Annotated in this window: 51 protein-coding genes, 2 tRNA genes and 3 rRNA genes; 49 read left to right on the top strand and 7 right to left on the bottom strand. The window is 39.2% G+C overall.

The window, feature by feature from the left end; all coding sequences use genetic code 11:
* Window positions 1–120: 120 nt before the first annotated feature.
* The 9 genes from rlmD to OZX60_05900 all read left to right on the top strand — a co-directional run bounded on the left by rlmD (window position 121) and on the right by OZX60_05900 (window position 10,951).
* The gene (gene rlmD / locus OZX60_05940) at window positions 121–1,476 is read left to right on the top strand and encodes a 23S rRNA (uracil(1939)-C(5))-methyltransferase RlmD (GenBank protein ID WEV44971.1); all 1,356 of its coding nucleotides are present in this window, start codon (window positions 121–123) and stop codon (window positions 1,474–1,476) included.
* A gap of 3 nt (window positions 1,477–1,479) precedes the next feature.
* The gene (locus OZX60_05935; protein ID WEV44970.1) at window positions 1,480–1,992 is read left to right on the top strand and encodes a GNAT family N-acetyltransferase; all 513 of its coding nucleotides are present in this window, start codon (window positions 1,480–1,482) and stop codon (window positions 1,990–1,992) included.
* A gap of 19 nt (window positions 1,993–2,011) precedes the next feature.
* A complete protein-coding gene (locus OZX60_05930; protein WEV44969.1) occupies window positions 2,012–2,263 on the top strand; it encodes a DUF1912 family protein in 252 nt (83 codons plus the stop codon).
* 262 nt (window positions 2,264–2,525) lie between these two features.
* The gene (locus OZX60_05925; protein ID WEV45893.1) at window positions 2,526–5,183 is read left to right on the top strand and encodes a valine--tRNA ligase; all 2,658 of its coding nucleotides are present in this window, start codon (window positions 2,526–2,528) and stop codon (window positions 5,181–5,183) included.
* Window positions 5,184–5,245: 62 nt separating this feature from the next.
* Window positions 5,246–8,131, top strand: a complete 2,886-nt coding sequence (locus tag OZX60_05920; GenBank protein WEV44968.1) for a DUF3427 domain-containing protein — start codon at window positions 5,246–5,248, stop codon at window positions 8,129–8,131.
* Between the two features lie 44 nt (window positions 8,132–8,175).
* The gene (locus OZX60_05915) at window positions 8,176–8,700 is read left to right on the top strand and encodes an AAA family ATPase (GenBank protein WEV44967.1); all 525 of its coding nucleotides are present in this window, start codon (window positions 8,176–8,178) and stop codon (window positions 8,698–8,700) included.
* A gap of 97 nt (window positions 8,701–8,797) precedes the next feature.
* Window positions 8,798–9,358 (top strand): 16S rRNA (guanine(966)-N(2))-methyltransferase RsmD, encoded by a 561-nt coding sequence (rsmD, locus tag OZX60_05910; GenBank protein ID WEV44966.1) that lies wholly within the window; start codon window positions 8,798–8,800, stop codon window positions 9,356–9,358.
* 2 nt (window positions 9,359–9,360) lie between these two features.
* Window positions 9,361–9,861 carry a pantetheine-phosphate adenylyltransferase gene (coaD, locus tag OZX60_05905; protein WEV44965.1) on the top strand — a complete coding sequence of 167 codons (501 nt, stop codon included), beginning with the start codon at window positions 9,361–9,363 and terminating at the stop codon, window positions 9,859–9,861.
* Window positions 9,854–10,951: a PDZ domain-containing protein gene (locus tag OZX60_05900; protein WEV44964.1), complete on the top strand. Its 1,098-nt coding sequence runs from the start codon at window positions 9,854–9,856 to the stop codon at window positions 10,949–10,951. The genes coaD and OZX60_05900 overlap by 8 nt, the downstream gene beginning before the upstream one ends.
* 36 nt (window positions 10,952–10,987) lie before the next feature.
* On the opposite strand, the gene OZX60_05895 is transcribed toward OZX60_05900, so the two are convergent.
* Complete coding sequence (locus OZX60_05895) at window positions 10,988–11,329, bottom strand: BlaI/MecI/CopY family transcriptional regulator (GenBank protein WEV44963.1); 342 nt, start codon at window positions 11,327–11,329, stop codon at window positions 10,988–10,990.
* Window positions 11,330–11,984: 655 nt separating this feature from the next.
* Here OZX60_05895 and OZX60_05890 point away from each other — a divergent pair.
* The 3 genes from OZX60_05890 to rlmN all read left to right on the top strand — a co-directional run bounded on the left by OZX60_05890 (window position 11,985) and on the right by rlmN (window position 15,163).
* On the top strand, window positions 11,985–13,328 hold the full coding sequence (locus OZX60_05890; protein ID WEV44962.1) for a metallophosphatase: 1,344 nt from the start codon (window positions 11,985–11,987) through the stop codon (window positions 13,326–13,328).
* A complete protein-coding gene (locus OZX60_05885; protein WEV44961.1) occupies window positions 13,321–14,022 on the top strand; it encodes a YutD family protein in 702 nt (233 codons plus the stop codon). The genes OZX60_05890 and OZX60_05885 overlap by 8 nt, the downstream gene beginning before the upstream one ends.
* Before the next feature lie 70 nt (window positions 14,023–14,092).
* The gene (rlmN, locus tag OZX60_05880; GenBank protein ID WEV45892.1) at window positions 14,093–15,163 is read left to right on the top strand and encodes a 23S rRNA (adenine(2503)-C(2))-methyltransferase RlmN; all 1,071 of its coding nucleotides are present in this window, start codon (window positions 14,093–14,095) and stop codon (window positions 15,161–15,163) included.
* A gap of 42 nt (window positions 15,164–15,205) precedes the next feature.
* Here rlmN and OZX60_05875 read toward each other — a convergent pair whose 3' ends face one another.
* Both OZX60_05875 and OZX60_05870 read right to left on the bottom strand, forming a co-directional pair.
* On the bottom strand, window positions 15,206–15,976 hold the full coding sequence (locus tag OZX60_05875; protein ID WEV44960.1) for a DUF4811 domain-containing protein: 771 nt from the start codon (window positions 15,974–15,976) through the stop codon (window positions 15,206–15,208).
* The gene (locus OZX60_05870) at window positions 15,977–17,491 is read right to left on the bottom strand and encodes an MDR family MFS transporter (GenBank protein ID WEV44959.1); all 1,515 of its coding nucleotides are present in this window, start codon (window positions 17,489–17,491) and stop codon (window positions 15,977–15,979) included.
* Between the two features lie 152 nt (window positions 17,492–17,643).
* On the opposite strand from OZX60_05870, the gene OZX60_05865 reads away from it, so the two are divergent.
* Window positions 17,644–18,213 (top strand): TetR/AcrR family transcriptional regulator, encoded by a 570-nt coding sequence (locus tag OZX60_05865; protein ID WEV44958.1) that lies wholly within the window; start codon window positions 17,644–17,646, stop codon window positions 18,211–18,213.
* A gap of 41 nt (window positions 18,214–18,254) precedes the next feature.
* Here OZX60_05865 and OZX60_05860 read toward each other — a convergent pair whose 3' ends face one another.
* Window positions 18,255–18,917, bottom strand: coding sequence for a DUF1129 family protein (locus OZX60_05860; GenBank protein WEV44957.1), 663 nt, complete (start codon window positions 18,915–18,917; stop codon window positions 18,255–18,257).
* Window positions 18,918–19,043: 126 nt separating this feature from the next.
* Here OZX60_05860 and OZX60_05855 point away from each other — a divergent pair, with 126 nt between their 5' ends.
* From OZX60_05855 to dinB, 10 genes are all read left to right on the top strand, one after another.
* On the top strand, window positions 19,044–19,472 hold the full coding sequence (locus OZX60_05855; GenBank protein WEV44956.1) for a YlbF family regulator: 429 nt from the start codon (window positions 19,044–19,046) through the stop codon (window positions 19,470–19,472).
* On the top strand, window positions 19,462–19,713 hold the full coding sequence (locus tag OZX60_05850; protein WEV44955.1) for a YlbG family protein: 252 nt from the start codon (window positions 19,462–19,464) through the stop codon (window positions 19,711–19,713). Before OZX60_05855 ends, OZX60_05850 begins: the two co-directional genes overlap by 11 nt.
* Before the next feature lie 169 nt (window positions 19,714–19,882).
* Window positions 19,883–21,223, top strand: coding sequence for an Nramp family divalent metal transporter (locus OZX60_05845; GenBank protein ID WEV44954.1), 1,341 nt, complete (start codon window positions 19,883–19,885; stop codon window positions 21,221–21,223).
* A gap of 311 nt (window positions 21,224–21,534) precedes the next feature.
* Window positions 21,535–22,044, top strand: coding sequence for a YkgJ family cysteine cluster protein (locus OZX60_05840; GenBank protein ID WEV44953.1), 510 nt, complete (start codon window positions 21,535–21,537; stop codon window positions 22,042–22,044).
* A 57-nt stretch (window positions 22,045–22,101) separates the two neighbouring features.
* Window positions 22,102–24,048: a threonine--tRNA ligase gene (thrS, locus tag OZX60_05835; protein ID WEV44952.1), complete on the top strand. Its 1,947-nt coding sequence runs from the start codon at window positions 22,102–22,104 to the stop codon at window positions 24,046–24,048.
* 100 nt (window positions 24,049–24,148) lie between these two features.
* On the top strand, window positions 24,149–24,907 hold the full coding sequence (locus tag OZX60_05830) for a hypothetical protein (protein WEV44951.1): 759 nt from the start codon (window positions 24,149–24,151) through the stop codon (window positions 24,905–24,907).
* Between the two features lie 71 nt (window positions 24,908–24,978).
* Window positions 24,979–25,152, top strand: coding sequence for a hypothetical protein (locus OZX60_05825; GenBank protein WEV44950.1), 174 nt, complete (start codon window positions 24,979–24,981; stop codon window positions 25,150–25,152).
* A 181-nt stretch (window positions 25,153–25,333) separates the two neighbouring features.
* Window positions 25,334–26,215 carry a fructose-bisphosphate aldolase gene (locus tag OZX60_05820; protein ID WEV44949.1) on the top strand — a complete coding sequence of 294 codons (882 nt, stop codon included), beginning with the start codon at window positions 25,334–25,336 and terminating at the stop codon, window positions 26,213–26,215.
* Between the two features lie 415 nt (window positions 26,216–26,630).
* Complete coding sequence (gene pflB / locus OZX60_05815; protein WEV44948.1) at window positions 26,631–28,940, top strand: formate C-acetyltransferase; 2,310 nt, start codon at window positions 26,631–26,633, stop codon at window positions 28,938–28,940.
* A gap of 135 nt (window positions 28,941–29,075) precedes the next feature.
* On the top strand, window positions 29,076–30,140 hold the full coding sequence (gene dinB, locus OZX60_05810) for a DNA polymerase IV (protein WEV44947.1): 1,065 nt from the start codon (window positions 29,076–29,078) through the stop codon (window positions 30,138–30,140).
* On the opposite strand, the gene OZX60_05805 is transcribed toward dinB, so the two are convergent.
* Window positions 30,127–30,771: a prepilin peptidase gene (locus tag OZX60_05805; protein WEV44946.1), complete on the bottom strand. Its 645-nt coding sequence runs from the start codon at window positions 30,769–30,771 to the stop codon at window positions 30,127–30,129. The two genes, dinB and OZX60_05805, sit on opposite strands and share 14 nt — an antisense overlap.
* A 110-nt stretch (window positions 30,772–30,881) precedes the next feature.
* Here OZX60_05805 and OZX60_05800 point away from each other — a divergent pair, with 110 nt between their 5' ends.
* From OZX60_05800 to OZX60_05735, 14 genes are all read left to right on the top strand, one after another.
* Window positions 30,882–31,343: a DNA starvation/stationary phase protection protein gene (locus tag OZX60_05800; protein ID WEV44945.1), complete on the top strand. Its 462-nt coding sequence runs from the start codon at window positions 30,882–30,884 to the stop codon at window positions 31,341–31,343.
* A 94-nt stretch (window positions 31,344–31,437) separates the two neighbouring features.
* Window positions 31,438–31,638, top strand: coding sequence for a YqgQ family protein (locus OZX60_05795; GenBank protein ID WEV45891.1), 201 nt, complete (start codon window positions 31,438–31,440; stop codon window positions 31,636–31,638).
* Window positions 31,639–31,656: 18 nt separating this feature from the next.
* Window positions 31,657–32,652: an ROK family glucokinase gene (locus OZX60_05790; GenBank protein ID WEV44944.1), complete on the top strand. Its 996-nt coding sequence runs from the start codon at window positions 31,657–31,659 to the stop codon at window positions 32,650–32,652.
* Window positions 32,645–33,037: a rhodanese-like domain-containing protein gene (locus OZX60_05785; protein ID WEV44943.1), complete on the top strand. Its 393-nt coding sequence runs from the start codon at window positions 32,645–32,647 to the stop codon at window positions 33,035–33,037. Before OZX60_05790 ends, OZX60_05785 begins: the two co-directional genes overlap by 8 nt.
* 36 nt (window positions 33,038–33,073) lie before the next feature.
* On the top strand, window positions 33,074–33,997 hold the full coding sequence (locus OZX60_05780) for a hypothetical protein (GenBank protein WEV44942.1): 924 nt from the start codon (window positions 33,074–33,076) through the stop codon (window positions 33,995–33,997).
* A 497-nt stretch (window positions 33,998–34,494) separates the two neighbouring features.
* A 16S ribosomal RNA gene (locus OZX60_05775) occupies window positions 34,495–36,042 on the top strand.
* 99 nt (window positions 36,043–36,141) lie between these two features.
* A tRNA-Ala gene (locus OZX60_05770) sits at window positions 36,142–36,214 on the top strand.
* A 147-nt stretch (window positions 36,215–36,361) separates the two neighbouring features.
* Window positions 36,362–39,269: ribosomal RNA gene (locus tag OZX60_05765) — 23S ribosomal RNA — on the top strand.
* 85 nt (window positions 39,270–39,354) lie between these two features.
* Window positions 39,355–39,470: ribosomal RNA gene (gene rrf / locus OZX60_05760) — 5S ribosomal RNA — on the top strand.
* The 16S, 23S and 5S rRNA genes sit together here with 2 tRNA genes alongside, the layout of an rRNA operon.
* A gap of 6 nt (window positions 39,471–39,476) precedes the next feature.
* A tRNA-Asn gene (locus tag OZX60_05755) sits at window positions 39,477–39,550 on the top strand.
* A 308-nt stretch (window positions 39,551–39,858) separates the two neighbouring features.
* A complete protein-coding gene (gene pheS / locus OZX60_05750) occupies window positions 39,859–40,896 on the top strand; it encodes a phenylalanine--tRNA ligase subunit alpha (GenBank protein ID WEV44941.1) in 1,038 nt (345 codons plus the stop codon).
* A gap of 14 nt (window positions 40,897–40,910) precedes the next feature.
* A complete protein-coding gene (pheT, locus tag OZX60_05745) occupies window positions 40,911–43,271 on the top strand; it encodes a phenylalanine--tRNA ligase subunit beta (GenBank protein WEV44940.1) in 2,361 nt (786 codons plus the stop codon).
* A 99-nt stretch (window positions 43,272–43,370) separates the two neighbouring features.
* Window positions 43,371–43,739, top strand: a complete 369-nt coding sequence (locus tag OZX60_05740) for a hypothetical protein (protein ID WEV44939.1) — start codon at window positions 43,371–43,373, stop codon at window positions 43,737–43,739.
* A 40-nt stretch (window positions 43,740–43,779) separates the two neighbouring features.
* Entirely contained in the window at window positions 43,780–45,549 is a 1,770-nt protein-coding gene (locus OZX60_05735) for a C39 family peptidase (protein WEV44938.1), read from the top strand.
* 41 nt (window positions 45,550–45,590) lie between these two features.
* Here the strand turns inward: OZX60_05735 and treR are convergent, their stop codons facing one another.
* On the bottom strand, window positions 45,591–46,307 hold the full coding sequence (gene treR, locus OZX60_05730; protein ID WEV44937.1) for a trehalose operon repressor: 717 nt from the start codon (window positions 46,305–46,307) through the stop codon (window positions 45,591–45,593).
* Between the two features lie 126 nt (window positions 46,308–46,433).
* On the opposite strand from treR, the gene treP reads away from it, so the two are divergent.
* From treP to OZX60_05670, 12 genes are all read left to right on the top strand, one after another.
* Window positions 46,434–48,461 (top strand): PTS system trehalose-specific EIIBC component, encoded by a 2,028-nt coding sequence (gene treP / locus OZX60_05725; protein ID WEV44936.1) that lies wholly within the window; start codon window positions 46,434–46,436, stop codon window positions 48,459–48,461.
* A gap of 55 nt (window positions 48,462–48,516) precedes the next feature.
* Window positions 48,517–50,127, top strand: a complete 1,611-nt coding sequence (treC, locus tag OZX60_05720; protein WEV44935.1) for an alpha,alpha-phosphotrehalase — start codon at window positions 48,517–48,519, stop codon at window positions 50,125–50,127.
* Between the two features lie 91 nt (window positions 50,128–50,218).
* Window positions 50,219–50,935, top strand: coding sequence for a UMP kinase (pyrH, locus tag OZX60_05715; protein ID WEV44934.1), 717 nt, complete (start codon window positions 50,219–50,221; stop codon window positions 50,933–50,935).
* An 18-nt stretch (window positions 50,936–50,953) separates the two neighbouring features.
* Window positions 50,954–51,511, top strand: a complete 558-nt coding sequence (frr, locus tag OZX60_05710) for a ribosome recycling factor (protein WEV44933.1) — start codon at window positions 50,954–50,956, stop codon at window positions 51,509–51,511.
* 57 nt (window positions 51,512–51,568) lie between these two features.
* Entirely contained in the window at window positions 51,569–52,432 is an 864-nt protein-coding gene (locus OZX60_05705; GenBank protein WEV44932.1) for a S1 RNA-binding domain-containing protein, read from the top strand.
* A 39-nt stretch (window positions 52,433–52,471) separates the two neighbouring features.
* Window positions 52,472–52,987: a peptide-methionine (S)-S-oxide reductase MsrA gene (gene msrA, locus OZX60_05700; protein WEV45890.1), complete on the top strand. Its 516-nt coding sequence runs from the start codon at window positions 52,472–52,474 to the stop codon at window positions 52,985–52,987.
* The gene (locus tag OZX60_05695) at window positions 52,980–53,192 is read left to right on the top strand and encodes a YozE family protein (protein ID WEV44931.1); all 213 of its coding nucleotides are present in this window, start codon (window positions 52,980–52,982) and stop codon (window positions 53,190–53,192) included. The genes msrA and OZX60_05695 overlap by 8 nt, the downstream gene beginning before the upstream one ends.
* A gap of 96 nt (window positions 53,193–53,288) precedes the next feature.
* Window positions 53,289–54,272: a Gfo/Idh/MocA family oxidoreductase gene (locus OZX60_05690; GenBank protein WEV44930.1), complete on the top strand. Its 984-nt coding sequence runs from the start codon at window positions 53,289–53,291 to the stop codon at window positions 54,270–54,272.
* A gap of 131 nt (window positions 54,273–54,403) precedes the next feature.
* On the top strand, window positions 54,404–54,790 hold the full coding sequence (locus OZX60_05685) for a hypothetical protein (GenBank protein WEV44929.1): 387 nt from the start codon (window positions 54,404–54,406) through the stop codon (window positions 54,788–54,790).
* Window positions 54,791–55,016: 226 nt separating this feature from the next.
* A complete protein-coding gene (rplK, locus tag OZX60_05680) occupies window positions 55,017–55,442 on the top strand; it encodes a 50S ribosomal protein L11 (protein WEV44928.1) in 426 nt (141 codons plus the stop codon).
* Between the two features lie 107 nt (window positions 55,443–55,549).
* On the top strand, window positions 55,550–56,239 hold the full coding sequence (rplA, locus tag OZX60_05675) for a 50S ribosomal protein L1 (GenBank protein WEV44927.1): 690 nt from the start codon (window positions 55,550–55,552) through the stop codon (window positions 56,237–56,239).
* A gap of 86 nt (window positions 56,240–56,325) precedes the next feature.
* Entirely contained in the window at window positions 56,326–57,285 is a 960-nt protein-coding gene (locus OZX60_05670; protein ID WEV44926.1) for an alpha/beta hydrolase, read from the top strand.
* 11 nt (window positions 57,286–57,296) lie between these two features.
* Here OZX60_05670 and OZX60_05665 read toward each other — a convergent pair whose 3' ends face one another.
* Window positions 57,297–57,668: a VOC family protein gene (locus OZX60_05665; GenBank protein ID WEV44925.1), complete on the bottom strand. Its 372-nt coding sequence runs from the start codon at window positions 57,666–57,668 to the stop codon at window positions 57,297–57,299.
* Window positions 57,669–57,671 lie beyond the last annotated feature (3 nt).

Below are 57,671 nucleotides of genomic sequence, written 5' to 3'. Positions count from 1 at the left end.
TACCAATATTGAGAACTTGGGAAATTTTGATAAAAAATTAACATGCAAATTAAGGGTCAATTCTTAGATTAAATTTGTAAAAAACTAGCTTGCTACCTATCCATTTGTTATAATTTCTATATGGTATATTTAAAAGCAGGTCAAAAAATTCCTTTGAAAATAAAAAAAATGGGAATTAATGGTGAAGGTATCGGAAATTACAAGGGACAGACAGTGTTTGTTCGCGGTGCCCTAAAGGGTGAAGAGGTTTTTTCTCAGATTACCTTAGTTAAAAAAAATTATGTTGAAGCAAAAATCGTAAAGATTAATAAAAAATCAAAAAATAGGGTGGTTCCAGCCTGCAAGGTTTATTCAACTTGTGGAGGTTGTCAAATCATGCATCTCGCCTATCCAGCTCAACTTGAGTATAAGAGGGACATTCTACGTCAGGCCTTAAATAAATTTAAGCCAGAAGGTTTTGAATCTTATGATTTGAAGGCAACCAAGGGGATGGATAATCCTTGGCATTATAGAAATAAACTTCAATTCCAAACCAGGGAATTTTCAGGTAAGGTTCTAGCAGGCCTTTATGCTGAAAATAGCCACAGGCTTATTGATATTGATGACTGCCTGGTTCAGGACAAACTTACTCAAAAGATCCTAAATGATGTTAGAAGACTAATTGAAAAATGCAAGATTAGTCTTTATGATGAGAGGAAAAATCAAGGCTTAAGGACAGTGATGATTCGTCATGGTCAAAAGAGTAATCAGGTTCAGCTGGTCTTTATTAGTAGTAAAAATTTAAATTTAAGTTCTCTAATTGCCGATCTGGTCAAAGAAAATCCTGAGATTAGGACAATTGCTCTAAATATTAATGTTAGAAAGACAAGTGAAATTTACGGGGAGAAGACAGAGCTTCTCTGGGGGCAGGAAACAATTGAAGAGGGAGTTCTTGATTATGAATTTTCTCTAAGTCCGAGGGCCTTTTACCAGCTTAACAGTAAACAGACCAATACCTTATATGGAGAGGCTGTGAAGGCTCTTGATGTAGGAAAAGATGATAATATAATTGATGCCTATTGCGGAGTTGGGACCATTGGTCTAGCCTTTGCAGGACGAGTTAAATCTGTAAGGGGCATGGACATCATTCCCCAAGGGATTGAAGATGCCAAAAAGAATGCTCAAAATCTAGGCTTTGATAATACTCATTATGAGGTGGGAGCAGCTGAGGATATTATTCCAAAATGGTATTCTGAAGGCTTCCGGGCTGATGCTTTGATTGTTGACCCACCAAGAACAGGTGTTGATGATAAACTACTTGATGTAATCCTTAAGTACAGGCCTAGTAAAATGGTTTATGTTTCCTGTAATGTTTCGACCCTTGCGCGTGATTTGGTAAAACTTGCTCAGGCCTATAAGATTGAATATATCCAGTCCGTGGATATGTTTCCGCAAACTAGCCGTACAGAGGCCGTTGTTAAGCTTACAAAGAGGTAGATAATGATATATTTAAGACCAGCTAGGCAGGAAGATATTTTACAAATAATGGAGCTTATAGAAGGTGCTCGCATTTTCCTTAAAGATCAAGGAATAGACCAGTGGCAGGGTGAATACCCTTCAAGAGATGATATTCAAATGGATCTGGATGCAAGTCATACTAGCCCTTATATTCTTTTAGTAAATAATCAGTTAGCTGGTTACTGCGTAGTGATTGAAGGACCTGAAGAAGCCTACGAGAAGATAACAGAAGGTAAGTGGCAGGGGGATAAAAGATACCTTAGTGTCCATAGAATTGCAATCCATGATAGCTTCAGGGGCCAAGGCCTTATGTCCTACATGTGGTCAAATATCTTTTCCCTAGCTAGTAGCAAAGGTTTTGAAGACATAAGGGTAGATACCCATCCTGCTAATAAAATCATGCAGGCAGCCCTACTTAAAGTAGGTTTTAAGTACCAGGGTGTGGTTAAATTTGAAGGTAAGCGTCTGGCCTACCAGTGCTTATTAGATAGTTAAGAATAGATTTGGAGAAAAAATGACTTACGAACAAGAATTTTTAAAAGAGTTTGAAGAATGGGTTGAAACCCAAGTAAAGGTTAATGAAATGGCTGTTAAAGAAGCTCAAAAAGTGGCAGACGAAGGTGACGAGCGAGCTCGTGAAGCAGTTATCCGTTATGAAAGCCGTCTTGATGCCTACCAATTTTTACTGATGAAGTTTGCAAATCTTCATGCAGGCAAAGGTTTTCATGATCTACCAGATGGTTTAATGGATATGCTTAACTATTAGTTGCTTGCTTGTAATTAGTAGGTAAATTTGCTAAACTAGAAAAATCAAGAGGAGTACTTTATTCGGAAATTCAAGAGAGGAACTGGTTGCTGAAAGGTTCTATTGAAGGTAAAGGAAGGTAGCTTGTGTCTAAATAAGTTAATAAATGAGTGGCAGGAAACTGCAATACAGGTGGTACCGTGCGGAAGCACCCTGACTCGGTTGGGGTGCTTTTTGCTACTCTCAAATACCTGAAAAACTCAAATAAAATATAAGAGGATAAATTATGACTGAACTTTCGACAAAATTCAATCCACAAGAAGTTGAAGCAGGACGCTATGAAAAATGGCTTGAAGCAGACGTCTTCAAACCATCAGGTGACGTGAATGCTGAACCTTACAGCATCGTAATTCCACCACCAAATGTAACAGGTAAGCTCCACCTTGGACATGCCTGGGATACAACCCTACAAGACATGATTATCCGCCAAAAACGGATGCAAGGCTTTGACACTTTATGGCTTCCAGGTATGGACCACGCAGGGATTGCCACTCAGGCCAAAGTTGAAGAACGCCTGCGTGAAGACGGAATTACAAGATATGACCTTGGACGTGAAAAATTCATAGAAAAAGTCTGGGAATGGAAGGATGAATATGCCGCTACCATTAAAGAACAGTGGGGTAAACTAGGACTTTCACTTGACTACTCACGTGAACGTTTTACTTTAGATGCAGGTCTCTCTGAGGCAGTCCGCAAGGTCTTTGTAAATCTTTATAATAAGGGGCTTATTTACCGCGCAGAATACATCATCAATTGGGATCCAGCTGCCCGCACAGCACTTAGCGACATCGAGGTAATCCACAAGGACGTTGAAGGTGCCTTCTACCACATGACCTATGAGCTTGAAAACGGTCAAGGAAGTCTTGAAGTTGCGACAACCCGTCCAGAAACAATGTTTGGGGACGTTGCCGTTGCTGTAAACCCAGAAGACCCTCGCTACAAGGATTTTATTGGACAAAATGTAATCCTACCACTTGTTAATAAGCCAATCCCGATTGTCGGTGACGAGCACGCTGATCCAGAATTTGGAACTGGGGTAGTTAAGATCACACCAGCCCACGACCCTAATGACTTTGAGGTCGGCCGTCGCCACAATCTTCCACAGGTTAATGTTATGAATCCTGATGGAAGTATGAATGAACTTGCAGGAGACTTGGACGGACTTGACCGCTTCGAGGCAAGAAAAGCTGTCATCGAAAAACTAAAAGAGAGCGGAAACCTGGTAAAAATCGAACCGATTGTCCACAGTGTTGGACATTCTGAGCGTACTGGAGTTCCAGTTGAGGCCCGTCTATCAACCCAATGGTTTGTTAAGATGGAAGAACTGGCTGCGAACGCCGTTAAAAATCAGGAAACTGACGACAAGGTTAACTTTTTCCCAGAACGTTTTAACGATACCTTCCTACAATGGATGGACAATGTCCACGACTGGGTAATCTCACGCCAACTTTGGTGGGGTCACCAAATTCCAGCTTGGTACCATAAGGAAACTGGAGAGATGTACGTTGGTATGGAAGCACCAGCTGACGCCGAAAACTGGGAACAAGATCCAGATGTCTTAGACACTTGGTTCTCAAGTGCCCTATGGCCATTTTCAACTATGGGTTGGCCAGATGAAGAGTCTGAAGACTTTAAGCGTTACTTCCCAACTAATACTTTGGTTACAGGTTATGACATCATCTTCTTCTGGGTGAGCCGTATGATCTTCCAGTCTCTTGAGTTTACAGGAAAAGCTCCATTCAAGAACACCCTTATCCACGGACTTATCCGTGATGAGTCAGGCCGTAAGATGTCTAAGTCTCTTGGGAACGGGATTGACCCAATGGATGTTATTGAAAAATACGGGGCAGATGCCCTTCGTTGGTTCCTATCAAACGGATCAGCCCCTGGTCAAGACGTTCGTTTCTCTTATGAGAAGATGGATGCTGCCTGGAACTTCATCAACAAGATCTGGAACGTCAGCCGTTACATCATCATGAACAATGAAGACCTGACAGTTGAAGAGATTGCAGCCAACCTTGAAAAAGTAGCCAACCGCACTGCAGGTAACGTTACTGACCGCTGGATCCTAACTCGCCTGAACGAAACAATTGAAAAAGTTACCGAAAACTTTGACAAGTTTGAGTTTGGTGAAGCTGGTCGCGCCCTTTATAACTTCATCTGGGACGAGTTCGCTGACTGGTACATTGAGCTTACAAAAGAGGTTCTTTACGGGGACAATGAAGAGGAAAAAGAGGTTACAAGAAGCGTCCTAACTCACGTTCTTGACCAAATCCTTCGCCTCCTTCACCCAATCATGCCTTTTGTTACTGAAGAAATCTTCGAAAACATCCCGCACACTGAAGCTACTCTTGTAACTGCTGTCTACCCAACAGTTCGCCCTGAGTTCACAGATGCAGAATCAGCTCATGGGGTTGAGGTTCTTAAAGAGGTTATCAGAAGCGTCCGTAATTCACGTAGTGAGGTTAACGTTGCTCCAAGTAAGCCAATCACCATTTTAATCAAGGCTAAAAACCCTGAAATTGAAGGCTTTTTCAAGGCAAACGAAAACTACCTCCGTCGTTTTACAAACCCTGAAACCCTTGAAATATCGTCTAACTTAGAGGTTCCAGCAAAAGCTATGACTTCAATTCTATCTGACGCTGAAATCTACCTGCCACTGGCTGACCTGATCAACATCGAAGACGAAATTATTCGTCTGAACAAGGAAAAAGACAAGTGGGAAAAAGAGCTTGGCATGGTTTCTAAGAAACTTTCAAACGAGCGCTTTGTGGCCAACGCAAAACCTGAAATCGTCCAAAAGGAAAAAGATAAACAGGCCGACTACCAAAACAAATTTGATACAACTGTAGCCCGCATTGCTGAGCTTGAAAGCCTATAAAACAATAAAAACCCTGGAAATCCAGGGTTTTTTCTTATTTTATTTCTTATTTGTGGATTTTTTTGCTCCTTCTTGTTAAGATAGTAGAGATGGACAATGACTTGAATTTGGGGACTAGTTTTTCTCAGTCAGCTGAAAGAGCTGAATTTGAACCTGCCCTTATTACTAATAAAAAAAATACACACGAGACAGTTCTTGCCAGTCTGCTGGCTGAATTAAGAGACTGTCAAAGTTTTACTATTGCTGTTGCCTTTGTGACCATGTCTGGCCTTGCCATGATAAAAAGTGCCCTTTCAGACTTAAATGATGCTGGAATCCATGGTCGCCTCGTAACATCAACCTACTTGGCCTTTAATAGCCCACAAGTTTTTAGGGAACTTAAAAAAATACCTAATTTGCATGTACGCATAAATCTCCAGGACGGTTTTCATCTGAAGAGCTACAGCTTCGTAAAAGGCAATTGCAATTATAGAAGCTATTTGACTGGCTCATCCAATCTTACTGAGACAGCCTTAAAGACTAATTTAGAGTGGAACACTCTGATCAAAAAAGATGCGAGCAGTGATTTTGCTAGGCAGATGGACCAGTCTTTTGAAGATCTCTGGCAAGAGTCAATTGACTTAGATCAAGACTTTATTGATAGCTATCAAAAAAATTACAAGCCCCTAGAAAAGACTTTGAAATTACCCGCTGAATTACCTGATAGTGAAGTTAAAATCAGCCCTAATGTGATGCAGCTTAGGGCCTTAAAAGGTCTTGAAGATTCACGTTCCAAGGGCCTAAAAAAAGCTCTTTTAATAGCTGCAACAGGAACGGGTAAGACCTACCTTTCTGCCTTTGATTTAGATAAATATAAACCCCGGCGCTTCCTTTTTGTGGTTCATAGGGAACAGATTTTACGGGATGCTATGGCGACCATTCAAAAGCTTGTAGGCGGCCGACCTTCGGATTACGGATTTTACTCTTCTCAGACAAAAGATGTTAATAAACCCTATCTATTTGCGACCGTTCAGTCCTTATCAAAGGGGGAAAATCTTCTTGATTTTACTAGAGATCGTTTTGACTATATTATTATTGATGAAGCCCATAGGGCAGGATCTGATTCCTACTTAAAGGTTCTTGATTATTTTACACCAGACTTTCTTCTAGGAATGACAGCAACCCCTGAAAGAAATGATGATTCCAATATTTTTGAGCTTTTTGACTATAATATTGCCCATGAAATTCGCCTGGAAGATGCCTTGGACCAGGGACTTTTAACACCCTTTCATTATTACGGAGTCTCAGACTATACTTGTGACGGACAGGTGATTGATGAGAAGAGTCCCTTGAAGGATCTTCTAAATGAGGAAAGAATTGACCATATTACTGCAAAATTAGATTATTATGGCAGTTCAGCAGAACAGACTTGTGGATTAATTTTCTGTTCATCAGTCAAGGAAGGTGAGAGCTTAAGTAAGCTTTTAAATATGCGCGGTTACAGGACTTGCGCCCTTTCAGCTAGTGATAGTACTAGTAAGAGGGTTAAAACGGTTGAGGCCCTAGAAAAGGGAGAGCTTGACTATATTATTAGCAGGGATATCTTCAATGAGGGAATTGATATTCCAAAGGTCAATCAGGTGGTCATGCTAAGAAATACTGAATCAAGTATTATCTTTATCCAGCAACTGGGGCGAGGACTTAGACTTTCGCCAACTAAGGATTATGTAGTTGTACTTGATTTTATTGGAAATTATAAAAATAATTATTTGATTCCTATGGCCTTATCAGGTCATAAATCTAGCAGTAAGGATAGTTTGAGGTATGACTTGTTTTCAAGTGACTACACTCCAGGCCTTTCGACCATAAATTTCGAAGAGGTTGCAAGAAAAAGAATTTATGAGTCTATTAATAGTGCCAAGCTAGACAGCATGAAATTCTTGCGGGATGCCTACCTCAATCTCAAAAATAGGGTTGGTCGTATTCCAAAACTTATGGATTTTGAATACTTGGGTGAGGCCAGTACCTATACTCTAGCAACTAGGTATGACACTTATCCAGGGTTTTTAGCCAAGCTTGAACCATCTATTCCTCAATTAAGTTTTGATGAAACAAGTATCCTCCGTTTTATGGGCCGGGAGCTTTTAGCTGGAAAGTCAAAAGGTGAGCTCCTTCTCTTACAATCATTTCTAAGGAAAGATGAGTTAGGAAAAGAAGAATTTTTAGAGGTTTGCGAGCATGAACAGGTCCTGATGGATGATGAAACTTTTAGAACTCTAATTAAGGTTCTAGATATGTCCTTCTGGGTTTCTAACTATGCCAAAACCTATTCTATTCCTTTGATAGATTATAATGACTTAGCAGGAATTATCAGTCCAAGCATTTTTCTTGTAAGTGCCTTGAAAAATCAACTGTTCAGGGAGTCTTTTGAGGATTATTTAACCCTTGCCCTTTATAAAAATAAGGATTTTGACAATAAGAAGGCCTTCACTCCCGCTCAGAAATACGATAAGAGGGATGTTACCCGTTTTCTTAATTTTGACCACCAGGAGGTGGATTTAGCCATTGCAGGTTACAAAATTCGGCCAGATAAGAAAAAAATGATGATCTTTATCACCATGTCAAGAGTTGATGAATTATCAAGTACTCAGACTCTTTATGAGAATAGATTTACCGGAAAAAATAGGATAAATTGGTTTTCCAAGGCCAAAAGGAGTCTTAAAAGTCCTGAAATTGAGGCCCTTTTAAACTATGAGGCTAATGGTCTGGAAATTTACGTTTTCATTAAAAAATCCGATGCTGAAAAGGAAACTAGTTCTTATTTTGTTGGTCAGGCAAGGCCGCTTTTGCAGACAGTTCATGAGTGCCAAATTCCAAGATCAAATGGGCAGTTTGAAAAAGCAGTCGAAATTGATTTTGAATTTATAAGCCCTGTTGATGATGACCTCTTTAGATACCTTACTAGTTAAGGGCCTGGTTAAGTATAGATAGCTTTTTAAGAAGGAGACGATGGATGAAATTAGTTTTATTGGGTCCACCTGGAAGCGGTAAGTCAACTCTAGCCCGTGAGTTAGAAGAGAGCTTAAAAATACCAACCCTTTATTTGGATAGTATTTGGCATAAGACTGATTATTCAAAAGAAGCTGAGCTCTTTTTTCACAGCCAGCAGGAAGCCTTTATAAAAGAGCATGATTCCTGGTTGATTGATGGCAACTATTTGAAAACCTTGGACCTCAGACTAAAAGATGCTGATTTGGTAATTGTTCTAACCTGTCCAAGGTATAAGAGAATGTTTAGAATTATCAGGAGGAGTTTCCGATTTCGAAAATCAAAGGCTACCAGGCCTGATATGCCTGAAAATTTCAGGGAAAAATTTGACCTGGAATACCTGGAATTCTTGAAGATTTCTTTTAATTATGATAAAAAATTGTCGCAAGCCTTGGCCGAAAATAATCTAAAAAATCCTATTATTATTTCTAATTCAGCGGATAAAGAGGCTTTGATGAATAGGCTTAAAGAGCTTAAATCTAGGGAATAACCCTTGTATCAGTGCTTTTTAACTACCTTGATTTTATTCTTTAGTCTTTCTAGTAAATTTTATGGTAAAATAATCCAAAAGAAAGATGGAGATAAAAATGAGAGTAGTAGCAGGTGAATACGGGGGGCGTCCCTTAAAATCTTTAGAAGGAAGGACAACTAGACCGACAACTGACAAGGTTAAAGGTGCAATTTTCAATATGATTGGACCTTACTTTGATGGGGGTCAAGTTTTGGATCTTTTTTCTGGAAGTGGATCCCTTGGAATTGAAGCAATAAGCCGGGGTATGGATCAGGCAACCCTTGTGGAGCGTGATTTTAGGGCCCAAAAGATAATCAGTGAAAATATTAAGATGACCAAGGAGAGTCAGAAGTTTGACCTACTCAAGATGCCAGCTGAAAAGGCTTTGAAGGCTCTAAGCGGGAAGAAAAAATTTGACCTTATCCTTTTGGATCCCCCTTATGCCAAGGAGGAAATCATTCATGATATTGAACTCATTAAAGAACTTGATTTAATAAATGAGGCTGCCCTTATTGTTTGTGAGACTGATAAAAAAGTTGATCTACCAGAAGAGATTGCAGGGCTTGAGCAGATAAAAACCAAGGTTTACGGGATTAGTAAGATTACTATCTATGAAAAAATAACTATGGAAAACTAGCTATGGAAGAGAAGTACATGGATAATAAGAAAATAGGCCTTTTTACAGGATCTTTTGATCCTCTTACAAATGGTCATCTGGACATTATAAAAAGGGCTTCGTGCATCTTTGATACTTTATATGTTGGAATTTTTAATAATGACAGCAAAAATCCCTTTTTTACTACGGAAAAGCGGAAAAAAATGATTGAGCAGGCAACTGACTCTTATGAAAATGTTAAGGTTATTGTTCATGCTCAGGCTTTAACTGCCGAGATTGCAAGAGATTTAGAAGTTACAAGTCTAGTCCGGGGTATTAGAAATAGTATAGATTTAAACTATGAATGTGAGATGGCTTTTTTCAATCATAGGCTTACTGGGGTTGAAACCATTTTTCTACCGGTAAGGGCTGACCTGCAGTATATCAGTAGTAGTAGAATTAAAGAGATTTTCAAGCTTGGAGGAGATGTAAAGCCTTACCTTCCAGATAATATCTTAAAAGAAATGGAGAATACCAATGACTAAAGATAGGGATAAGGATAAGGATCCTTTAATTCAAAAGAAAAAAAAAGCTGGACTTTTTTCATCCATCCACCTAAAAATATTTTTGGTTGGTCTTCTGACTTTGGTTGTTATCTTGCTGCCCCTTCCTGGCTACTATGTAGAGCTACCAGGAACAACTGAGAATCTTTCTTCCATGGTCAAAATAGGTGGACAAAGTAAGGATGAATCAGATGGAAGCTTTAATCTAACAACTGTTGCCATTGGCCGGGCCAATCTTCTAAGTGTAGCCGAGTCCAAGTTCAATAGTTTTATAAGCATCTATAGTTCCAAGGAACTTATGGGGGGTTCAAGTGATGAAGACTATAACCGCATGAATCTCTTTTACATGGAAAATGCCCAAAATACAGCTATTTACGAGGCCTTTAAATTGGCTGATAAACCTTTTGATCTTAAGTACATGGGAGTTTATGTCTTAGAAGTTACAGATAATTCGACCTTTAAAAATGTTCTTCATGTTGCAGATACCTTAACCCAAGTAGATGGTAAGACCTTTGAATCATCCAAGGATTTGATGGATTATGTTGGTCAAAAGTCAGTTGATGATCAGGTTGAGATAACCTTTCTTGATAGCGGAGTTCAAAAAACAGCTACTGGAAAGATTATCAAACTCAGCAACGGAAAAAATGGGATTGGGATTAGCCTAGTTGATAAGACAGAAGTTAAGAGTGATCCAGAAGTTACGATTGATGCAGGATCAATTGGAGGACCTAGTGCGGGACTAATGTTCACCCTGGAAATTTATGAACAGTTAACGGGTGAAGATTTAAGGCATGGTCAAAAGATTGCAGGGACTGGAACCATAGAGCGAGATGGTACTGTTGGTCGCATTGGTGGTATTGATAAGAAGATTGCTACGGCAAGTAAAAGTGGTGCTAAAATCTTTTTCGCACCAGATGATGAAATTACCGATGATATGAAAAAGGCTGATCCAAGTATTAAAACTAATTATGAAGAAGCCCTAGCAGCCGCTAAAAAATTAAAGACAGACATGAAAATTATTCCGGTAAAAAATGTAAATGATGCTCTAACTTATCTGAGAGAAAATAAATAAAACCTGCCCCCTAATGGGGACAGGTTTTTTTATATATTAACCAATGATTTCTTTAATTTCTGCAGTTTTAGCAGCGCGGTCGCTAACATTTTCAAGAACAAGTGATACAAGTTTAGTAGCATCAAGTCCTTTGTATTGGCGAAGAACAAATTCTTCTTGAGAGATAGTTGGAACGTAAGTACGAGTAAGTACAGTACCTGAGTAAGTGATTCCATCAACTACAACAAGTTCCTTTTTAAGAAGTTTTTTAAGAGTGCTTTGGATAGTACTCATAACAAGAACTGGCTCAGCTTCAAGGATGTCTTTTGAAGTCATTGGGATGTCTTTGTTCCAAAGGATGTCTAGGATTTCTAATTCTTTAGGATTGATTTTTTGCATTTCTATACCTCTAAGTTTTATTTTATTAATCTTTTTATATTATGACGACTGATGTATGTAATAGTATAACATATTAATCTTCAAAACATTTAAATAAACTAACATTTTTATAAAATGATATTTATTTTTACTATATTTATTAAGAAAAAATAGAAAAGTGACTTAATTAAACACCAGCCTTAGTATTATAGTATTTTTATTCAAAAAAAGGAATATTATTTTAGAAATGAAAATAAAATGTAACATTTAAGGATAATTATTCGTATTTGTCAATAAATTGCTACGGAAAATTATAGGATTTTTTTTGATTAGTAGACAGTTTAAAGGAACTTTTACAAAAGATAGTAGTCCCTCAAAGGCTTTAAAATAAAGGATTTTTTAGGAAACCGCTTGACATATCAACTAGTTTCGGATTTACAAGGAATAAAAAACAATATTACGGAAATTTTTGTTAGTTATTTAACAATCAATGGAAAATATAGAAATTGCATTTTAATTTTTCTAAATATTCGGTAAAACCAAAATATTCACTATCTACAAAAAATTTTATTAATGAATAATTATTAGTTTTGTTGACAAATTGCAAGGAGACCTCCATTAAACTGTAATATCATTTGTGTTATAATTGGGGGGATATCAAAGAAGGAAGGTTACTATGGAACAAATAAAGATTTTACACATAAATGATCTTCATTCGCACTTTGAAAAATTACCAAAAATTGAACGTTTTTTTAGGGATAATAAGGATGATCATACCCTGGCCTTTGATATTGGTGATAATGTAGACCGAAGTCATCCTTTGACTGAGGCAACTTTTGGAAGGGCGAATGTTGATTTTTTAAATCGACTTGGCCTGACCGGAGCTACAATTGGAAATAATGAAGGGCTTAGCCTTGATCATGATGCCTTAAACGCCCTTTATGAGAATGCTAATTTCCCTGTCATCCTATCTAATTTAAAGGAGAAAGGGGAGCTTCCTTTCTGGGCCCAGGACAAATTGATTGTTCAAACAGAATCCGGTTTAAAGATTGGAATCCTGGGTCTGACCTATCCCTATCCCAGGGCTTACAATCCCTTTGGTTGGGAGATTGAAGACCCTCTGGTATCTCTTGAAAGAATGCTTGATGATCTTGATAATCTTAATTGTGATTTTGTAATTTTGCTTAGCCATTTGGGAATAAGATATGATGAAGAGATTGCTGACAAATACAAGGTAGATTTAATCCTTGGGGCTCATACCCACCATGTCTTTGAAGAAGGGGTTGAAAAAAATGGCACCTTGATGGCTGCTGCTGGAAGTTACGGGGAGTACGTTGGCCAAATTATTCTAACCTTTGATGACCATAAAAAGCTTCAAAAGTCCGAAATAATTGCCCTTCCGACTAATATCCTACCTTCACGCAAGTCTGATTTAACTACGACAAATTCCTGGCTCTTAAAGGGTGAAAAGTTGCTTGAGTCAAGAGGAGATATTTCCCTGGGCCAGCAGTTTACAAATGTCAGTCCAACTTATGAGGCCAGCCATTTTATTGGCCAGGTTTTTGCTGATTATGCTAAGGTTCCTGCTGCTATTTTAAATAGTGGTCTTATTGTTTATGACCTACCTGAAAAAATAAGTCCAGCAGAACTTTTGAGAATTTTGCCCCATTCAATGAGACTAGTTAGGTATGAAGTAGAAGGTCAAGCCTTCAAGGAAATTCTTGCTGAGTTAGTTGAAGTAGCAGGACTACTTAAAGGTCAAGCCATTCATGGTATGGGCTTTAGGGGTAAAATATTTGGTGAACTTATCTTCTGCGGAATTGAAAAAACATCTGATGGTGGTTTCTTGTATAATGGTCAAGAAATTAAAGATGATTTAACTTATCAGTTTGCCATGCCAGACCAGTATTATTTCGCCAAGTATTTTCCAAGTTTAAAGAAAAATGGCCGAGCAGAGATTTTATTTCCAAAATTTTTGCGGGAAATTGTTTACACTTATCTAAGGGGAGAAGATGAATAGGAAAGATATACCAGAAGAGATGAAAAATTATAATCGCTTTAAGGGTGAGGCGGTTATTTCAAAAGGTGATGATATTTTAATTGGGGATAAGGTTTTTAAGCTGGTTTACAACTACAAGGAAGCCTATGATTCTGAAAAATTAGCCCAACGATTTTCTGATATCCTAGCTAAATATGACTACATTTTAGGGGACTGGGGTCATGAGCAACTTAGGCTTAAAGGATTTTATTCAAGTTCCCGCAAGAGAATTGCAGATGAGCAAAAAATATCAGCAGTTCAAGATTATTTGGATGAATATTGTAACTACGGGTGTGCCTTTTTTATCATCAAGCGCTTAAGGGCTAGGGAAAAAAATAGGGAGGATCATCCTCTTTATACAGAAATGCAAATCCTAGAGGGTGAAAAATCAGCCAAGAAAGTCCTGGAAACCGAAGGTGTTAAACTTGACCTTCCTAAAAAAGACGCCTTGTTTGCTAAAAATAATAAGAGAATTTCTGAAGACAAGAGAAGGGTTAAAAGTAACCGTAGGACAAGTTCCAAGACAGCCCATACCCAGGAAAGAAAATTCAAGGTTACTGATAAAAAGCATGAGCCAAGTAGAAGAAAGTTGAGTTCTGAAAAAGCTAGCAAAACTAGTAAAAAAGGGAAGCAGACTTTTACAATCATTCAAAAAGATGACCAAGAATCTAAATAAAGCTATTGTCAAGTTCTGAAAAAGATGATAGACTGAGAAATTGACTAAAGATACAAAGGAAAAAATAAAAATAATGAAAAATTCAATCTACGGGCTAACTCGAGCTCAATTAACTGACTGGGTCCTAGAGGCAGGTCAAAAAAAATTCCGTGCCAAGCAAATTTGGGAGTGGCTTTACAGGAAACGTGTTGATGAATTTTCACAAATGACCAATCTTTCTAAGGACTTACTTGAAAAATTGGAAGAGAATTTTGTGATTAATCCACTTGAAGAGAAGGTAATCCAGGAATCAGCTGATGGAACAGTTAAATACTTGTTTGAACTGCCTGATGGTATGTTAATTGAAACAGTCTTAATGCGCCAAAAATATGGTCTTTCAGTTTGTGTAACAACCCAGGTAGGTTGTAACATTGGTTGTACCTTCTGTGCTAGTGGTCTATTGAAAAAACAACGTGACCTTACAGCTGGAGAAATTGTTGCCCAAATCATGTTGGTGCAAAAATACTTCGATAAACGTGGTCAAGATGAACGTGTAAGCCACGTGGTAGTAATGGGTATTGGTGAACCATTTGACAACTATGATAATGTAACAAACTTCCTTTATACCATCAATGATGACAATGGCCTTGCAATTGGAGCTCGTCATATCACTGTATCAACTTCAGGACTTGCACCAAAGATCCGTGAATTTGCCCACAATGGTCTTCAGGTTAACCTTGCAGTTAGTCTTCACGCTCCAAACAATGATGTTCGTACAAGCATCATGCGTATCAACAGAAGTTTTCCAATCGAAAAACTGTTTGAAGCAATTGACTATTACATCGAAGAAACTAACCGCCGTGTAACATTTGAGTACATTATGCTTTCAGGTGTTAATGATAGACGTCACCATGCCCAAGAGCTTGCTGACCTATTAAAGGATAAGAAAAAGTTAGTTTATGTTAACTTAATTCCTTACAACCCAGTAAGTGAACACGACCAATACAGCAGGTCTTCAAAAGAAGATGTCCTAGCCTTCTATGATATTCTTAAGAAGAATGGAATCAACTGTGTTATTCGTCAGGAACATGGAACAGATATCGATGCAGCTTGTGGTCAGCTAAGAAGTAAACAATTAAAGGACGAAAAAGTCCAAGCATAAAAGAAAAAAACTTCAAGATTTCTTGAAGTTTTTTCTTTGTTTTTAATTAAGTCCTTTAAGGGCGGTATTGATTGATTCAACAGCAAGTTTAGTTGCTTCAGTTTTTGTAAATGCTTCAATATCTTCCTTGCTGGCATTTTTATTTTGAGCCATGTATTCTGCAACCTTTGTTTTAATAGCAGTTTCCATGGCAGTTTTTTGAGCAGCCTTTTGCTCATCTGTTACGCTGGCTTGTTTTTCACCAAGTTTTTTAGCCTGATCAGCTGATAGAACTACCCAGCTATCCTTAGGCAAGTTAACAGTTGTCTTCTCAGAGATTAAGTTAATATCCTCATCATCTGTCTTTAATTCAAACAGATTCTTATAGAAATCTGACTTATAAACCCAGTAAGTTTTTTTGGTGACTATATTTGCACTTTTAGCTGAATCTGATAATTCATAGCTAGCAGATTTTTTAACAGAGTTTACGATATCATCTTGATTTGGAACAAAGTGGGCACTGGCCTGTGCATCACTAGCCTGGTCACGAAAGACCATGGCATAATTTCCAGAGTCGCTACCGATTTGGTTAGCAATTAACATATTGGCAGGAGATGAAGTATCACCTGCTGTAAAAATATCACTTGTTTCACTTGTAACAGTTTTTTCTTCCATGCCGTAGTGGTCAGACATATTAAGAGAAAGAAGGCCAACTGCTCCAAAAAGTAAGATTGTTGAAATACTTCCAAGGGTTACTCTTAGGACTTTGTTCTTAAGAACTAGCCAACTTAGGAAGCTTAAAATTGTTAGGGCAACTATAATATAAAGTATCATTTATTTTTCTCCCTCACTATCTGTATTTTTATTTCCTTTTAGGAAGAAGGCAAAGATTAGTCCAATAACCGCAAAACTTAAACCTACAGCAAAGGCTACACGGAAACCGTCCATAGAAGCAATAAGCATTTTATCTGCATACTCCATAGGATTTGCTTCCTTAAGTGAAGATGCTGGTGTATTAGTATTGATAATGTTTTGAGTGATTGAAGTTAGAAGGGCAACAACAACTGATGAAGCAATCTGTCTTAAAGTATTGTTAGCTGCAGTACCGTGGGTTGCTTTTTCAACTGGTAGAGCTGCCATAGCAGATGTTGTAAGAGGCATCATAAGCATGGCAACAGCAAACATCCTAATTCCATATAAGACAACAATCAGGCTAACTGGAGTAGCTTCAGTTAGGAAGACAAATGGTAGGGTACCAAGTCCTAAGATGATGAAACCAAGGAAGGCCATCTTCTTAACTCCAACCTTATTATAAAGGATACCATTTACTGGAGACATTAGACCAATCATAAGGGCACCTGGTAGAAGGGCAAGACCTGAATTTAGAGGTGATAAACCATGTATATTTTGCATATAAGTTGGAAGCATCATCTCAACTCCGAACATGGCCATGGTTGAAAGGATTAATCCAATAGTTGGAATTGTAAATTCTTTAACCTTGAAGACCTTAATATCAAGGAAAGGTTCAGGTAGTTTAAGTTGTCTAAATGCAAAAATTACGAGAAGTAGGACACCACTTGCAATTGGAAGGATAACGCGTGCGAAGTCGCTCCAACCATGTGAGGCAACGTTTGTGAATCCCCAAAGGAAGGCACCGAAACCAACAACTGATAGGATAAGAGACGGGTAGTCCAGTTTAATATTTTTAGTATGGATGATGTCTTTCATCAAGAATGGTGCAAGAACAAGGGCGATACCAATTACAATTGCAGGGATAACGAAGATAGTTCTCCAAGAATTAGAAATTGTTAAACCGAAAATGATATGATCTTTTTCAAGAATCCATCCAGATAGAGTTGGCCCAATGGCTGGTGCCATACCAACTACAAGCCCACTAAGCCCCATGGCAAGTGCGCGTTCTTTAGGAGCAAACATGTTTAATATAACAATTTGCATGAGGGGCATCATAATACCAACTGCAATCGCAGCAAGGACACGTCCGATGATAAAGATCCACCAAGATGAACTATTCTCAGGCGTTAGAGCAGTTGCTAAAATCCCAATTAATAAGGTAGCATAGGCAAAGATATGGAGCCATTTTGTCGATACCTTAGTAGCCAGAAAGGCCGATAATGGAACCATGATTCCATTAGCAAGGAGGAACCAGGTTGTTGCCTGTTGGGCAGTATTTAAGTCGATATCAAAAGCCTTCATTAGGGTAGGTATAGCAGTACCAAGTGAGGTCTGCATAAGGGCCCCCGCAAAAGTCGCAATCAATATCAGGAAGAGAACGCCGTAGCGGTTATATTCTTTTCCATGAATGTCATAATTTTTGTTAGTTTCATTCATTTGATCTGTAAATCCTTTCTTAAAAATTACTTAATAAAACTTTTTAAATTATAGGCCTCTTACAAGTTATTTTCTAGTTCAAAAATCATCAATATGTCTTAAATAAGACATATTATATAAATTTGTGCTAAAATGTGGAGGTTGGAGGGATTATGGAATATACCAAAAAAACTGAAACAACCAGAAAGAAAATAAAATCTGCCCTGATAAGTCTAATGGCTGATAAAAGATTCGACCAGATAACCATAAATGACATTGTAAATCAGGCTGAATTAAATAGAAGTAGCTTTTATAGGTACTACGAAGATAAATACAACCTAATTGATGAAATGGAAGATGAAATTTTATCTGGTATGAAGGGTAAAAGGCCAGCTGACTTTAACTATGATGACACAGACTTTATAAGAGAAAATGTTATTGAGCATCTAAACCATCTTAAAATTTACGCTAAAGAAATCAATTGCCTCTTAAGTGATAATGCAGGGTCAGGTTTTTCTGAAAAATTAAAGAAGGAACTCAATCAAAGTTTCTTCTCCAATAGACACTTGGAAGTTGAAAAAAATGAAAAAACTTCCTTACTCGGATTATACTCTGTTGATATTTTAATTCAAACATTTAAGTCCTTTACCCAAGAGGATAATAAACTAAGTGCTGAAGAACTTGCTGATCTTGTTATTGATGTGTTTTTAAATGGTTTTTTTACAGCCATCAATAACTCATAAAAAATAAAAAAGATAATCTAATTTAGATTATCTTTTTCTTTTTATTTAGACTGGTAGTTAGTCATTGAGCTTTGAATGTTATAGTGTTTTTTAACAAAGTAGCGGACTACTAGGGCCACTAGACCAATTATTAGGGTTACAAGTGGTGATGGGGTTGGGTTGATTGCTTGCGGCAGAAGGGAAGCAAGAACAAAAACTGCAATCCAGGCAAACATAGCAAGGGTCATAAAGGCAAATGATTTAAAACGACCACCTGATTTTTGCTCATCCTTTTTAGAAAAATTATTGTACATGAGGCTCATGATAAGACCTGCACCTGCACTCATAATTAATAGGGTTATTATTCCGTAGGTCTGAGGGTTTTTACTGAAAAGCCCAACTCCACCATTAACAGCAGCAAGAACTCCAAGAAGTAACAGGAAGTTATCAAGCCACATGAGGTATTTGTTAGTGTTTACAGTCTTACTTTCAGTCTTTGCTCCTTGGTCATTTTTTTCGATGAACTGACCAGCAAAAGCACTTGGAGTACCTAGGAAGTTACGGGCAGGAATCCCTCTTTCCTGATGGCTTATGATTTCATCTATATGCTCTTTAAAAATCTCATCAATTTGATCCTTACTTTTTCCGTTTTCACTGAGCTGCCTTGAAACAGTGATTAAGTAATCCTTATTTTTAGCAGATAGTTTATCAAAATATTCTTCCATGGTAACCTCTTTCAAAATTTCATTAATTAGTATTTTAACATAGAAATAGCCTTTTTTATAGTAGGGACTAGAGAAAGTTATAGGGTTAAAGCTTTGCCAAATTAAAATATTTGCTATAATAAGGGCATGTTAATTGTAAATGAAAGTTTAGCAAAAATAGATGATGTAATTGATAAAATAGTTGCCAGCTTTTTATCCTTTGATCAGGTGAATAATTACAAGAAGGCCCAGGCGGATTTTGAAGCAGATATTTTTCTTCAAGAACAGCTTAAAGACCTACTAGAAAAAAATCAACTTTTAGCAGAAAATGAGGCTTATTTACCCTACCGGCCGGAGTTAAAAGAGCTTCAAAGGGAGATAAGAGGGCTCCAGAGGGAGGTAAACCTCAATGAGCATGTTTATAAATTAAGGCTTGCAGAAAATGATTTGCAGGGCCTTCTAGCTGATTTAACTAGGGATATAGCAGCTACTATCTCAGAAGATATAAGTATTGATGAGGGACTACCGTTTTCAAAAAAGGGTCATCACGGAAGGGGGGAATCTTGTGGAAGTTAAATTTGAACTCCAAAAAAGAAGGGCCTTATATGTCTACTATAACAGTTACAAGCATGTAAGAAGACTTAAAAAATATGGTGATTTTGTTTATACCTCAAAAAGGCTGCGTTATGTAAAGATTTATGTCAATGAAGAGGATTATGAGCAAATAAAGGCTGAACTTGCGGGACTTCATTTTGTTAAGGGAGTCGAAGAAAGCTTTCTCCCAGACCTTGAAATGAATTTTTCAGAAGAATATTAGAATAAGATTAGACCTTGGGTCTAATTTTTTTACAAAAAAGTTTAGGTTAGCCTTAATTTTTTCTTTACATCTATAATTTAATCTTCTATAATGAACTAGTATTGAAAAGTAGGAGCTTTATTTTAAATTGTAATGTTTTAAAAAATAATAATCGAAAGGATTAGTAGTTGTGAAAAAAGAAAATAGTTTTACCAGGTATGCTAATGGTCCAAGTCTTGAAGAGATCAACGGAACGGTTGATGTTCCAAAGGACAATAGTTTTTGGAAGAATCTCATGGCCTTTTCAGGTCCAGGAGCTTTGGTTGCTGTTGGATATATGGATCCAGGGAACTGGATTACATCAATTGGCGGGGGGTCTCAATATGGTTACCTTCTTCTATCAGTTATCATGCTTTCAAGCCTTATTGCCATGTTGCTTCAATATATGGCAGCAAAACTTGGGATTGTAACAGGGCTTGATTTGGCCCAGGCGACAAGAAAATATACCAGTAAAAGAGTTGGATTTATTCTCTGGATTGTAACAGAACTTGCAATTATGGCAACGGATATTGCAGAAGTTATAGGAGGCGCCATAGCCCTTAACCTTCTCTTTGACATTCCGATTGTCTTTGGGGTAATTTTAACAGTCTTTGATGTCTTTCTTCTATTGTTCATGATGAGACTTGGCTTTAGGAAAATTGAAGCAATTGTAATCAGTCTAATTGGAGTTATTTTGGTGGTCTTTGGGTACGAGGTTGCTCTTTCTAATCCAAGTTTTGCCTCAATTGTAGAAGGATTCGTTCCTAAAAAACAAATCCTTAACCGCGGTGAGCTCACAATGGCCCTTGGGATTGTAGGGGCAACAGTTATGCCTCATAATCTTTACCTGCATTCATCAATAACTCAAAGTAGGAAGTATGACAGGCAGGATGAGGAAAAAGTGGCGCGTGCAGTTCGTTTCTCAACCTGGGATTCAAATATCCAGCTGTCAGTGGCCTTTATTATCAACTGCCTGCTTCTAATTTTAGGGGCTGCCATGTTTTATGGAACCAAGGAAGACCTTGGAACCTTTACAGCCCTTTATGACGCCCTTAAAGATAAAAATATTGCAGGAGATGTAGCCAGTCCTCTTCTCTCAACCCTTTTTGCAGTAGCCCTTCTTGCCAGTGGACAAAATTCAACAATTACTGGAACCCTTACAGGACAGGTTGTTATGGAAGGATTCATTCACTTGAAAATTCCTGCCTGGTCAAGAAGACTTATAACCCGTGCCCTGTCAGTTCTTCCAGTCCTTGCATGTGCCATTTACTATAATGGAAATGAAGGAGCCCTTGATGATCTTATGGTTGGAAGTCAGGTCTTTCTAAGTATTGCCCTTCCAGCCTCAATGATTCCTTTAGTCTACTTTACAAGTAGCAAAAAAATCATGGGTGAAAGATTTAAAAATAAGAGAATTCTTTCTATTCTAGCTTGGATAGCAGTAACAGTTCTTACTGTTTTAAATGTCCAACTGATTATCAGCATGTTTTAAAAACGACCTCAGGTCGTTTTTTTTATTGAATTTTATGACTTGAAAAATTTACTCAAAGGGATATAATAGATTTAAAGACAACTTGTGCATTTAAGCTTTTAAAGCGAGATGGGGACGGTGGAAGCCTATCAAAGGGACTTGTTCAAGACTACTTTAGAAAAACACTTGGGAAACCTTGTGCGTGGGTCGCGTTAAGACTAGTAGAGGGGTAGTTTTACCCAAACCTAGGTGGTACCACGTTACGACGTCCTAAGCATGGCTTGGGCTTTTTTTATACTCAAAAATCCACTTGCCATGAGAAAGATGTAAAGATGATTAAAGAAATTGACAATAGAATAGATGTAGACTACTACAGGGATTTGGCCCTTCAAAAAAGAAAGACCCATGAAAAATTCCTAGCCAACCTTAAAAAGAAAAAACCAAAGAATCTGGACAAATTAACCAAGGCCATTCATGATGAGGTTTTTGCAGAAGTCGACTGTACCAAATGTGCCAACTGCTGCAAGGGGCTTGGTCCCTTATGGACCGAGGCTGATATTGAAAGAGTGGCTAAAAAAGAGCGCATGAAACTAGCTGACTTTGAGGCTAGTTACCTACGGGTTGACGAAGATGGCGACAAGGTCTTCCAGTCCATGCCCTGTCCTTTCCTGGGTTGTGATAATCTCTGCGACATTTACAGTGTCCGCCCCAAGGCCTGCCGTGAGTTTCCTCATACTGACCGCAAAAGGATTTATCAAATCAATCACTTAACCCTCAAAAACACAGAGTACTGCCCAGCAGCCTACCTCTTTGTTGAAAAATTAAGTGAGGCCATGAAATAGCATACGACCGTGATGTCTTAAAACTAGAGAACAAGATAAAAATAAAAGGAGATATACATGGTAAAAATTACTTTTCCTGATGGCGCTACTCGCGAATACCAATCAGGTGTGACTACTTATGAAATCGCTGAATCAATCAGCAAGTCACTTGCTAAAAAGACACTTGCTGGTAAACTAAATGGCCAACTAATCGACTGGGATCGCCCAATCACTGAAGATGGAAGCCTTGAAATCGTGACACCAGATCACGAGGACGCACTACCTTTACTGCGTCACTCTGCTGCCCACCTTTTTGCCCAAGCAGCCCGTCGTCTTTTCCCTAACATTAAACTTGGTGTAGGACCTGCCATCCAAGACGGATTCTACTACGATACTGACAATGAGTCAGGACAAATCACCAACGAAGACCTTCCACGTATCCAAGAAGAGATGATGAAAATCGTCAAGGAAAACTACCCTGCCATCCGCCGCGAGGTTACAAAAGATGAGGCCCGTGAAATCTTTGCAGACGATCCTTACAAGCTTGAACTTATCGAAGAGCACGCTGGTGAAGGCCTAACTGTCTATTCTCAAGGGGAATTCACTGACCTTTGCCGTGGACCTCACGTCCCATCAACAGGCCGCATCCAAGTCTTCGACCTACTTAACGTGGCTGGAGCTTACTGGCGCGGAAACTCTGACAACAACATGATGCAACGTGTTTATGGTACAGCCTGGTTCGATAAAAAGGACATGAAGAAATACCTGAAAATGCGCGAAGAGGCTAAAGAACGTGACCACCGTAAACTAGGTCGTGAACTAGACCTATTCATGGTCAGCCAAGAGGTTGGTAGTGGGCTTCCATTCTGGCTACCAAACGGGGCTACAATCCGCCGTACAATCGAGCGCTACATCACTGATAAAGAACTGAGCTTAGGATACGAACACGTCTACACTCCAATCATGGCTGATGTCGGCCTTTACAAGACTTCAGGACACTGGGATCACTATAAGGAAGACATGTTCCCACCAATGGACATGGGTGACGGTGAAGAGCTTGTTCTTCGTCCAATGAACTGCCCACACCACATGATGGTTTATAAAAACCACATCCGTTCATACCGTGAACTGCCAATCCGTGTGGCGGAACTTGGAATGATGCACCGTTATGAAAAATCTGGAGCACTTTCAGGTCTACAACGTGTACGTGAAATGACCCTGAATGATGGACACACATTTGTCCGCCCTGATCAAATTAAGGACGAATTCAAACGTACTCTTGAGCTGATGCTTGCCGTATACAAAGACTTCGGAATTGACGACTACCGCTTCCGTCTAAGCTACCGTGACCCTAACGACACTCACAAGTACTTTGACGATGATGCAATGTGGGAAAATGCCCAAGCCATGCTTAAGGCAGCCATGGATGAGCTTGAACTTGACTATTTTGAAGCTGAAGGAGAAGCAGCCTTCTACGGACCAAAACTTGACGTACAGGTTAAGACAGCTCTTGGAAACGAAGAAACTCTTTCAACTATCCAGCTTGACTTCCTTCTTCCTGAACGCTTTGAACTGGAATACGTGGGAGCTGACGGAGAAAACCACCGTCCAGTCGTTATCCACCGTGGTATCGTTTCAACTATGGAACGTTTCGTTGCCTACCTAACAGAAGTTTACAAGGGTGCCTTCCCAACTTGGCTAGCTCCTGTTCAAGCAACAATCATCCCAGTTTCAAACGAAGTCCACGCAGACTACGCTTGGGACGTGGCAAACGCCCTTAAGGCTAAAGGAATCCGCCTTGAAGTAGACGAACGTAACGAAAAAATGGGTTATAAAATTCGTGCCAGCCAAACTTCTAAAATCCCTTACCAAATCGTAGTTGGTGACAAGGAACAAGAAGAAGGTACAGTAAACGTCCGCCGTTATGGAAGCAAGGAAACACAAGTCCTTAAACTTGACGACTTCGTTGACGCAATCACTTCAGACATCGCAAACTACTCTCGTAAAGATCCAGTAGAAGCTTAAAAAATAACATCCTTCACTAATACAATAGTGAGGGATGTTTTTTGTAATTATAAAAATTATATACTATACTGAAAATATAAATTTATGGGAGGTTATTAAGATGGTTACAGTTACTCAAAGATTACAAGAAGTTAAGCAACCCCGTGGCGGTTACTTGCCGGTAAAAAACTTTATCCAGCTTGAACTTTCAAGTGGTCAAGAGCTTTCTGATAAGGAAAATATTTCCCCAGGTCTTGTAGGGATAGTTGTTGATTATTTGACACGCTTTATGGATGCGGGCCATCCGGAGAAATCCTTTAAAATTTCCTTATATGGGGCAAGAATTCTAGGTTCAGAAGAAGAGGACAAGGCTCAGGCCATTTTAAAAAATATCAAGGGACTTGATGATCAGTCAATTGCTGCGGCCTGTAAACTTGCAGGATATGATACTGTTTACCGGGCAGGAAAAGCAGGCTTTGTTCCTATTGAAGAAATAAAGCCTGATGAAGCTACTATTTCAAATATTAGGATAATGGTTGAACGTTCTTTGGATTTTATAAAAAAATATGGACCGGTAACTGAGGAGGGATTTCGCTTTGACGGAGCCTATACCTCAACTATAACTAATGGAGACGGTGATTTTTTAACTAAAGATACCCTTTGGGATTTTAAGGTCTCTAAAAATAAACCCACTTCAAAAAATACCCTCCAACTAGCAATTTATTACTTGATGGGTAAGCATTCAAGGAATTTAAATTTTGCAGATATTACTAAACTAGGTATCTTTAATCCCCGCCTTAATCTGGTTTATCTACTAGATATTAATAGTGTGGATGATAAAATTTTTTCTGAGATTGAGGAGCTTGTAATTGGCTACTAGTCTTATCTTTGTAAGCGTTAACTTTTTTTGCTATACTTGAGCAAAAGATAAAGATAAGCAGGAGAAAAAAGATGGATAAAAAGCAGATGATTTTTAAACTCAAACAACAGGCTCATAACCAAAGTACAATTGAGGAAATTTTTGCTAAGAATGAGGATTATCAGCGTGCAGAGATTGCCCATACTAAAAAAATCATGTATGAAGATTTTATAGAGCTTCTTGAAAGTTGGCTTGAATTTTCTTAAATTTATCAAAGAGTAGCCAGAGGTAAGTTTAAGCCGGCAGAAGATACCCTAGGGTTTTTCTGCTTTTTTTGTGCGTACTTTAACATTTTTTTATCTTGAGCTAGAATATTTTTTCATAAAGTGTTATAATGCCAATGTATGAGGGAATGGCTCTCAATTTAAAATATTTGGAGGAATTAAAATGCCAATCGTTTCAGCTGAAAAATTTGTAAAAGCAGCTCGCGACAACGGATACGCTGTCGGAGGATTCAACACAAACAACCTTGAGTGGACTCAAGCTATCCTACGTGCTGCAGAAGCTAAACAAGCTCCAGTTCTTGTTCAAACTTCAATGGGTGCTGGTAAATACATGGGTGGTTACAAAACTGCTAAAAACCTTATCGAAAACCTAGTGGAATCAATGAACATTACTGTTCCTGTAGCAATCCACCTTGACCACGGTCACTACGATGACGCTCTTGAGTGTATCGAAGTTGGTTACACTTCACTTATGTTCGACGGATCTCACCTTCCAATCGAAGAAAACCTTGAAAAAACTCGTGAAGTTGTAAAACTTGCTCACGCTAAAGGTATCTCTGTTGAAGCTGAAGTTGGAACTATCGGTGGAGAAGAAGACGGAATCGTTGGTGCTGGTGAACTTGCTCCAATCGAAGACGCTGTAGCTATGGTTGAAACTGGAATTGACTTCCTTGCAGCTGGTATCGGAAACATCCACGGACCATACCCAGCTAACTGGACTGGTCTTGACCTTGGACACCTTGAAAAACTTACTGCGGCAGTTCCAAACTTCCCAATCGTTCTTCACGGTGGATCAGGAATTCCTGACGAACAAATCCAAGAAGCTATCAAACTTGGAGTTGCTAAAGTTAACGTTAACACTGAGTGTCAAATCGCATTTGCTAACGCAACACGCGCATTCGCTCGCGAATATGACCAAAACGAAGAAGCTTACGATGCTAAGAAATTATTCGACCCACGTAAATTCCTAGCACCAGGTGTTAAAGCTATCCAAGAAGCTGTTGAAGAACGTATCGACGTATTCGGATCAGCTAACAAAGCTTAATTAGAATTAATCTACTCAAAAAGATTCACTTCGGTGGGTCTTTTTTGTGTACATAGAAAATTTAAAATTTAAAATTTAAAATTTAAAATTTAAATAAATCATCTGATTCTGCCCAAATATCTTTTTGAAGTCTTTAAAAAAGCTATTAAGTAATAGTTTGAAAGCTACAAAATAAAACAGTCTTTTAAAAACTGTTTTATTTTTAATTTCTAGATATAGCAAGTCTTATGTCTAAAAATTCCTAAGAAATATCTCCTAAAATATAATACAGTTTCCTTAAAAAATTAATCTGTACTAAAAAAGTTTTTTCAAAAACTACCACATTAAGTTTGTGAAAGCGATTACTATGTGGTATTATGTATTTGTAAATGTAACAGATCACAGATGTGGTCATTTATCCGAAGGAGATGAATAGATGAAGACTGAAGTAACTCAAGATTTATTTGAAAAGGCTTGGGAGGGATTCAAAGGCCTTGATTGGAAAGAAAAAGTATCAGTATCACGTTTCGTAAATGCTAACTACGAACCATACGATGGAGATGAATCTTTCTTAGCTGGACCTACTGCCCGTAGCCTTAAAGTTAAAGAGATTTTAGAAACTACTAAAGACCACTACGAAGCAACACGTTTCCCTATGGATACAGACCGTGTAGCAAGTATTGCTGATATCCCAGCTGGTTATATCGACAAAGATTTAGATATTATCTATGGATTACAAAATTCAGAACCTTTCCGTCTAAGTTTAATGCCAAAAGGTGGAATCCGTATGGCAGAAACTACTCTTAAGGAAAATGGCTATGAAATTTCACCAGAAATTCACGAAATTTTTACTAAATATGTAACGACTGTAAATGACGGAATTTTCCGTGCTTACACTCAAAACATCCGTCGTGCCCGCCACGCCCACACTGTAACTGGTCTGCCAGATGCTTACTCACGTGGACGTATTATTGGGGTTTATGCTCGTCTTGCACTTTACGGGGCTGACTTCTTAATGAAAGAAAAAGCAGCTGACTGGAATGCAATCACTGAAATCGACGAAGAATCAATCCGCCTACGTGAAGAAATCAACCTTCAGTATCAAGCTCTTGATGAAGTTGCAAAACTTGGTGATCTTTACGGATTAGATGTTCGTAAACCAGCTATGAACGTTAAGGAAGCTATCCAGTGGACAAACATCGCCTTCATGGCAGCAGCTCGTGTAATCAACGGAGCAGCAACATCCCTTGGACGTGTGCCAATCGTACTTGATATCTTCGCCCAACGTGACCTTGAGCGTGGAACCTTCACCGAAGAAGAAATCCAAGAATTCGTAGATGACTTTGTACTTAAACTTCGTTCAGTCAAGTTTGCCCGTACTAAAGCCTACGACCAAATCTATTCAGGAGACCCAACATTCATTACAACTTCAATGGCTGGTATGGGTAACGACGGACGCCACCGTGTAACTAAGATGGACTACCGTTTCCTAAACACTCTTGATAACATCGGAAACTCACCAGAACCAAACCTTACTGTCCTTTGGTCTGACAAGCTTCCATACAATTTCCGCCGCTACTGTATGAACATGAGCCACAAACACTCTTCAATCCAATATGAAGGTGTTGAAACAATGGCCAAAGACGGATACGGAGAAATGTCTTGTATCTCATGTTGTGTATCTCCACTTGATCCTGAAAGTGAAGACAAACGTCACAATATCCAGTACTTCGGAGCGCGTGTAAACGTACTTAAGGCTCTTCTTACTGGTATTGACGGAGGATATGATGATGTCCACCATGACTACAAGGTATTTGATATTGATGCAATCACATCAGATGTTCTTGAATATGATGAAGTTATGGAAAACTTCGACAAGTCTCTTGACTGGCTGACTGATACTTATGTTGATGCCCTAAACATCATCCACTACATGACTGACAAGTACAACTACGAAGCAGTTCAAATGGCCTTCCTACCTTCACACCAACGTGCAAATATGGGATTTGGTATCTGTGGATTCGCAAACGTAGTAGACACAATTTCAGCAATCAAGTACGCTACTGTTAAACCAGTTCGTAATGAAGATGGACGTATCGTTGACTACATCACTGAAGGTGAATTCCCACGCTTTGGTGAAGATGACGACCGTGTAGACAACATCGGTAAACTAGTTATGAAGATGTACCATGAAAAACTAGCGCGCCACAAACTATACAAAAACGCAGAAGCAACAGTATCTCTACTTACAATCACTTCAAATGTTGCCTACTCTAAACAAACTGGACACTCACCAGTTAACCGCGGAGTATTCCTAAATGAAGACGGATCTGTAAACTATGACGAATACGAATTCTTCTCACCAGGAGCTAACCCACTACCTGCATCTCGTGGTGGATGGCTACAAAACTTAAACTCAATTTCTAAACTTGAGTTTAAACATGCAAATGACGGTATCTCACTAACTACCCAAGTATCACCACGTGCCTTAGGTAAAACTCGTGATGAACAAATTGAAAATCTAGTAGACATCCTAGATGCTTACTTCATCAATGGTGGACAACACATGAACCTGAACGTTATGGACCTTAATGATGTTTACGGAAAAATCATGAACGGAGAAGATGTAATCGTACGTATCTCTGGTTACTGTGTAAATACTAAATACCTTGGACCAGAACAACGTAAGGAATTAACAAAACGTGTCTTCCACGAAGTTCTTTCAATGGATGAGGCTGCTCAATAAGAAAAAAAGACTCCCACTTTTGGGAGTTTTTTTCTTTGGTTTATGAACCGTCTATACATGAAATTTTGGAAGTTGTCGAAGATCTTGAGATGGGTTAAATTTGGTATAATATAGTAAAAAGAAGGGAGGCTATCCATGCTTGAATATCCGCTGATTAATGATACCAGTCGTAAAATCATCCATATCGACATGGATGCCTTTTATGCTTCAGTCGAAGAAAGAGATGATCCCTCCCTTATTGGTAAACCTCTAGTTATTGCCCGGAATCCTTTAGAGAGTGGCGGCCGGGGAGTAGTTTCAACTTGTAATTATGAGGCTAGAAAATACGGTATCCATTCAGCCATGTCAGCCAAAGAGGCTTACGAGCTTTGCCCCCAGGCAAAATTTTTACCGGGAAATTATAGTAAGTACCGCCAAGTATCAAGCCAGATCCATGAAATTTTCCACCGTTATACAGATTTGGTTGAGGGAATTGCCTTCGATGAAGCCTATTTGGATGTAACTGAAAATAAAGTTAATAGCCTATCAGCCGTTAAAGTCGCTAAGATGATCCAACATGATATCTATAATGAACTTCATCTGACTAGTTCCGCTGGAGTATCCTATAATAAATTTTTAGCCAAGCTTGCAAGTGATTTTGAAAAGCCAAGGGGACTTACCCTGATTCTTCCGGGCGAAGCTCAAGTTTTTTTGGAAAATCTATCAATTGCTAAATTTAATGGAGTGGGTAAAAGGACTGAGGAAAGGTTGAATGACCTTGGGATTTATACGGGGTCTGATTTGGCTGAAGCTAATCCTCAAAAACTAATTGATAATTTGGGTGTCCTTGGTTGGGACCTCTACCTGAAAGCTCACGGAATTAATAATAGTCCAGTAAAAGCCAGTAGGATTAGGAAGTCCCTGGGAAATGAGAGAACCTACGGTAAGCTTTTGTACATGGAAGAAGACATAGTGGCAGAAATTTCTTCATTAGCCAAAAATGTCAGTCAAACGCTCAAAAAAGAAAAACTAAAGGGTAAGACCATTGTTTTAAAACTTAGAACTTCCGATTTTGAAACTCATACCAAGCGCTTAACTCGGGATGAAAAAACAGATGACTTTGAAATAATCAACAGGGGAGCAGTCAAGTTACTAGAAGAATTTAATGACGTTTTTGCTAAAGGAATAAGGCTTTTAGGCGTTACCGTTACAGGTTTTTAAAAAGCATGATAATGATTTGGGCAGCAAATAAAAAGGGAACAAAGGGAATAATTTTTCTTTTAAAAAATTCCGAATAAAAAATGGCACCTAGGGAAGATAATTGGATTACCAGTAAGATTTGATTGTAATCGTTAAATAAGGACAGACTGGCTAGAAAAAGTAAATCACCAGCTCCTAATTTAAAATCAAAAATCATAGCCAGTATGGCCAGACCTAAAAAGCTAGCAAAAAGATAATTGATAGGTAGAAAGATTAAAAAGATTAAATTAAAAAATATCCAGATAACTAAAGGATAGGTCTGACTTCTAATATCGTAAAGGCTAAGGATGGTTGCCATGACTAGCAAAAGAAGTTGCGGAAAATTAATTACTTGTAAATAATAGAGGGAAAAATAGATTCCACTAACTATTTCAAGGGCAGAATACCAAATACTTGTCCTCTTTTTACAGTATCTGCATTTAAATTTTAAAAAGAGCTGGGAAAGGATAGGAATTAGGTCATAAAAGGCAAGTTTGGTTTTACAAGAATCACATTTTGAATTCGGAAAAAGAATTGAAGTTTCTGGAAATCGGTCGATAAGAAGGCCGAAGAAGGATCCAAAAATACTTCCATAAATAAAATAAATAATCATATAATCACCTCGATTATATATACGAGAAAGATTAATATTTTTAATTCAAATTTTTGCAAAATACTACCTATTATCATAAAATTAAAGCATAGAAAGATTGAGGTATTTAAATGTCTAGAGAAAAAACAAAGGAACTTTTAAATCAATCAGTTGCTGATTTATCAAAAGCAAGTGCGCTTATCCACCAAGTACACTGGTATATGCGTGGACCAGGATTTATGAAACTTCATCCAAAGATGGACACTTACATGGATCAATTAAACAGTATTCTTGATACACTGTCTGAACGTTTAATTACAATCGGAGGAAGTCCTGTTTCAACTCTTAAAGAATTTGACGAACTTTCAAAAATCAAACTTGAAAAAGCTACTTGGGACAAGACTATCGAAGAAAGAATTGAGCAAGTAATCGAAGCTTATAAGTACCTAGATGAGTTATTCTACCAAGGTATTACCGTTTCTGATGAAGAAGGTGACCCTGTAACATCTGATATCTTTACTACATCTAACGCTGAAATTGAAAAAACAATCTGGATGCTAGAGTCTGAAATTGGCCGTGCACCAGGACTGTAAGAAAAGTATGTAAGAGGCCTCGGCATATGGGGTTTCTTTTTTCTTTCCTTGAAAAAAAAGGGTTTTCATGATATCCTTGTCACATATGAAAATGATGAAAAATCTTTATGATGTTCAGCAGTTATTGAAGCGTTTTGGTATCTATATTTATCTGGGTAAAAGAATCTATGATATCGAGCTTATGAAGATTGAACTAAAAAATCTCTATGATTCAGGGCTGATTGATAGAGACGACTACCTTCAAGCTGAACTCATTTTAAGAAGAGAACACAAAATAGAAGAAGCTAATAACTAAATAATTAAGGAGTATATAATGTTAGAAAAGAAAATCATCGGTATCGATTTAGGTGGAACAACGGTTAAATTTGGAATTTTAACCCTAGAAGGTGAAATCCAAGACAAATGGGCCATTGAAACAAGGATAACTGATGATGGTAAAAATATAGTTCCAGATATTATTGAAAGTATCAAACACAGAATGAGTCTCTATAATCTTACTAAAGATGATTTTATTGGTATTGGAATGGGAAGTCCTGGAAGTGTTGACATTGAAAATGCTACAGTAAGGGGTGCTTACAACCTAAACTGGGCCGATACTCAAGAAGTTGGTAAAAAAATAAGAGAAGGTATTGGTCTTCCAATTGCTATTGATAATGATGCAAATGTAGCAGCCTTGGGTGAAAGATGGACAGGGGCTGGTGCTAATAATCCGGATGTAATCTTTATGACTCTTGGAACTGGTGTTGGTGGTGGTGTTATTGCTGCTGGAAACCTCATTCACGGGGTAGCTGGTGCAGGTGGTGAAATCGGTCACCTTACAGTTGAACCTGAGGACGGATTTGATTGTACATGTGGTAAAAGTGGATGCCTTGAAACTGTGGCCTCTGCGACAGGGGTTGTTCGTGTTGCGCGCAAGATTGCAGAACAATACGAAGGGGACAGCCAAATCAAAGCAGCTATTGATGATGGTGAACAAGTAACTTCAAAGGATATTTTTGTTGCTGCTGAAGCTGGAGATCCTTTTGCTGTCAGAATAGTTGATAAGGTTTCTCAGTACCTAGGTCTAGCTTGCGGAAATTTAGCTAACACCCTAAATCCAGATTCAATCGTAATCGGTGGTGGAGTATCAGCTGCGGGAGAATTTTTACGCTCACAAGTTGAAAACTACTTCAGAAAGTACACTTTCCCACAGGTTACAAATTCAACAAAAATTAAACTAGCTCAGCTAGGAAATGATGCTGGAATTATTGGTGCGGCAAGTCTTGCTATGCAATTTGACGGCATTTTAGAGGAAGAAATTAATGATTAAATACGTTAACATAGTTTTATTAATAATTTTATTAGCTTTAGTGGCTTGGAATTTTTACCGGGCTCATGTCCTTAAAAAAGCTTCTAAAAAAGTTGATAACCAGGAATTTCAGGATAATATTTCTAGGGGTCAATTAGTCGATATCAGAGAAAGTTCTGATTATAGAAGAAAACATATCCTTGGAGCAAGAAATATTCCAGCCAGTCAATTTAAAAATAGTTTGGCTGCCTTGAATAAAAATAAACCTGTTTTACTTTATGAAGCAGGTAAACCACAACAGGCATTAAATATTGTTTCTATTTTGAATAAAGCAGGATTTAAAGATATATATCTTTTAAAAAATGGTCTCAATGAATGGACTGGTAAAGTAAAAGAAGGCGAGTAACTCGTCTTTTCTTGTACATAAAGATGGGAGGATTTTATGTCTATTTGGATGAGTAAGTATTATATTCCAGACTATGAAGAGGGGAATATAAAATATATAAAAAGTGCGCAGACTTCAGAAATTTCAAAAAAACTTGGCTTCAAAGATTTGTTGTATTATTCTTACGACGGAAGAGATAAATCAGATGATGAGCTTTCTAGTGATTTAATAAAACTTCAGGAACAAGTTCAAGAAGGAGACCTTGTTTTCTTACAATATCCGCTTTTTCAGGATGATGATAGGTATTCTTTGAAGTACATTAAACATTTGAAGGACAAAAAAGTACTTCTAGTAGCTATTGTGTGGGATATTCCAGCCTGGTCTTTTAATGATCAGATAACAGCCAAAGACGACTTTGTTCAGGATAATTTGAAATTTTTTGATCTCCTAATAGTTGAAAATGAAATCATGAAGGAAAGGATGATAAAATTAAGCAACTATCAGGACAAGGAAATTCTAGTTCTTGGTTTGACAGATTTTTTATTAGATCAAAAAGACAAAATTGTTGCAAAATCAGATAATATCTATCAATTAGAAGGTGAAAATTCTCCGATTATATCTTTTTCCACTACTAAGTTTCAAAGAATAGCCGATTTTATTTCCCAGGATAGTTTTACAGGCTATGGCCTGGTTGAAAATAACTTTTTTAATAACTCCTTAGATTTATCTCTTTATCTGGCCCTAGGAATTCCTCCCCTAGTAAGTAGTCAAAATGTACAAGCTGATTTGATTAAGGATAATAAGCTGGGACTTTTATATGAAAATATAGATGAACTACCAAATTTGATAGAAAAAATCAGTGAAGATGATTATAATAACTACAAAAAAAATATCAGCAAATATAGTCAGCTTCTTAAAATAGGATTTTTTATGGAAAAAACCTTATTAGAAGCTACAAATAATTTATTTTTCAAAAAATAAGAAAAACTAGTTGACAGCCTTTACAGTATTTGATAGAATAATAGCACTGTCAAGGGCAGGTCAATTTATTGTGAATTAAGACTTTGAAAAAAGTTAAAAAAACATGTTGACATAGCCTTCTATAGATGGTAAACTAACAAAGTTGCTTGAGGGCAACACTTAGTTAAATAGCTTAAATAATTTAGTTAAATAACTAAGAAAAAAGTTAAAAAAAGTAGTTGACAAAGACGTTAAGTCATAGTAAACTATAAAAGTTGTCTGAGGGCAACAGTTTAAAACTTGAGTCAAAAAAACTTTAAAAAAGTAGTTGACAAGTAAAACAAGTTTTGATAAACTAATGAAGTTGTCTCGTAAGAGATGACGATAGACCTTTGAAAACTGAACAAAGCAAAACGAACCAAATGTGCAGGGTGAATGTTTAAACATTCAACTGTCAATTTTGACAATAAATAAAGCAACAAAAGCGAGCTAGTGACTCTTAGGAGTCTGCTCATAATTTATATGAGAGTTTGATCCTGGCTCAGGACGAACGCTGGCGGCGTGCCTAATACATGCAAGTTGAGCGCTGAAATCTGGTACTTGTACTAGATGGATGAGCAGCGAACGGGTGAGTAACGCGTGGGTAACCTGCCTTATAGAGGGGGATAACTACTGGAAACGGTAGCTAATACCGCATAACACTTAGTATCACATGATACAGAGTTGAAAGTGCCAATTGGTACACTATGAGATGGACCCGCGTTGTATTAGCTAGTTGGTGAGGTAAAGGCTCACCAAGGCGATGATACATAGCCGACCTGAGAGGGTGATCGGCCACACTGGGACTGAGACACGGCCCAGACTCCTACGGGAGGCAGCAGTAGGGAATCTTCGGCAATGGACGAAAGTCTGACCGAGCAACGCCGCGTGAGTGAAGAAGGTTTTCGGATCGTAAAACTCTGTTGTAAGAGAAGAACACCAGTGATAGTGGAAAGATCACTGGCTGACGGTATCTTACCAGAAAGCCACGGCTAACTACGTGCCAGCAGCCGCGGTAATACGTAGGTGGCAAGCGTTGTCCGGATTTATTGGGCGTAAAGCGAGCGCAGGCGGTTCATTAAGTCTGATGTAAAAGGCAGTGGCTCAACCATTGTAAGCATTGGAAACTGGTGAACTTGAGTGCAGTAGAGGAGAGTGGAATTCCATGTGTAGCGGTGAAATGCGTAGATATATGGAGGAACACCGGAGGCGAAAGCGGCTCTCTGGACTGTAACTGACGCTGAGGCTCGAAAGCGTGGGGAGCAAACAGGATTAGATACCCTGGTAGTCCACGCCGTAAACGATGAGTGCTAGATGTTCGGGGGTATCCACCCCTGAGTGTCGCAGCTAACGCATTAAGCACTCCGCCTGGGGAGTACGACCGCAAGGTTGAAACTCAAAGGAATTGACGGGGGCCCGCACAAGCGGTGGAGCATGTGGTTTAATTCGAAGCAACGCGAAGAACCTTACCAGGTCTTGACATACGAGTGCTATCCCTAGAGATAGGGAGTTCCTTCGGGACACTCGATACAGGTGGTGCATGGTTGTCGTCAGCTCGTGTCGTGAGATGTTGGGTTAAGTCCCGCAACGAGCGCAACCCCTATTGTTAGTTGCCATCATTAAGTTGGGCACTCTAGCGAGACTGCCGGTAATAAACCGGAGGAAGGTGGGGATGACGTCAAATCAGCATGCCCCTTATGACCTGGGCTACACACGTGCTACAATGGGAAGTACAACGAGTCGCAAGCCGGTGACGGCAAGCTAATCTCTTAAAGCTTCTCTCAGTTCGGATTGTAGGCTGCAACTCGCCTACATGAAGTCGGAATCGCTAGTAATCGCGGATCAGCACGCCGCGGTGAATACGTTCCCGGGCCTTGTACACACCGCCCGTCACACCACGAGAGTTTGTAACACCCGAAGTCGGTGAGGTAACCGTAAGGAGCCAACCGCCTAAGGTGGGATAGATGATTGGGGTGAAGTCGTAACAAGGTAGCCGTATCGGAAGGTGCGGCTGGATCACCTCCTTTCTAAGGAAAATACGAGGATACCTGCACATTTAGTTTTGCATTGTTTAGTTTTGAGAGGTTTATACCTAAAACAAGATATATATCTTCTCAAAGAAGATTGGGGCCTTAGCTCAGCTGGGAGAGCGCCTGCTTTGCACGCAGGAGGTCAGCGGTTCGATCCCGCTAGGCTCCATAGGTAGTTGAATGACTACCGAATCGATCATTGAAAATTGAATAATTTCTAATATAACAAAGAAATAAACCGAAAATGCTGTGATTTAAAGAGTTTAAAAACGAAGAAATCAAAACTTATAACTGAATTTAATAATTCAAAATTAAAGGTTAAGTTAATAAGGGCGCACGGTGGATGCCTTGGCACTAGGAGCCGAAGAAGGACGTGACTAACTACGATATTTCACGGGGAGCTGTAAGTAAGCGATGATCCGTGAGTTTCCGAATGGGGGAACCCAACATCTAATGGATGTTATCCATACATGAATACATAGTGTATGAGAAGGAAGACGCAGTGAACTGAAACATCTAAGTAGCTGCAGGAAGAGAAAGCAAATGCGATTTCCTGAGTAGCGGCGAGCGAAACGGAAGAAGACCAAACCAAGGGACTTGTCCCTTGGGGTTGTAGGACTGCAACGTGGACTTACATTTTATAGAAGAATTACCTGGAAAGGTAAGCCAGAGAGAGTAATAGCCTCGTAATCGAAATAGAATGTATACCTAGCAGTATCCTGAGTACGGCAAGACACGAGGAATCTTGTCGGAATCCGGGAGGACCATCTCCCAAGTCTAAATACTCCCTAGTGACCGATAGTGAACCAGTACCGTGAGGGAAAGGTGAAAAGAACCCCGGAAGGGGAGTGAAATAGCACCTGAAACCGTGTGCCTACAACAAGTTCGAGCCCGTTAATGGGTGAGAGCGTGCCTTTTGTAGAATGAACCGGCGAGTTACGTTATGTTGCGAGGTTAAGATGAAGAGTCGGAGCCGTAGCGAAAGCGAGTCTTAATAGGGCGCTTTAGTAACATGATGTAGACCCGAAACCATGTGACCTATCCATGAGCAGGTTGAAGGTGAGGTAAAACTCACTGGAGGACCGAACCAGAGTACGTTGAAAAGTGCTTGGATGACTTGTGGATAGCGGAGAAATTCCAAACGAACTTGGAGATAGCTGGTTCTCTCCGAAATAGCTTTAGGGCTAGCGTCGTAATTTAAATGTCTTGGAGGTAGAGCACTGTTTGGGTGAGGGGTCCATCCCGGATTACCAATCTCAGATAAACTCCGAATGCCAATGACATATGTACGGCAGTCAGACTGCGAGTGCTAAGATCCGTAGTCGAAAGGGAAACAGCCCAGACCACCAGCTAAGGTCCCAAAATATATGTTAAGTGGAAAAGGATGTGGGGTTGCACAGACAACTAGGATGTTAGCTCAGAAGCAGCTACCATTCAAAGAGTGCGTAATAGCTCACTAGTCGAGTGACCCTGCGCCGAAAATGTACCGGGGCTAAACATATTACCGAAGCTGTGGAATTACTTTTTAAGTAATTGGTAGGAGAGCGTTCTATACAGCGCCGAAGGTATACCGTGAGGAGTGCTGGAGCGTATAGAAGTGAGAATGCCGGTATGAGTAGCGAAAGACAGGTGAGAATCCTGTCCACCGTAAGACTAAGGTTTCCAGGGGAAGGCTCGTCCGCCCTGGGTTAGTCGGGACCTAAGGAGAGGCCGAAAGGCGTATCCGATGGACAACAGGTTGATATTCCTGTACTAGATATTATAGTGATGGAGGGACGCAGTAGGCTAACATGTGCCAGTTAATGGATTCTGGTCTAAGCAGTGAGGTGTAGTATGAGTCAAATGCTTGTACTTCTAACATTGAGCTGTGATGGGGAAGCGACTAAGGTCGCGAAGTATGTGATGTCACACTGCCGAGAAAAGCTTCTAGCGTTTAAATAATATCTACCCGTACCGCAAACCGACACAGGTAGTCGAGGCGAGTAGCCTCAGGTGAGCGAGAGAACTCTCGTTAAGGAACTCGGCAAAATGGCCCCGTAACTTAGGGAGAAGGGGCGCTGACTTTAAGTCAGCCGCAGTGAATAGGCCCAAGCGACTGTTTATCAAAAACACAGCTCTCTGCTAAATCGTAAGATGATGTATAGGGGGTGACGCCTGCCCGGTGCTGGAAGGTTAAGAGGAGTGCTTAGCGTAAGCGAAGGTATGAATTGAAGCCCCAGTAAACGGCGGCCGTAACTATAACGGTCCTAAGGTAGCGAAATTCCTTGTCGGGTAAGTTCCGACCCGCACGAAAGGCGTAACGATTTGGGCACTGTCTCAACGAGAGACTCGGTGAAATTTTAGTACCTGTGAAGATGCAGGTTACCCGCGACAGGACGGAAAGACCCCATGGAGCTTTACTGCAGTTTGATATTGAGTATCTGTACCACATGTACAGGATAGGTAGGAGCCTATGATTCATGCACGCCAGTGTATGATGAGGCGTTGTTGGGATACTACCCTTGTGTTATGGCTACTCTAACCCGCACCATTAATCATCCATGGTGGGAGACAGTGTCTGACGGGCAGTTTGACTGGGGCGGTCGCCTCCTAAAAGGTAACGGAGGCGCCCAAAGGTTCCCTCAGAATGGTTGGAAATCATTCATAGAGTGTAAAGGTATAAGGGAGCTTGACTGCGAGATCTACAAATCGAGCAGGGACGAAAGTCGGGCTTAGTGATCCGGTGGTTCCGCATGGAAGGGCCATCGCTCAACGGATAAAAGCTACCCTGGGGATAACAGGCTTATCTCCCCCAAGAGTTCACATCGACGGGGAGGTTTGGCACCTCGATGTCGGCTCGTCGCATCCTGGGGCTGTAGTCGGTCCCAAGGGTTGGGCTGTTCGCCCATTAAAGCGGCACGCGAGCTGGGTTCAGAACGTCGTGAGACAGTTCGGTCCCTATCCGTCGCGGGCGTAGGAAATTTGAGAGGATCTGTCCTTAGTACGAGAGGACCGGGATGGACTTACCGCTGGTGTACCAGTTGTTCTGCCAAGAGCATCGCTGGGTAGCTATGTAGGGAAGGGATAAGCGCTGAAAGCATCTAAGTGCGAAGCCCACCTCAAGATGAGATTTCCCACCAATTATTGGTTAAGAGCCCTGAAAGATGATTAGGTAGATAGGCTAGAAGTGGAAGTGTGGTGACACATGTAGCGGACTAGTACTAATCGCTCGAGGACTTATCCTAAAATAAGAGTCAAGCAACATTTGAAGTTGTTTCGAGTTATAGAAGAAATTATTCAATTTTGAGTGATCGAAAGATTACAAACAAGTTTGGTGCTTATTGCACGAGAGATACACCTGTTCCCATGTCGAACACAGAAGTTAAGTCTCGTTACGCCGGAAGTAGTTGGGGGTTGCCCCCTGTGAGATAAGGTAGGCGCCAAGCGAATATTCCGCCATAGCTCAGTTGGTAGTAGCGCATGACTGTTAATCATGATGTCGTAGGTTCGAGTCCTACTGGCGGAGTTTCTAAAGAATCTGTTAAGATTCTTTTTTAATAGCTTCTATTTTATTTTATGATATAATGGAGTTAATAACAGCCTTTTCTGGAAGAGTAGTTCTATAGTAGACTGAAGGGAATGTGTGCCACCGACTGTAAGCACACTAGTCGATGATTGAATGAAGTTCACCCAGTTAACTAGGCAGGGAGCGTTCCCTTATCAAAAAAAGTTGTACTTTTTGAGTACATAAATTAGGATGGTACCACGGTCTTTCGTTCCTTTATGGAGCGAAGGACCGTTTTTTATTACAATAGTAAAAGTAAGAGGAGAACTATGACTTTACAAGCACAAATCGAAGAATTAAGAGCAAGGACTCTTGCCAAGTTAGAAGAAGTTGATACTGAGAAAGTCCTTAATGACATACGTGTCGCTATTCTAGGAAAAAAAGGTGAATTAACTGAAATTCTTAAAGGAATGAAAGATTTATCACCAGAAGAACGTCCAAAAATTGGTTCTTTGGCAAATGATTTTCGTGACCGTGTTTCTGAATTATTAGAAACTAAAAAAGAGGAACTTGAAGCGGCTGCTATGGCTGAAGCCCTTAAAAACGAAACAATTGATGTAACATTACCTGGTAAGGAAGTTGCTCGCGGTACTCGTCACATTCTGACTCAAACAACCGAAGAGATTGAAGATATCTTCCTAGGAATGGGATATCAGGTTGTTGACGGCTACGAAGTGGAAACTGACTATTACAACTTTGAACGTATGAACCTGCCTAAAAATCACCCAGCTCGTGATATGCAGGATACCTTCTACATCACGCCTGAAATTTTACTGCGTACCCATACAAGTCCGGTTCAGGCCCGTACTATGGACAAGCATGACTTTGCGACAGGTCCACTTAAGATGGTGAGTCCAGGACGTGTTTACCGTCGCGACACTGATGATGCCACTCACTCACACCAGTTCCACCAAATCGAAGGACTGGTTGTTGATGAAAACATCTCAATGGGTGACCTTAAGGGAACTCTTGAAACACTTATCAAGAAGATGTTTGGTGAAGACCGTCAAATCCGTCTACGTCCAAGCTACTTCCCATTCACTGAGCCATCTGTAGAGGTTGACGTATCATGCTTCAAGTGTGGTGGTAAGGGATGTAACGTATGTAAGATGACTGGTTGGATCGAGGTTCTTGGAGCTGGTATGGTTCACCCATCTGTCCTTGAAATGAGCGGAATCGACTCTAAGAAATACTCAGCCTTCGCCTTTGGACTAGGACAAGAGCGTATTGCCATGCTGAGATACGGAATCAACGACATCCGCGGATTCTACCTGGGCGACCAACGTTTCACAGAACAGTTCAAATAGATAGAGGTATATAAATGTTAGTTTCATATAAATGGTTAAAAGAATATGTCGACCTTGACGTGACAGCTGAAGAACTTTCAGAAAAAATGTCTACCAGCGGAATCGAGGTTGAAGGTGTTGAGTCTCGCATGGAGGGGCTTAAAAATATCGTTGTTGGTGACGTTGTTGCCTGCGAAAAAATCCCTGACACTCACCTGTCTTTATGTCAGGTAAATACAGGAGACGTTGAGCCCCGCCAAATCGTATGTGGTGCCCCAAATGTTAAAGAGGGTATCAAGGTAATCGTAGCCCTTCCAGGAGCTCGCATCGCTGGAAACTACAAGATTAAAAAAGGAAAAATGCGTGGTTATGAGTCTCTTGGAATGATCTGTTCTCTTGGAGAACTAGGCTTCCCTGATTCAGTAGTTCCAAAGGAATACGCTGATGGAATCTATGTTATGCCTGAAGATGCTGTCCCAGGTGATGCAGTATTCTCATATATCGGAATGGATGACGAGGTTCTTGAACTTTCAATCACCCCTAACCGTGCAGATGCCCTTTCAATGCGTGGAGTAGCCCATGAGGTTGGTGCCATCTACAACAAGGAAGTCCGCTTCCCTGAAGTTGTCCTTACTGAAATAGACAAGGCAGCCAACCAAGAGATCCAAGTTGAAGTTGCAACTGACAAGTCTAAGACTTATAAGGCCCGCGTTATTGAAGACGTGATAATCGCCCCATCACCTCGTTGGCTACAAAACCTTCTTATGAACGAAGGAATCCGTCCAATCAACAATGTGGTCGACGTGACTAACTACATCCTTATGTACTTTGGTCAACCACTTCACGCCTTCGACCTAGATACCTTCAAAGATTCTAAGATTGTTGTTCGTGATGCAAAAGACGGTGAAAAAATGACAACCCTTGACGGTGTTGAACGCGGTCTTTCTGCTGAAGACCTAGTCATCACTGTAGCAGACGAACCTGTTGCCCTAGCGGGAGTTATGGGAGGTCTTGATACTGAGATTACTGACTCTTCAAAACGCGTGGTTCTTGAGTCTGCCCTATTTGACGGTGGATCAATCCGTAAGACCAGCCAGAAATTCAATCTACGTAGTGAAGCTTCTGCCCGCTTTGAAAAAGGAATCAATGAGGCTGACGTAGCCCTTGCCCTTGATGCAGCAGCTGCTATGATCGCTGAACTTGCAGGCGGAACTGTACTTAATGGAATTGTTGAAAGCAACAACTACCTGCCAGAGCCTGTTGAAGTTACAATCACTCTCGACAAGATCAACCGTTCTCTAGGAACTGATCTATCTGAAGAACGTGTTCTTGAAATCTTCGGTCAACTTGGATTTGCGGCAGCTGTTAACGACGGTCTATTCACTGTAGCTATTCCTCCACGCCGTTGGGACATCTCAATTGAAGCTGACCTGGTTGAAGAAGTAGCCCGCATCTACGGATATGATAACCTTCCTTCAACTCTCCCATCAGCAGGGAACACAATCGGTGAACTTACTCCAATGCAGGAACTTCGCCGTGCAACCCGTACAATCCTTGAAGGAGCTGGACTTACTGAGGTTATCGGTTACGCCCTAACTACTCCTGAAAAGGCCCGTCAGTTTACAAAACTTGTAACTGAACCAGTTAGCCTTGCAATGCCAATGAGTGAAGACCGTCAGACTCTTCGTAACTCAATCGTTCCAGGTATGCTTGACATCGTCCGCTACAACCATGCCCGTGGTAACCAAGACCTTGCCATCTATGAGGTAGGAAATGTATTCTTCAAGTTTGGGGATGAAGAAGACGACCGTCCAACTGAGCTTCCACAAGTTGCCATGGCCTTCACTGGAAAAACAGACTTCTATGCCGCTAAAGGTGTGGTTGAAACCCTCCTTCGCGACCAAGACCTTCGTTTTGAACGTGAAATAGAACTTGCTGACATGCACCCAGGACGTACAGCCCGCGTAATCGTTGGCGATACTGAAATTGGATTTGTCGGTCAAGTCCATCCAGCAGTGGCTAAGGCTTACGATATCCCTGCAACATATGTGGCAAGCCTTGACCTAACTGGAATTCTTGATAACAAACCAGCGCAAGTTGTCTTCACAGACATTCCAAAATTCCCAGCAGTTAAACGTGACCTGGCTCTTCTTGTCGGCCGTGAGATGGAAAACCAAGAAATCCTTGATATCATCGACTCTGCCAAAGTTAAGATGCTTAAAGATGTTTCAATTTTCGACGTCTACACTGGAGAAAATGTAGCTGCAGATAAAAAGTCAATGGCCTACAGCCTGATCTTCCAAAATCCTGAGCAAACTCTAACAGATGAAGACATCACTTCATACATGAACAAAATCACTAAGAAACTAGAAGAAGCTGGTTTTGAGGTAAGATAATGAAATAGGTTCCCTTAGGGAGCCTATTTTGCTTGTAGCTAGAAGGAGTATTTTATAGTACAATATTCTTAATAGAGTGTTTTAGAAGGAGTTTAAATAGTGAAAAAGATAGGATTTTTATCTATTTCTTTAATAATTTTATTATCTTTGGGTGCTTGTAAAAAGGAAAAGAATGTTGATTCGAATGAATCACATTCAGTTTCAGTTGTTAAGGATGAGAAAGTTTCTAATGAAGTTATCCAGTCACAAACGACAAGTGATCAGACAGATTATTCGGTCTCAGTGTCAGATACTGGTTACCATGATTTGACTCCTAAAGATGACCTAGTAGAGGCAAGGGATGAACTTTATGAGGCAGGGATAAATTCTGCCAGTATAAGTGACGAGGATTTAAGGGTTTATTTAAATGATGCCAAGCTTAAAAATATTGATTTGGCAACTTTTATTAGCAACAATGTTTTAAAATAGTATTTTTATTGGTGTTAGTAATTCTATTAGGAGAATTTGTATGAAAAAAATATATGCATTAGTTGGTATTTTACTTGTATTGGGAGGGTTGAGCACTGGAAGTCTAGCAGATGATTTGAGTGAAAGTTTAACAGATTCATCCTCATCATTTGAGGTTAGTTTAAGTGACCAATCTTCACCGAGTTATTCGTCCCAATCCTTAAGTCAATCTTCAAGTTCAAAAACTGATAACACAGTAGCGAGTACAGAAGATGTATCTTCTGAGATAGTGGTAGATAAGGAGGAGGTAAATGCTGGTCAAACTAATAGTCCAACGACTATGGTAGACGAGTCTGTAAGTATTGACTACTCAGCCCATGTTCAAGATATTGGCTGGCAATCTTTTGTGCCAGATGGAAGTATTGCAGGTACAGTCGGGCGAAGCCTTCGAATGGAAGCTTTGAAAATTAATCTTCCAGTAAAAGGAATCTCTGGTGGGATTGAATATTCAGCCCATGTTCAAAATATCGGTTGGCAGTCTTATGTGTCAAATGGAAGTATTGCAGGTACAGTCGGGCGAAGCTTGCAGATGGAAGCTTTGAAGATTCGTTTGACAGGTGAAGTGGCTAATAAGTATGATATTTACTACCGGGCTCATATTCAAGATAAGGGTTGGCTTAATTGGGCAAAAAACGATCAACCAGTAGGAAGTTCGTCAGCTGGAAAAAGAATGGAAGCTGTACAAATAAGGCTGATTCCTAAGGGAGAGCAAGCACCTAGTGGAGAAGGTAAGGCCTACCTGGTTGGAGATGAAGCAAGGCTTCCCCAAGAAATAACTCCAACTATCAACTACCAAACCCATATCCAGGATATTGGCTGGCAGGGTCTGGTTAATAATGGCACAGTAGCTGGTACAGTCGGGCAAAGTTTAAGACTAGAAGCACTGAGGGTTAGTTTATCAAATGCCCATCTGTCTGGTGGGATTGAATACTCAGCTCATGTTCAAGATATTGGCTGGCAATCTTATGTTTCTGATGGAAATTTGGCAGGCACAGTTGGACGAAGTCTTCGACTGGAAGCTCTAAAAATTAATTTAACAGGTGATTTAGCTAACTATTTTGATATCTACTACCGAGTTCATATTCAAGACTATGGTTGGTTAAATTGGACTAAAAATAATAGCCCGGCTGGCTCATCAGCCATGTCCAAGCGAATGGAAGCCCTTCAGGTTGTTCTTGTAAAGAAATCTGAATCGGGGCCAGCTTCAAATGGTCAAGCAGCTTTCATAGAAGGTCAAAGTCAAAAAGATCCAGTAGCTGAAAGATTAAAAGCAATCCCTTATTATTATTCACAAAGAGATGCTAGATGGAGATATGCTTATGTGGGTAATTACCAAATGGGTCCTACTGGATGCGTTCCGACCAGTTTAAGTATGATTTTAAAAGGTTCATATGGCATAGAAGCAACCCCATTTTTTGTTGCTAGTCAAATGTCTCGTTTAGGCGGATTTAATCAGCGTTATAAGGGGGCCAGCGGAACAGATTTAGTTTTAACAGCCCAGGCTTTTGGAAGAACGGTCAGAAAGGCAGATACCTTAGACCAACTAAATTATTACCTTTCCCAAGGTTATCCAGTAATTTTACTTCAAAATGTGGGAATTGGTCATGCTGTTGTTGTTCATGGGTATAGTAATGGCTATACTAAGGTTTATGACCCGTACGATAGGATGTTTTACCCTGGAGGATGGACCTCAACTTATAGCCTTTGGCAAAATCCATCAAATGATTCCCTTGACTGGGATCAAGGAAGACCAGCCTTTGTCATTATGTAAGAAATATAAAAAACTACCAATTAATTTTGGTAGTTTTTTTGTTAAATCTTTTCTCGTCTAGCAAACTCACTAAATCTAAAAGTATCAACCTGATGATGGCTTTCAGTATACTGGAATATTTGAGCATTAGAGAGATAGACATGACTTTTAACATTTACTATGTGATGATCGTCTGATGAGATATCGATATATTTTTTGTCAAAATCATTTAAAAAATCAATGGTAACTTCCTTATGGGCATAGGAAATATCTAAATTTAACTTATTTTCCAGATGTTCATAGAGGGAATTTTGGGCAATTTCCTTAGTCATCTGAGGAATTATGCTACAGATTAAATAGTCGCGGTCAAGGACAACAGTTTTACCGTCGATTGTCCTCGATCTAAGGATTGACCAGACATCTTCTCCAACCGGAAAGCGTGTTCTTTTAGATAAATCATTATCAATTGTAATTTTTTTTAATTCGATAACAGTAGTCAAGCTTTTAAAATCTAAATTTTTTTGTAATTCCTTGTAGCTGGTCAACTCTGACAGGGGGAATTCTAATTTATTTGATGCTATTACAAGGCTTCCTTTGCCTTTTTGCTTTTGGATATAACCTCTATTTTCTAAGATATTTAAGGCTTGGCGAATGGTTGATCGACTGACATCATAGTGCCTTGAGAGCGAGCTTTCACTTGGGAGAAAGCTATCTAGAGGATAGGTATTATTTAATATCTGCTCTTTTATATTTTGAGAAATCAATTCGTATTTGTTCATATGAGATAATTTTAGCAAAAAAAAGTGGAAAAATAAATGAAAACGGTTGCACTTAATAAAAAAATAGTTTATAATCAAAACATAAACTTGTAGGTACAGGTTACAAATAGAAAGTAGGAGAAAAGGATGAGTAAGTATGAAAAAGATGCACAGCGCCTTCTCGTTGCAATAGGAGGCGAGGAGAATATTGCTGGGGTATCACATTGTGCAACAAGAATGCGCTTTGTTTTAAACAGTGATAAGAAAGCTGATGTTAAGGAAATTGAAAAGATTCCGGCAGTTAAGGGTACTTTCACTAATGCAGGTCAGTTTCAGGTTATTATCGGAAATGACGTATCAACTTTTTACAAGGATTTCTTAGATGTATCTGGTATTGAAGGAATGTCTAAGGAAGCAGCAAAATCAAAGGCTAAACAAAATCAGTCTTGGTTACAAAGAGGAGTTACTACTCTTGCTGAAATTTTCACACCGCTACTACCGGCAATCATTGTTGGGGGATTAATTCTTGGTTTAAGAAATATTCTTGAAGGGGTACAGATTCAAGCTCTTGGTCAAAAGATTGTTGACGGAGTGGCTTCTTTAAATCCAGATGGATCAAAAATTTATAATACAATTGTTGATGTGTCACCGTTTTGGAATGGAGTGAATTCATTTTTATGGCTACCAGCCGAAGCAATCTTCCATTTCCTACCAGTAGGAGTAGTTTGGAGTGTGGTTAAAAGATTTGGTGGGACTCAGATTCTTGGGATTGTCCTTGGGATAACCCTTGTAAGTCCACAACTTTTAAATGCCTATGCAGTAAATGATGCGCGTGCTGATGGATCAATTGCCGAGTGGGTATGGAATTTTGGTTCTTTCCAAATTGAAAAAATTGGATATCAGGCCCAAGTTATTCCAGCTATCTTTACAGCCCTTCTCTTTGTTTTCTTAGAAAAACAACTAAGAAAAATCATCCCAGAAGCAGTGTCAATGATTTTTGTTCCCCTCTTCAGTTTACTGCCAGCGATAATTGCAGCTCATACAATAATTGGGCCAATCGGTTGGAAGTTGGGTCAAGGACTCTCAACTGTTGTTAACTCAGGACTATCAAGTTCAGTGAACTGGCTCTTTGCATTAGTTTTTGGAGCCCTATATGCGCCACTGGTAATTACAGGACTGCACCATACCTTACTTGCCATCGACTTCCAGCTAATTGGAGACCTTGGTTATACTAACTTATGGCCAATGATTTGTCTTTCAAATATCGCTCAAGGAGCTGCTGTTGCTGGAGTTATTCTCTTACACAAACGCACTATGCGTAACCGCAAGGAAGAACTTGAACGTGAAGAACAGGTCTCAATTCCAGCTCTGATTTCGGCCTGGCTAGGGGTAACTGAACCAGCCATGTTTGGGATTAACCTTAAATTCATGTATCCATTTGTAGCTGGGATGGCAGGAGCAGGTCTTGCATCAATGTACGCTACTTTAACAAGTGTTCGTGCGAACTCTGTAGGGGTTGGTGGTCTTCCAGGAATCCTTGCTATTCAATACAACTCAATGATTAACTTTGCAATCTCAATGGTTATCGCAATTGCTGTCCCTCTAATGCTTGTCTTTGTTTTCCGTAAAATTCCAGCCCTTAACAAGGTTGAAGTTCCTTATGTTGACGAAGATGAATACAAGGCACATCCAATTGTTGAAAAAAGCCCAGTAAGCCAAGACATTAAAGTTCCTCTTTCTGGAAAAATTCTTCCAATCACTGAAACACCTGATCCAATGTTTGCTGAAAAAATTATTGGTGATGGAGCCTTGATTGATCCTGATGCAGGAGTACTAGTAGCACCATTTGATGGTATCGTGCAAATGGTCTTCCCAACTAACCATGCCATTGGAATTATTTCAAATGATGGGGTTGAGCTTCTAATTCACATTGGTCTTGATACAGTAAATCTAAAAGGTAAATACTTTAAAGGTTTAGTTGAAACAGGTCAAAAAATTAAAGCAGGAGATGAGCTTATTAAGTTTGACTTAGCTGCCATTAAGGCTGAAGGATATGTTACAATGACACCTGTGATTGTAACCAACCAAAACGAATTCCAAGTTGATGATGTTAAAACAAGTGGACAGGCTGTAATTGGTGAGAAACTATTCACAGCAACAAGTCTAAATAATTAAAAAATAGGGCTAATTTAGCCCTACTTTTATGTATATGAAAAGGATGGAGATGAAGATGACCTTTAAAGACAAAGTAATTTACCAAATTTACCCGAAATCGTACCTGGATACGACAGGTTCTGGAGTAGGTGATCTCAAAGGAATTATAACAAAGCTTGATTACCTAGAAGATCTTGGAATTGACATGATTTGGCTTAATCCAATTTATCCAAGCCCTCAAAAGGACAATGGATACGACATTTCAGACTATGTTGCCATTAATCCAGATTTTGGAAATATGGAAGATTTTGAGGAGTTGGTGAAAGAAGGGAAAAAACGCAATATCGGCCTAATGCTTGATATGGTTTTAAATCATGTCTCAACTGACCATGAGTGGTTCCAAAAAGCCTTGGCAGGAGATAAATACTATCAAGATTTCTTTATTTTAAGGGATGAACCAACGGATTGGATTAGTAAGTTTGGGGGCAATGCCTGGGCACCTTTTGGAGATACCGGTAAGTACTACTTGCATCTTTTTGATAAAACTCAAGCCGATTTAAACTGGCGTAATCCCCATGTTAGAGACGAGCTCTACAAGGTGGTTAAATTTTGGATGGAAAAGGGAGTCCATGGTTTTAGGTTTGATGTCATTAATTTGATTGGTAAGGACGAGATTTTAAAAAATAACCCGGAAAATGAAGGCAAGGCAGAATATACTGATAAACCTTTGACCCATGAATACTTAAGGGCATTAAATGAAGCAACCTTTGGTCATGATTCAGAAAGTATTACCGTTGGTGAAATGTCTTCGACAACTATTGAAAACTGTATTCTTTATACTAGGCCTGACCGTCATGAGCTATCAATGACCTTTAACTTTCACCATTTGAAGGTTGACTACAAGGACGGGAAAAAATGGACCAAGCAGGTCTTTGACTTTGAGGAATTAAAAAACCTCTTCCACAATTGGGGGGAGAAGATGTCTGAAGGGGACGGTTGGAATGCATTATTCTGGAATAATCATGACCAACCAAGAGCCCTCAATAGATTTGTCGATGTTAAGAATTTTAGGGTAAAAGGTGCTATGATGCTTGCAGCTTCTATCCATTTAAGTCGAGGAACTCCTTACATTTACATGGGAGAAGAAATTGGAATGATTGATCCAGACTTTACCTCTATGGCTGATTATGTCGATGTTGAATCATTAAATGCCTATGAGGAAATGACTGCTAGCGGCAAATCTCCTGAGGAAGCCTTTGAAATTATTCAAATCAAATCACGTGATAATTCAAGGACTCCAATGCAGTGGAACCAGAGTAAAAATGGAGGATTTTCTGAAGGTACCCCTTGGCTTGCTAGCGGAAATCATCCGGAAATTAATCTTGAAGCTGAAAAAGACGGAGATATCTTTAATTTTTACAAGGAATTAATCAAACTTAGGAAGAATCATAAGATTATTTCTGAGGGAAGCTATAAAAAGGCCCTTGTTGATAGCAAGGAAATTTATGCCTTTGTTAGAGAATTAGACGGTAAAAAATTATTCGTTGCCAATAATTTTTCAGCTGAGAAGGTTTCCCTTGATCTACCTAGTGAATTTCTAGGAGGAGAGGTCCTTGTTTCAAATTATGGAGTTAGTGATCTTAAAGAGCTTAAACCTTATCAAAGCCTTGCAATCTTTAGTAAATAAGAAAAAGAGAATCCCACTAAATTTATCTTAGTGGGATTTTTTTCAAAAAATATGTTATTATAAGGTGATAAATTTTGTATGGGAGACGAAAATGATAGAACCAAAATATAAGCGTGTAGTACTTAAATTAAGCGGAGAAGCCCTAGCAGGTGACGAAGGATTTGGGATTAACCCAATCGTTGTTAAGGGAATTGCTCAAGAATTAAGAGAAGTTCATGATTTAGGTGTTGAAATTGCAATCGTTGTAGGTGGTGGAAATATCTGGCGTGGACAAACTGGAGCAAGCCTTGGAATGGAACGTGCTCAGGCTGATTACATGGGTATGCTTGCGACTATTATGAACGCTCTTGCCCTGCAAGATACTCTTGAAAATGAAGATGTACCAACACGTGTTCAATCATCAATCGACATGCGTCAAATCGCAGAGCCTTATATTCGTCGTAAGGCAGAGCGTCACCTAGAAAAAAATCGTGTGGTTATTTTCGCCGGTGGAACAGGGAATCCTTACTTCTCAACAGATACTACAAGTGCCCTAAGAGCTGCAGAAATCAATGCTGATGTAATTCTTATGGCTAAAAATGGGGTAGATGGAATTTACGATGCAGATCCTAACAAGGATGAAAATGCTACTAAATTTGAACACCTAACTCACATGGATGTAATTTCACAAGGACTACAGGTTATGGATACAACAGCAAGTACACTTTCAATGGATAATGATATTCCACTAGTTGTATTTAACCTAAACGAAGCTGGAAACATCCGCCGTGCAGTTCTTGGTGAAAACATCGGAACTACTGTAGATTAAGATAGATAGGAGAGAGAAATGTCAAACGAAATTTTAAAAAATGCAAAAGAAAGAATGGAACAATCAGAAGCAAGTTTGCTTCGTGAATTCGGAAGCATTCGTGCTGGACGTGCAAATGCAAGTCTTTTAGACCGTATTCAAGTTGAATACTACGGAGCTCCAACTCCTCTTAATCAACTAGCTTCAATTGCAATTCCTGAAGCGCGTGTCCTTTTGATTACACCATTTGATAAATCATCAATCAAGGACATTGAACATGCCATCAATGCTTCTGACTTAGGAATTACACCTCAATCAGACGGAACAATCATCCGCCTAGTAATCCCTCAATTAACTGAAGAGCGTCGTAAAGAGCTTGCTAAGGAAGTTAAGAAGGTTGCTGAAGGATCTAAAGTAGCTGTTAGAAATATCCGCCGTGATGCTATGGATACTGCTAAAAAGCAAGAGAAAAACAGTGAAATTACAGAAGACGAACTACGTGGACTTGAAAAAGAAATTCAAAATATTACAGATGAATCTGTTAAGAGAATTGACAAGCTCACAAAAGATAAAGAAACAGAATTATTAGACGTTTAAACGTCTCGAAAAGAAGACTGGGACTTTCCCAGCTTTTTTTCACAGAAAGGACATGCTATGAACGATTTATTAGCAAAATATATAACTGCTATTGTTACAGATGAAAATGACAATAGTTACTTTTTACAGAAGAATGGTCACACTTTAATTCTTGATAAGACTGAAGGTGAGCATGCTCTTGGTGATACGGTCAAGGTCTTTGTTTATGCCGACAAAAAAGGGAAACCAAAGGCAACAACAATTTTTCCAACAGCAGGACGTGATAATTATGGTTGGGGAACAGTAACTGAAGTTAGACGTGACCTTGGGGTCTTTGTTGACATCGGCTTATCTGGAAAAGATGTCGTTATCTCTATGGATAATCTACCTGAGCTTAAAAACTTATGGCCTAAAGAGGGAGATAAGCTTTATGTAACCCTTGAGGTCGACCAAAAGGATAGGATTTGGGCTACTCTTGCTGACAATGAGGTCTTCAAAGACTTGGCAGGCCGTGCCTACAATAATATGCAGGATCAAAATTTAAAGGCCATTGTTTACAGGTTAAAACTATCGGGTACTTTTGTTTTTATTCCTGACAATAATATGTTAGGATTTATTCATCCGAGTGAACGTTTTTCAGAGCCTCGCTTGGGAGAAGAAGTTGACGTCCGTGTTATTGGATACCGCGATGTTGATAAGACCCTTAACCTAAGTTTAAAACCAAGATCACATGAGATGCTTGATAATGATGCCCAAATGATTTTAGCATATCTTAAAGGTGCAGGAGGCTTTATGTCATTAAATGATAAGAGTACACCTGACGACATTAAGGCAACCTTTGGAATCAGTAAAGGTCAGTTCAAAAAAGCTTTGGGTGGTCTAATGAAGGCTGGTAAGGTTAAACAAGATGAGTTTGGGACAGACTTAATTAAGGAAGATTAATTAAATTTAAGGCTATATTTAAGAGGAGGATGACTTATGATGGAACGTGCAATTTTTGCTGGTGGCTGCTTTTGGTGTATGGTTGAACCCTTTGAGGAACAAGACGGTGTAATAAGCGTTTTAAGTGGTTACACGGGAGGTCATACAGTAAATCCAACTTATGAAGATATATTAACTCACAAAACAGGTCATACTGAGGCTGTTGAAATTATTTTTGATAATGAAAAAATAAGTTACGAGAATCTTGTCGAACTATACTGGCAACAAACAGATCCGACAGACGCCTTTGGTCAATTTCAAGATAGGGGAGACAACTATCGCCCGGTAATCTTTTATGAGGATGACAGACAAAAAGAAATTGCAGAAGCTAGTAAAAAAAGGCTTCAAGATTCTGGTCGTTTCACAAAACCGATTGTTACCTCAATTGAAAAAGCCCAAACTTTTTATCCAGCTGAGGACTATCATCAAGCCTTCTATAAAACCAATCCAGGTCGTTATGCCCTATCAAGTGGCCTAAGGCACAAGTTTATTGAGGATAACTGGAAGGATGCCTAGTTTTTATACTTATTTGATGGCCAAAAGAGGTCCCAAGGAGGACTGTGATTTAACAATTTTAGCCAATGAAGTTTTTAATGATTCAACTTTTCCCAGACATACATCAGATTTTAACGAAATAAGTGACTATCTCGAAAGAGAAGCTCCTTTTTCCTTTAATCTTGGTAAGTTTGATGAGATATTTGATAATTATCTAAACAAGTGAGACCTTATGAATGAAAAGACCCAGGGAAGATATTTGTCCTAGGGTCTTTTTTTTACTATAATGCTTACTGGAAAGAAAAGAATTAAAGGAGCACAAATGAAAACATATAATTGGGCAATTCTTGGTAGCGGGGCAATTGCTAACCGCTTTGCAGAAACCATGAAAGACAACAACAGAGATATTTACGGTATAGCTAATAGGACCTATGAAAATGCCTGTAAACTAGCAGAAGAATACGGGGTAGGTAAGGTTTACAGGCAGATTGATAATCTGTTTCTTGATGACCAGGTCGATGTAGTTTATATTGCAAGTCCACACAATACTCACATTACTTATATTAAAAAAGCCCTCGAGGCAGGCAAGCATGTTCTTTGTGAAAAGGCCATAACTTTAAATTCAGCAGAGCTAGAAGAGGCAGTTGAACTTGCAAAAAATAAGAAATTAATTTTAGCTGAGGCCATGACCATTTACCACATGCCCCTTTATAGGGAGTTGGGACAAAGAATTGCTAACGGTGATTTTGGAAAACTTGAGTTAATTCAAATGAACTTTGGTAGTTTCAAGGAATATGATCCCAACAACCGCTTTTACAGCAAAAGTCTTGCGGGCGGGGCCCTTCTTGATATCGGTGTTTATGCCCTATCATTTGTCCGCTGGTTTATGGAGACTAAATCAGCAGAGATTATGTCTCAGGTTAAGCTAGCTCCAACAGGAGTAGACGAAAAAGTGAGTATAATCCTCAAAAATGAGGAGGAGCAGATGGCAACAGTAAGTCTATCCCTTCACGCCAAACAGCCCAAACGTGGCCTTTTATCTTTTGAAGATGCCTATATTGAAATTTATGAATATCCAAGAGGTACCCAGGCAACAATAACCTACCTTGATGGAACTTGTGAAGAAATCGAGGTTGGTAGCTATGATACAGCTCTTTTCTACGAGGTCGAAGACATGGAGAGAAGCATTGAGCTAACTGAAAATATGATGTATCTTGACTATACAAGGGATGTAATGAACCTTATGACCAAATTAAGAACCGATTGGCAGCTTGTGTATCCAGAAGAAGTAGATGACAATAAATAATTTCATTGAATCACAAAAAAATAAAGTTTATTCTAAAATAGAATAAACTTTAAATATCCGTGTAATACTTTTAACATATTCCTGAAATCATCAAAACATATTTAAATGTTATATTATATGTGGAGATTATGATGGGAGGAAAATGTGCAGTTATGAACAAACTGACTTGTTATAAGGTAACAAAGACTAATGTTGAAATAGCCCTGCTGACCTGCATTATTTGGGGAATTGACCAGATAATTTTAAAAAGGCAAGAGTTTATCTACCTGTATACTGATGCGATGATAATCTTAACAACGATTACGTCAGTAAACATGCTTAAGGAAACAAAACTTGATATGTGGAAAATTTTTTCAGTTGTAGCCTGCTTGAATTTTTCTCTAACCAAGATAATGGATCTTTTAAATTTAGAGAAACTGACCTTTAGTATTTATAGTTATGTTGTTTTGGTCGTCCTTTTGCTAACGGTAGCCCTGTCTATGAAGTATCTTTATGAGAGGGAAAAGGCAATTTCTTAAACTAAGTTTTACAGTAATGAACTTATATTTTATAGTTAATTGAAAGATTTAAAAAACTTATTATTTATCAGTATTTTATTTGACAATTTAAATAACATTTAGTAGAATTAAATGGTGTGTTTACTCACACTTGCGTGGGAGGTGACATGTTCACCATTAAACCACATCACGATGAACGTGTGAGAATTATTTCTTGCCCGTCATATAAAATAGGAGGAAATTTATCGTGGCTAAAAAAGTAGAAAAACTTGTAAAATTACAAATTCCTGCCGGTAAAGCAACACCAGCTCCACCAGTTGGACCAGCACTAGGTCAAGCGGGAATCAACATCATGGGATTCACTAAAGAATTCAACGCTCGTACAGCTGACCAAGCTGGTATGATCATCCCAGTTGTAATCAGTGTTTATGAAGACAAATCATTCACATTCATTACTAAAACACCTCCAGCTGCTGTGCTTCTTAAGAAAGCTGCAGGAGTTGAAAAAGGTTCTGGAACTCCAAACACAGTTAAAGTTGCGACTGTAACTCGTGCACAAGTTCAAGAAATCGCTGAAACTAAAATGCCTGACCTTAACGCTGGTAGCCTAGAAGCTGCAATGCGTATGATCGAAGGTACAGCACGCTCAATGGGCTTCGTTGTAGAAGACTAAGAGAAAATTTCAAGAAATTACCTGTTGCAGGATAATTTTTGAAAAATTTTCCCACGAAGTTCGGGTGGGAGGATTAAAAACCCGTAAATACCACAGAGGAGAAAAAAATGGCTAAAAAAAGCAAACAAATGACTGCTGCTCTTGAAAAAATCGACAGCACAAAAGTTTACAGCGCTGAAGAAGCTGTAGCTCTTGCAAAAGAAACTAACTTTGCAAAATTTGACGCAACTGTTGAAGTTGCTTACAACCTTAACATCGACGTTAAGAAAGCTGACCAACAAATCCGTGGAGCTCTTGTGCTTCCAAACGGAACTGGTAAAACTCAAAAAGTTTTAGTTTTCGCTAAAGGTGAAAAAGCTAAAGAAGCTGAAGCTGCTGGAGCTGACTACGTTGGTGACGACGAATTAGTTGCTAAAATCAACGGTGGATGGTTCGACTTCGACGTAGTAGTTGCTACTCCTGATATGATGGCTGTTGTAGGTCGCCTTGGACGTGTCCTTGGACCTCGTAACCTTATGCCAAACCCTAAAACAGGAACAGTTACTATGGACGTAACTAAAGCAATCGAAGAAGTTAAAGCTGGTAAAGTAACTTACCGTGCTGACAAAGCTGGTAACGTTCACGTTCCAATCGGTAAAGTATCATTTGATGACGCTAAACTTGTTGAAAACTTCAAAGCTATCAACAACGTTATCGCTGCTGCTAAACCATCATCAGCTAAAGGAACTTACATCACTAACCTATCAGTTACAACAACTATGGGACCTGGTGTACACGTAGATCCTGCTTCACTATAATAAGTGAAAAGAAAAAGCTAGACTTAGGTCTGGCTTTTTTTCTTGTTTTTAAAGTTTGGATAGGCTAAGATTAGGTTGACATTAAGTTGATATATGATGAAGGGAATAAAAAGATGGATGGAAATACCCCTCTTGAAATTAGAAATCAGGAAAAAATTATTAGGGCGTCAGATGGACTAGATTTAAATTTAAAGATTGTAAGGCCAGTCAAAGAAGTAGACTTTAAAGGATCCCTACAAATAATACATGGGATGGGAGAACATGCCTTAAGATATATGAATTTGGCCAAGTACCTAGCAGTTCATGGTTACCTTGTTTTTATCAGTGATAATAGGGGACATGGACTATCCCTTAATGACAAAAATCCTACGGGTCACATAACAAGTCTTGATCAGATGATTGAAGATCAGCTGCAAATCAGTAGATTGATAAAGAAAAAATATCCCAATCTTCCTCTAACCATCTATGGTCATTCTTTTGGTTCTATGATTGCTAGAGCCTATTTAGATTATGATGATTCCATGCTTGCTGGACTTATTTTAACAGGAACTGTCAAATATAAGGCTGCCTCAAAAATTGGAAAAATAATACTTGGTGCAAGAATTAAAGCCTTGAAAAATCCAAAACCATCTAAGTTTTTAAATAATTTGGTCGGTCCTGGAGGAGGTTCTAATGACTGGATAACATCAGATCAGGCAGAGCTTGACTTGATTGCTGAGGATAACCTGTGGGTTAAAACATATAATGATTACGGTCTTTTGGCCATCCTTGAGGCAAACTATAGGATTAAATATATTAGCAAAAGAGCTGGTAAAAATCCAGTAAATAAAAAGCTTCCCATCCTAAGTATCAACGGAGAAGAAGATATTGTAACTGGAGGTCGTAAAGGTCTTTTGGCTTCTAAAAGATTTTTGGAGCTTAGGGGATATGAGAATGTGGAGTTCATAAGCATGCCCCAAATGAAGCATGAGGTTATTAATGAGCTGGAAAAGGAGCTAGTTTATCAGATGATTTTAACTTTTTTGGACAAAGAAAATAGGAGTTAAACTCCTATTTTTTATTCTTTAATGATTTCAATTTTGTAGCCGTCAGGATCACTGATAAAGTAGTAACTTGTATCCCCTTCTGGCAGCCCTTTAATGTCTGTAACCTTAAAACCAGCCTCTACATGTTTTTTATAAAGGTTATCAAAGTCACTACTTGAAATAGCAATATGACCATATCCATTTCCCAAGTCATATGGAAGTGAGTCATAGTTATAGGTAAGTTCAAGTTCGTAGTCGTCACCAGGAAGAGTCAGATAGACCAGGGTAAATTTATATTCCGGAAAATCAAGACGTCTTTTTTCAGTGAAGCCGAGAGAGTCCTCATAAAATTTTAGGGACTTATCTAGGTCTTGAACTCTGATACAGGTGTGAATCATTTTCATTAT

The organism is Streptococcaceae bacterium ESL0687 (assembly GCA_029392475.1).
Taxonomy (GTDB): domain Bacteria; phylum Bacillota; class Bacilli; order Lactobacillales; family Streptococcaceae; genus Floricoccus.
Note: the sequence above shows the minus strand (reverse complement) of the source record. Positions and strands in the feature narration are given on the sequence as shown.

What these genes read in the sequence shown, in the direction of transcription:
- rlmD (WEV44971.1), top strand. Translation starts at nt 121, where the DNA reads ATGGTATATTTAAAAGCAGGTCAAAAAATTCCTTTGAAAATAAAAAAA.
- OZX60_05935 (WEV44970.1), top strand. Translation starts at nt 1,480, where the DNA reads ATGATATATTTAAGACCAGCTAGGCAGGAAGATATTTTACAAATAATG.
- OZX60_05930 (WEV44969.1), top strand. Translation starts at nt 2,012, where the DNA reads ATGACTTACGAACAAGAATTTTTAAAAGAGTTTGAAGAATGGGTTGAA.
- OZX60_05915 (WEV44967.1), top strand. Translation starts at nt 8,176, where the DNA reads ATGAAATTAGTTTTATTGGGTCCACCTGGAAGCGGTAAGTCAACTCTA.
- rsmD (WEV44966.1), top strand. Translation starts at nt 8,798, where the DNA reads ATGAGAGTAGTAGCAGGTGAATACGGGGGGCGTCCCTTAAAATCTTTA.
- coaD (WEV44965.1), top strand. Translation starts at nt 9,361, where the DNA reads ATGGAAGAGAAGTACATGGATAATAAGAAAATAGGCCTTTTTACAGGA.
- OZX60_05900 (WEV44964.1), top strand. Translation starts at nt 9,854, where the DNA reads ATGACTAAAGATAGGGATAAGGATAAGGATCCTTTAATTCAAAAGAAA.
- OZX60_05895 (WEV44963.1), bottom strand. Translation starts at nt 11,329, where the DNA reads ATGCAAAAAATCAATCCTAAAGAATTAGAAATCCTAGACATCCTTTGG.
- OZX60_05890 (WEV44962.1), top strand. Translation starts at nt 11,985, where the DNA reads ATGGAACAAATAAAGATTTTACACATAAATGATCTTCATTCGCACTTT.
- OZX60_05885 (WEV44961.1), top strand. Translation starts at nt 13,321, where the DNA reads ATGAATAGGAAAGATATACCAGAAGAGATGAAAAATTATAATCGCTTT.
- OZX60_05875 (WEV44960.1), bottom strand. Translation starts at nt 15,976, where the DNA reads ATGATACTTTATATTATAGTTGCCCTAACAATTTTAAGCTTCCTAAGT.
- OZX60_05870 (WEV44959.1), bottom strand. Translation starts at nt 17,491, where the DNA reads ATGAATGAAACTAACAAAAATTATGACATTCATGGAAAAGAATATAAC.
- OZX60_05865 (WEV44958.1), top strand. Translation starts at nt 17,644, where the DNA reads ATGGAATATACCAAAAAAACTGAAACAACCAGAAAGAAAATAAAATCT.
- OZX60_05860 (WEV44957.1), bottom strand. Translation starts at nt 18,917, where the DNA reads ATGGAAGAATATTTTGATAAACTATCTGCTAAAAATAAGGATTACTTA.
- OZX60_05855 (WEV44956.1), top strand. Translation starts at nt 19,044, where the DNA reads ATGTTAATTGTAAATGAAAGTTTAGCAAAAATAGATGATGTAATTGAT.
- OZX60_05840 (WEV44953.1), top strand. Translation starts at nt 21,535, where the DNA reads ATGATTAAAGAAATTGACAATAGAATAGATGTAGACTACTACAGGGAT.
- thrS (WEV44952.1), top strand. Translation starts at nt 22,102, where the DNA reads ATGGTAAAAATTACTTTTCCTGATGGCGCTACTCGCGAATACCAATCA.
- OZX60_05830 (WEV44951.1), top strand. Translation starts at nt 24,149, where the DNA reads ATGGTTACAGTTACTCAAAGATTACAAGAAGTTAAGCAACCCCGTGGC.
- OZX60_05825 (WEV44950.1), top strand. Translation starts at nt 24,979, where the DNA reads ATGGATAAAAAGCAGATGATTTTTAAACTCAAACAACAGGCTCATAAC.
- OZX60_05820 (WEV44949.1), top strand. Translation starts at nt 25,334, where the DNA reads ATGCCAATCGTTTCAGCTGAAAAATTTGTAAAAGCAGCTCGCGACAAC.
- pflB (WEV44948.1), top strand. Translation starts at nt 26,631, where the DNA reads ATGAAGACTGAAGTAACTCAAGATTTATTTGAAAAGGCTTGGGAGGGA.
- dinB (WEV44947.1), top strand. Translation starts at nt 29,076, where the DNA reads ATGCTTGAATATCCGCTGATTAATGATACCAGTCGTAAAATCATCCAT.
- OZX60_05805 (WEV44946.1), bottom strand. Translation starts at nt 30,771, where the DNA reads ATGATTATTTATTTTATTTATGGAAGTATTTTTGGATCCTTCTTCGGC.
- OZX60_05800 (WEV44945.1), top strand. Translation starts at nt 30,882, where the DNA reads ATGTCTAGAGAAAAAACAAAGGAACTTTTAAATCAATCAGTTGCTGAT.
- OZX60_05795 (WEV45891.1), top strand. Translation starts at nt 31,438, where the DNA reads ATGAAAAATCTTTATGATGTTCAGCAGTTATTGAAGCGTTTTGGTATC.
- OZX60_05790 (WEV44944.1), top strand. Translation starts at nt 31,657, where the DNA reads ATGTTAGAAAAGAAAATCATCGGTATCGATTTAGGTGGAACAACGGTT.
- OZX60_05785 (WEV44943.1), top strand. Translation starts at nt 32,645, where the DNA reads ATGATTAAATACGTTAACATAGTTTTATTAATAATTTTATTAGCTTTA.
- OZX60_05780 (WEV44942.1), top strand. Translation starts at nt 33,074, where the DNA reads ATGTCTATTTGGATGAGTAAGTATTATATTCCAGACTATGAAGAGGGG.
- pheS (WEV44941.1), top strand. Translation starts at nt 39,859, where the DNA reads ATGACTTTACAAGCACAAATCGAAGAATTAAGAGCAAGGACTCTTGCC.
- pheT (WEV44940.1), top strand. Translation starts at nt 40,911, where the DNA reads ATGTTAGTTTCATATAAATGGTTAAAAGAATATGTCGACCTTGACGTG.
- OZX60_05735 (WEV44938.1), top strand. Translation starts at nt 43,780, where the DNA reads ATGAAAAAAATATATGCATTAGTTGGTATTTTACTTGTATTGGGAGGG.
- treR (WEV44937.1), bottom strand. Translation starts at nt 46,307, where the DNA reads ATGAACAAATACGAATTGATTTCTCAAAATATAAAAGAGCAGATATTA.
- treP (WEV44936.1), top strand. Translation starts at nt 46,434, where the DNA reads ATGAGTAAGTATGAAAAAGATGCACAGCGCCTTCTCGTTGCAATAGGA.
- treC (WEV44935.1), top strand. Translation starts at nt 48,517, where the DNA reads ATGACCTTTAAAGACAAAGTAATTTACCAAATTTACCCGAAATCGTAC.
- pyrH (WEV44934.1), top strand. Translation starts at nt 50,219, where the DNA reads ATGATAGAACCAAAATATAAGCGTGTAGTACTTAAATTAAGCGGAGAA.
- frr (WEV44933.1), top strand. Translation starts at nt 50,954, where the DNA reads ATGTCAAACGAAATTTTAAAAAATGCAAAAGAAAGAATGGAACAATCA.
- OZX60_05705 (WEV44932.1), top strand. Translation starts at nt 51,569, where the DNA reads ATGAACGATTTATTAGCAAAATATATAACTGCTATTGTTACAGATGAA.
- msrA (WEV45890.1), top strand. Translation starts at nt 52,472, where the DNA reads ATGGAACGTGCAATTTTTGCTGGTGGCTGCTTTTGGTGTATGGTTGAA.
- OZX60_05695 (WEV44931.1), top strand. Translation starts at nt 52,980, where the DNA reads ATGCCTAGTTTTTATACTTATTTGATGGCCAAAAGAGGTCCCAAGGAG.
- OZX60_05690 (WEV44930.1), top strand. Translation starts at nt 53,289, where the DNA reads ATGAAAACATATAATTGGGCAATTCTTGGTAGCGGGGCAATTGCTAAC.
- OZX60_05685 (WEV44929.1), top strand. Translation starts at nt 54,404, where the DNA reads ATGGGAGGAAAATGTGCAGTTATGAACAAACTGACTTGTTATAAGGTA.
- rplA (WEV44927.1), top strand. Translation starts at nt 55,550, where the DNA reads ATGGCTAAAAAAAGCAAACAAATGACTGCTGCTCTTGAAAAAATCGAC.
- OZX60_05665 (WEV44925.1), bottom strand. Translation starts at nt 57,668, where the DNA reads ATGAAAATGATTCACACCTGTATCAGAGTTCAAGACCTAGATAAGTCC.